Origin of the sequence: Sanguibacteroides justesenii (assembly GCF_003204205.1) — a bacterium.
Classification (GTDB): domain Bacteria; phylum Bacteroidota; class Bacteroidia; order Bacteroidales; family Marinifilaceae; genus Gabonibacter; species Gabonibacter massiliensis.
This window is the reverse complement of the sequence record NZ_QJPL01000001.1, coordinates 115,343-173,013: the sequence shown is the minus strand read 5'-3', so window position 1 is coordinate 173,013 and position 57,671 is coordinate 115,343. Positions and strand designations below refer to the sequence as shown.

Genomic DNA, 57,671 nt, shown 5'->3' with positions numbered 1-57,671 from the left:
AGATCAACACGTTTCCCGGAGCTTTAGGCAACATCAATCTGAATTTTCCGTTTTTATCCGTAGTTGTCCCTATAGGGATCTCCCCTTTATTCGTTCTCAACACGACCGTTATTCCCGGTAAAACATCCCCATTTTTATCCCGGACTGTTCCCGTCTGCTCGTACAGATTAAGTACCCTTTTGTCCCGAAAAGAAATCACGTACGAATCTCCTTTCAACTCGTACTTAAACGGCTTGTCCGCCAACAAAACATCCAAACTTTCCTCCACCGTCTTATCTTTCAAGGTCACGGTTACCTTGTAGCGATTCAGATCGTCATAATTGAATATGAACTTACTGTTCGTCCGTTCGCTCAACCGGGTTAAAGCCTCTCCCAAAGGAGTATCCTTAAACACCAAGTTTTCGACTTTCACCTGTGAAATCCCGGTATGCATACCCGCAAAAAAGAATACGCAACACAGAAAACAGAAACATCCGATTTTTTTTACGATACAACAATCCCCGGGGGGAGTCGTACCGACACCTCCATAATTTGTCATCATACACTTTAAATTTAGGTCGAGTAATTAGTTACTTCTTTATCTCTGATACTATAATCTCTCGTTCTTCCATCTTTATCGCAATCTTATTCGTTGCCATTAACAGATCGACAATGGTCCGAAAATCGCAATTCCGATCGACCCATAACTCAAACCGAAAATTTTTCAATTCCTTATCCACATACACGGTCTTGAAATTATACCACCGTTGCAAGTCACTCATGATCTTCTCTAAACTTTCGTTTTTGTAATAGAAACTTCCCGATTTCCAAGCCGTAAAACGACGCACGTCTATCCGGGAAATTTTCGGTCGTTCCTTTTCGAAACAGGCATTCTCACCCGGGACCAACCCGTATTCCTCTCCCTCTTTTTCATTCGTCACCGAAATACTTCCCTTTACAAGCGTGACATTAACAGGTTCTCCGCTATAAGATCGCACGTTAAACTCCGTGCCATACACCTTTGTTCTTATTCCGGAAGAAGAGACAACAAATGGAAGCCTTGAATTTTTCACAACAGAAAAATACCCTTCGCCTTTCAATTCGACCCCACGCACACTATCCCGAAAAACTGTAGGATAACGGAATTCCGATTCGGAATTCAACCACACGACTGTTCCGTCGTCCAAGACCAATTTATACTCTCCTCCCTTAGGCACCCGTAACACGTGATAGTGTACCTCTTCCTTTCCTGACAGAGTATAATGCATACGCTGCAAACTATCGTAACCGATCTCAATACCTTCCCCCACTTGTATGTTCTTCGCCCTCTGCCGATCCAAAACGATACTTTTTCCAGACTCCGTTACGAGTACGGCACACGCTTTTCCGGGTAAGAATGAAGACGACACGACTACATCGTGCCCGCACACGTCTCCATCCTTTTCATAAATAACCTCCCCGTATTTCCATAGGCCGAATAAACCGACAAGAACGAAGAGAGAAGCCGCTACCGAAAAACGCAATAAAAATCTTCGCCTGCCTTTACGTCTCATCCTCTCTTTAAATTCCCGAAACGCCACTTTCGGACCGTTAGAAAAACGATTGCCTCTTCGTATTCCGACTTCTATATACAAACGACAAGAATCGTACAATCTTCGATTTTCCTTATCTTTTAACCATTTCCGCACGGAATCATCCTGTTGTAATTCGGGATGATTCACTATTTCCAGTACGAAATCCAATCGATCTTTTACCTCCATAACTCTATTCAGCGTTTTTTGTTATAAACACGTAATAAAGCTAAAAACGGGTAGGTATTAAACAGCATTTTTTTTGAAAAGAATTAAAAGCAAAAACAATTCCGTATCCGACAATCGATTCCTCAATTCACCGAGTCCTTTGACGATATGCCATTTAACGGTATTTACAGAGATATTCAACTCTTCGCTTACTTCTCTGTACTTTTTCCGTTCAATAAAACATTTCTTAAATACCACGGATGTCTGCGGCGCCAACTGATCTATCGCCGACATCACCTTCTGTATCAACTCCTCGTATCCTCTATAATCCTCCGTTGTTTTTACCGACTCGTAAGAATACCGCAGATAACGTTCTCTACTCTTCTTCCGGCGTAAAAAATCAATACAACGATTGTATACCAAAGTATACAGAAAAGGACGGAGGGTATCGGATAGATCAATTTTGTATAAATTATTCCAAAGGTACTCGTAAGTATCCATAACGATATCTTTAGCCTCCTCCTCGTCACGAACAAAACTTAACGCATGACTATAAAGGCCAACATAATGAGCATTAAATAACGATTCAAACGTCTCTATCCTATTTTTCTTATTCACGATACAAACTTCTTTATCGCAAACAAACATACTTATTTTTTCAATAAATACACGATAACGACAGAAAAATATAACAATAATGGAACATTGAATATCGTGAACTTATAATTAGCAAATAATTTTCGCTTGCGTCATAATCATGGCAATACTTTTCGTGTTGCTTTAATACAAACACCCAAACATTCAAAACGGTATTCTATTGCTGATTACAATGTCGTCGATAGCAAAATAGCTGCTCGGCAGATTTGCAATCTGATTGAACGTCTTGCGGTTTCCGCCTACTTCAAACAAATATTTACCGTCGGCCATGAAATTACTTTGCTCGGACATTGTCAGAGTCGTAACTGCTCCAAATTGATTAACGAAGAATGTTTCACGCATCATCCCTTCCGAGATTTACGAAGAGTGTATACATCCAATCGGCATTATTCAGATAACACTTTTAGAAAAACGAATTTTATTCAAATATTCACCTTTACAGAGATGTTTCTTGTGATCTGCCACCTTTTTGAGTAACTTCCCAATATCAATAAGTTTATTATATATAATTATGGATATCAATGATATATCATTCACATCTTTACTCCTCTTTCTGACGAATCGGATAAACCTCTTTATTCCTCCTATTGTATCGCTCGCGTATTTGTCGTTATCCATGAGAATACGCCAAAATAGAGATTTTAGACAAACAAACTACACCATCAAAGACCATAAAACACCAGTGCGATAAACAATGAAAAATTGCTTATCGCACTGGTATTTAATTACTTAAATCATTATATCAACTAATACTCATCTTCGTTGAAGAAGAAATCATCTTTACTCGGATAATCCGGCCAAATATCCTCGATACTTTCGAATATCTCTTCGTCGTCTTCAATATCCTGAAGATTCTCAATAACTTCCATAGGCGCCCCTGAACGAATGGCATAGTCTATCAACTCATCTTTTGATGCAGGCCAAGGTGCATCTTCCAATTTAGAGGCAAGTTCCAGTGTCCAATACATGATATATCGTTTTAGAGTAAATTCTATATTTTGCCGCGAATATATGTTTTATTTCTAAAAATACAACTCTATTCGCGGAATAAGAAGTTATTTAGAATTAATACAAATAAAATACTCCTTATTCCTAACCAAATAGCACTAAAGTTTCTATTTTCGTTACTCATCATCCGAGAAATGGATCAACACTTTACGATAAGTATTGAATATCTTTGCCTTAGACACGAATCCCAAGTATTTATGATCCTGAATAACAGGCAGATTCCATGCACCCGACTCTTCAAATTTCTTCATCACTTTTTCCATCGAATCTTCTATATCTATAACGACGGAAGGAGCTATCATAAAATCTCGGACATAGGTTTTGGAATACATTTCCTGATTGAACATTATTTTACGGATATCATCCAACAAAACGATTCCCAATAAATGGCCGTCGTTATCCAATACGGGAAAGAGATTACGACTCGATTTGGAAACGATTTTAACCAAATCGCCCAAGGTCGAATCGATCCCGATGGTTTTGAAATCCGTTTCCACCACTTTATTCAATTTCATCAACGTCAGAACGGCCTTGTCTTTATTATGAGTCAACAGATCGCCCTGCATCGCCAACCGACGGGCATAGATCGAGTAAGGCTCCATTCCCCGGCTCGTCAGATAAGCCATAACCGATGTCAACATCAACGGCAGAAGTAACGCGTAACCGCCCGATATTTCAGCGATCAGGAACATGGCTGTCAAGGGGGCATTCATTACTCCGGACATTACCCCGGCCATGCCTGCCAAAACGAAATGACTCTCCGGCACCTCGCGAATACCGCTCAAATTGATCAACATGGCTAACAGGTAACCTGCAACCCCTCCCGTAAACAGACTCGGAGCAAAAACACCGCCGACACCGCCGCTACCATTAGTCAATGCCGTGGCTATAACTTTTATAAACACCATACCGATAACAAAAAGCGGCAGTATCCATATCTTGTCCCTAAAATCGAAGAAATAAGTATTATTCAACAACTTATCCGGCTGCCCTCCCATCATCGTATCCAAAGCTGTATATCCCTCACCGTACAAAGGAGGAAAAATAAAAATAATAACACCCAACAACGCTCCTCCGATAGCCATCTTCTTAAACGGGTGTTTGATCTTATTCAGAAAATGTTCCACCCGGAGATTCATCCGGATAAAATAGACGGAAAGAAGTCCCGTACCTACTCCCAATAACACATAATAAGGAAAATTCCCCATGGCGAACTTATCCGTAATCTGGTAAGAAAACAGAAAACCGTCACCCATAAAAAAGAAAGCGATCACGTAAGAAGTAATAGCCGTAAACATCAAGGGGACGAGCGAAGCCATCGTCAAATCCAACATCAACACCTCCATCGTGAAAACGATGCCGGCAATGGGAGCTTTAAAAATTCCCGCAATGGCTCCCGCCGCACCGCATCCGATCATCAACGTCATGACCTTGTAGTTCATACGGAAGAGACGGGCTAAGTTAGAACCGATGGAAGCTCCCGTTAAAACAATCGTGGCCTCCGTTCCCACCGAACCTCCGAAACCGATGGTGAGCGTACTGGCAATCATCGAAGAATAGTTATTATGAGGTTTAATCATACTATTCCTCCGGGATATGGCATACAAGACCTTAGTTACCCCATGACTGATATCCTCTTTGACAAAATATTTCACGAATAAGGTGGTCAACAATATACCGATAAAAGGATATACAAAAAAAAGGAGACTCCCGCTATCGACCTGCATTCTCTCCGTGAAAAACACATGCGTATAATGTACCATATTTTTCAACAAAACTCCCGCAAGTCCCGTCACAATCCCGACTAATATACTTAATATCACGATAAATTGCTTCTCCTTGATATTACGCACACGCCACATTAAAAATTTTCCAAGAAACCCCTTCTCTCCAGTTGACTCAGCCATATTTCAATTCCTTTTATCGGTTCTTCTTCACGCTTTTTAACGAACCGTACCGGGGATAAAAGTCTATACTTATTCCCTCGTTATTGATCACATCCAAAGGAAATATCTTCGTATACCCTAATTGAGGAATAATACACCGTTCCGTTATCACACTTTTATTGCCGCAAGTTAAAACCAAATCGGCAACGGCCGGAACCCGATAAGTCACCCCAATTACGGGTTTATGTGCAGAATCGTTCTCTTTCGGAGGTAAAATTACATTCTTCACTTCAATCACATAGGGTTCGGCTGATACGTTATTTTTAGCGGTAATACCGCTTGTCTTCGAAAAACGGAAGAGCGTTACCGATTCATCCTCTTTTTGCGGAACATAGACAAACTCTCGTTTCACCCGCTCTTTCACCTTTTTACCCATAAAAAGACTCAGATAATCTTTTTCCAAAGCGTCCAACTCTTTCAATGCTTCCCGAGTAGCAGGTCCGGAGCTACTTACACCGGACAATAAATCCAATCTTTTTTTACGGATATTAAAAATTTCGTCCGTGATCTCCTTTACATAATCCTTCTCCTCTTTCAACACGTACCGTTCAATCGGGTCCCATACCCGACGCATCTCCCCCTCGACCTCTATCATGGAAAAATTAGAATCCAATACCTCTTTTAAAGTAGAACGTACCCCGAAACGAACGTAATCAATCTTCTGCTCCTTATTATCTTTAGGTACGATATAGAACACCTCTTTTTCCGCATCCGCACTATTTTGGCTACCGTTCACCCCGGACAAAAAACCCTCCGGCGTCAAGTTTAAACAAATTCCGGCATACTCTCCCGTGGTTGTCACTGAATAGATATTTTTAGTATCGGGAAGAGCCTGGGGAATAATACGTATATCCTTAAGTTCCCACTCTTCCCCCGCCGCATTTATATCCGGTCCGATCCCCAACTGCTGTTCGGCATACTGACGGAAAGGACCCGGTATTAATTTCACACGCTCCATGGTTACTTCCACTTTAAAGCTTATTTTAGGGAGCATATAACTCACCGAAACCGGGGTGGACAACTCTCTCTTCTTCTGTCCTAAAACCGACAAGGAGAGACATCCGATCAATATCCATATAAAACAAATCTTTTTCATGATCTTTTTCCTAAATTATTTTAAAAAGAATCCTTACACACTCTTTTCCTACCCTTTAAACCAACGTTTCCAATTTTCTCCATGCTTTTCCAAGAAAAGCAATAATATCTCCGGATTTCATACCGCGTACTCCCATCTCCTCTCTCGCCAAATCGCCGGCCATTCCATGAACAAAAACTCCCGTTAATACCGCATCCGGTACAGGCATACCGCTTGCCAACAGTCCTGTAATAATCCCCGTCAAAACATCTCCCGCTCCGCCTTTGGCCATTCCCGGATTACCACTCATGTTAAAATAACATTTCCCCTCCGGTGTAGCTACCACAGAATGAGCACCTTTTAACACAACATATACATTGTATTTTTCTGCAAAAATGCTCAATTTATTTAATCTATCAAAATCATTTTCACTTTTTCCTGCTAATCTTTCAAATTCTTTGGGATGGGGTGTCAAAACCGCACTTTCAGGTAATAATTTCAATAAACGGGCATCAGCGGCAAGTAAATTCAAGGCATCCGCATCCAGTAACATTCTTCCTTTCCAATCTTTCAACAAACGCTCCAACCCGAAAGCTGTTTCCGTCGACGTTCCTATTCCCGGCCCGATACCCACGACCCGGTATTTTGAGCAATCGAAAATACGGGAAAAGCAATTTTCATTCACGTCTTCTTCGATCAAAACCTCCGGTACGGCAAGATGTACTATTTTTTTCAAAGAACGAGGGAGGTGAAGGGTCAGCAAACCCACTCCCGAATGCAAAGCCCCTTCGGCTGCCAGTATCGCAGCTCCCATCATCCCATAAGAGCCGGCTATCAACAAAGCATGCCCCATCTCCCCTTTATGAGTGAACTTTCCGACCTTCGGCAAACGGGCTGCAAGCACATCCGGCGTCAAATAAAAATAAGAGGAAAACAGATCCCGTAATATTTCCGGATGCAAACCTATGTCCAAAACTTCAAAATCTCCCACATAACGATAATTTTCGGGGAACATAAAAGACAATTTGGGAAACTGGAAAGTAAGCGTGTAATCGGCTTCCATTATACTTCCGGTATTTTTCGCGTTATCCTCTCCCAATAAACCGGAAGGAATATCCACCGCAACAACGGGCAAAACGGAGCGATTTATCCTATCTATCACTCCGGCACACCATCCTGTTACCGGACGACTCAATCCGGCTCCGAACAAAGCATCGATCCATATTCCCTCCACGGATTCCGCATCGAAGTCGGAAATCTCCCGAACATCAACACAACTTCCGGAACGAGCCAGATAATCTTCCCGATACTTCTTGCAGTCAGCGGACAAACACGCTCCCGTCCACACGTGATACACCACAACCTCGTACCCTTTTTCCAATAAGATTCCGGCAAGGGCAAAACCGTCTCCCCCATTATTCCCGACTCCTGAAACTATGTTAAAAATAGAATTATTCGGAAAAATTTTCAAAAGCCGACAGGCAATAGCTTCAGCCGCTCTCTTCATTAATAGAGACGAACTTATCGGCTCATGCTCAACGGTATATCTATCAATTTCTTTTAAATCAGATGTTTTAAAAATCTTATTATACTTTTTCATAGGTTCTAAGTTCAAACGTTTTCGTGTTTTAAAGATAAAAAATTATCCTATATTTGCGAGGTTGGAGTGCGAACAAAGTTAAATCATTATTAATTTATAAATATCAAAATCATGTTTAAAAAACACCCCAAAGGACTATTGGCGGCTGCCCTTGCTAATATGGGAGAACGCTTTGGTTTTTACATTATGATGGCAATTCTTACGTTGTTCATCTCTGCAAAATTCGGTCTATCCGAGACCACAACCGGATATGTCTACTCGGCTTTTTATGCTTCTATTTATCTACTGGCATTAGTCGGAGGAGTCATTGCCGATAAAACAAAAAATTATAAAGGTACAATACTTATCGGGTTGGTTCTGATGGCCGTCGGCTATCTGATCATAGCCATACCGACCCCGACTCCCGTTCCAAGTATGGGACTTTATCTAACGATTACCTGCGTTGGACTTTTGGTTATCGCTTTCGGTAACGGTTTATTCAAAGGAAATTTACAGGCTTTAGTCGGTCAGATGTACGACAACAAAGAATATTCCGATAAAAGGGATTCCGGTTTCCAGATATTCTATATGTTTATCAATATCGGAGGATTCTTCGCTCCCTGGATCGCAATCGGCGTCAGAAACTGGTGGTTGAAAGTGAATAACTTCGATTACAATGCCGGCCTACCGGAATTATGCCACCAATACCTCGAACAAGGTAGTTCCATGCCCGCGGAATCTTTAACCCGTTTGACGGAGTATGCCAATACCGCTTACCTGAGCGGTTCCATGTCAGATCTACCCACTTTTGTAAACAGCTACCTGGATGTTTTCAATCGCGGTTTCCAATATGCCTTTATGGCTGCAATCGTGGCCATGTTGATCTCACTGGTGATCTACATCGTCAACAAACAAAAATTCCCGGATCCTGCCAAAAAAGCCGTATCGAACGTCAAAGGCGCTCCCCAAATAAGCAGGGAAGAGATTACCATGAATGCGCAAGAGATCAGACAACGCATATACGCCCTGTTCGCCGTATTCGGCGTCGTTATCTTTTTCTGGCTCTCGTTCCATCAAAACGGTTACTCCCTGACGTATTTCGCCCGCGATTACGTGGATTTGAGCGTCATCGATATCAACTTGGGATTCACCAGAATCAAAGGAGCCGAAATATTCCAATGCGTGAATCCTTTCTTCGTGGTAACCTTAACACCGCTGATCATGTGGTTATTCGGATATTTGAAGAGACAAAGAAGAGAACCTTCCACCCCGATGAAAATCGCTATCGGTATGGGAATCGCGGCACTTGCCTACATTTTCCTAATGATCTTCTCTTTCGTGTTACCGGCAAAAGAGACCTTAAGCACGATGACGGAAGCACAAATCAGTGCCATTCGCGTTACTCCCTGGATCATGGTGGGACTCTATTTCATCCTTACCGTTGCAGAGTTATTCATCTCTCCTCTCGGATTGTCTTTCGTTTCCAAAGTAGCACCTCCGCATTTACAAGGCTTAATGCAAGGTTGTTGGTTAGCGGCCACGGCTGTAGGAAACTCACTGTTATTCATCGGAGGACTCCTTTATACCTCCGTACCCATATGGGCTTGTTGGTTAGTATTTGTTTGTGCAACGGCGGCTTCCATGATTGTCATGCTCTCTATGGTGAAATGGCTTGAAAGAGTCGCAAAATAAATAAAGCATAATATTTCAAAAGCGAGGTGAAAGCCTCGCTTTTTTTATATCTTTGCGACAGCAAACTATAATATTAATTTTAAAATAACGTTGTATGTTAAAAGATCATCCAAGAGGATTATTTGTATTGGCATTTGCTAATATGGGAGAACGCTTCGGTTACTACACCATGTTGGCTATCTTTACATTGTATCTTCAAGCTCGCTATGGTTGGACATCTGCAGCCACAGGACAAGTTTTCGGTGGCTTCCTCGCTGCTGTTTATTTTCTACCCGTATTCGGAGGATTTATCGCCGATAAATATTTAGGCTACGGTAAAACGATTACACTCGGTACAGTCATCATGTTTTTCGGTTATGCTTTACTCGCATTCGGAAGCGGTCTGGCCAGTATGTTCGTATCGTTAGGCCTTATAGCTCTCGGTACCGGATTCTTTAAGGGGAACTTACAAGTTCTGGTGGGTAATCTCTATGATTCGCCCAAATACAGCAAAAACCGGGATTTAGCGTTCAGTATTTTTTACATGTGCATTAACATCGGTGCTTTCTTCGCTCCCAGTATGGCCGAGGCCATCACGAACTCCATCATGGGAAAATCCGGTCTGGAATATTCAGGGAAAATACCGGCATTAGCACATCAGTTAATCGACGGAACCATTAATCAGGCTTCTGCCGGATATACCGAATTGGTTAACTTCGCTGCCTCTCAGGGACAAACCATTAGCAGCTTAGACGGATTAAAGGCTTTTGCTCAAAACTACATCGACGTGCTATGCCAATCCTATAACTACGGTTTCGGTGTGGCTTGTATCAGTTTGATCGTATCATTAGCCATATTTTTAGGCTTCCGTAAATTTTATAAATCTGCTGATGCTACCGAAAAAGAAAAAGCGCAGGGTAAAGGAGCTAAAGACGCTGTTGTCATAGAACTGACCCCCAAACAAACTAAAGAACGTTTGATTGCTTTAGGATTGGTTTTCGCCGTGGTTATTTTCTTCTGGATGTCATTCCACCAGAACGGTTTGACCATGACACTTTTTGCTCGTGATTACACGGTTTCGCATGTAACCGGTTACTCCAGTCTTCTGTTCTCTCTTTACGGTTTAGTACCTATCATATTATTATTCTACGGACTATTCATGGTTATTACCGGAGAGAAAAAAGTGAAACCCATTGGAGGAATTATGTCCGTCGTGTTTATTTTAGTACTCTATTTCGTTTACCAAACCAAATTTGCCGGTGTCGAAACACCGATCACTCCGCAAATCTTCCAGCAATTTAACCCGATGTTCATCATCATATTGACACCCGTGTTCGTGGGCCTGTTCAGCTGGTTAAACAGCAAGAAAAAAGAGCCGTCCGCCCCTCGTAAAATCGGAATCGGTATGATCATCGCGGCATTAGGTTTCTTAGTACTCATGTTCGGTTCGTTCGGATTAACGGCTCCTGCCGATCTACAAGCCAACCCGATGTCGGAAAGCGATATGGTTTCTCCCTACTGGTTGATCAATACATACCTTGTTTTAACTTGTGCCGAGCTGTTTTTAAGCCCGATGGGTATCTCCTTCGTGTCGAAAGTCGCTCCTCCAAAGTACAAAGGTTTAATGCAGGGAGGATGGTTTGCCGCCACTGCTATCGGTAATTACTTAGTAGGTATCATCGGATATTTCTGGGAAAAAGTAAGCTTAGTCGCTCTTTGGGGCATCCTTATCGGTTGTTGTGCCCTCTCTGCGATCTTTATCTTCTCTATCATGGGACGTCTCGAAAAAGTAACCCGCGAATCAGAGGAACAATTAGCCGCTGCCGAGGCCGCTGCCAAACAAAAAGAAAATTAATCTTTTTCCACATAAAATAAAGCGAGGTTTTCCGACCTCGCTTTTTTATTCAAATCCGGAATCGTATTTCCCAAAATGTTAACTATATTTGTAAGATATAGAAAGCGTCCGGCAATTATCCGAAAACAGTTTTTTCGATTGTACTTGGCTTTTATATTTCGAATAGAGAGATTCAATTATTATAACCATGTAAATCATTCGATGGTTTATATGGTTATTATTAAATAAAACAAGACAAATATGGCACGAAGCAACACGTTGTTCAAATGGTTACTAACTACCCCGTTTGTGTTTATAACAAGTTTTACCCATCCTCTTTTTTCACAGGATTTTTCCAAAAACAATCTGTTTTCCTACAAAGAAGTAGACGTCAAACCGTCATTAAAGACCGAGCAAAACATTTCCTTCTCCCAATGGATAGTCAATCAAATTACCCACAGAGAACTATCTTTCCAAGGTAAACCTTCAGAAGGAGCATCCCCGTACAATCTTTTCATATTTAATGATTCTTCAGGGATATATCACAAAATAGAAGTCACATTTACGGTAAAGAGCAACGGAAAAGTAGGCGATATAGATATAGAGAAAACAAATTACCCGCTCCTTGAAGAAGAAGTAGCCAGAGTATTAACCCAATCTCCGAAGTGGAACGCCGGATACCATGACAAACGCAAAGTGGACACCCGTATCAGAACTTCCCTTATCTTCGATTTAAAAGGGAGTCCCGTAAAATTAGATAAAAACCCACTATACTTCAAGAGTATTTCTCGAAACAATCCGGGGAAAGGAGCCACTATTTCCAATTACATTTACGATGTAGCCACCACCCTGCATTCACACAAAAACGACAGTACTCACGGAAAACTCGAGTTGAGTTTTGTCATCGATAAAAACGGGCATTTTACCCTTTTGGAGGAAAAACACGGTTTATCCTCCGCTCTCCGCTTCCCTAACAACGGTTTATCATCTAAAGATACCCGATGGGAACCGGGCAGGCTTGCCAATCGTCCTGTAAGCATAAAAATTGTGACAACTATCGATTTCGATAAAAAAGTTTACGAATACGACTGTTATCTGATTCACGATTAAAAAACGAGACTTTCAGAAGGTCTCGTTTTTTAATCATGAGCTATAATAAACACGCTCCCCGCAATCAAAAACTAAATTGCAAACCGACTCCCAATACCTCCTTAAATTGCAAACGAGGGCCCGCGGTTCCGTCTTTTTGAGCAACCTTCACGTCGTCGTCATACAACATATTGGTAGAAATTGTAGCTGAAATCCATTTATTGACGGTCATATTCAATTGAACCTCCCAACGTACATCCACATTTTGCGGCTTTCTTAAATAATCGGAAAACAACTCCAAACGGGAATATATTTTCATATTCTCCCAAAATTCATAAGTTACCTCAGCCCTTAAATTAGCACCGAATTCCGATAAAAGATGCTTTCCCTCCTTAACACCGAAGGCCCCTTCATCGGACAAACGGGAATCGGCAACAACAGTTCCTCTCCATGAAACCGGAGTCAGCGTGGCCGTAAAATAAGATTTGGGAGTCCACGTCAAACCGGTACCGACCACGATATAAGCAGGAGCCATAAATTTAGAAATAAAACTTGCATCCTCGTCGGAGTAATCATATCCTTTGGCAAATTGGGTGTTAAAATTCAGCAACATACTCCAATACAAAGACTTATACAACTGATAACCATAGGTTGAAGCCAAATAGATTTTATCATTGGTTTTCCTGGCACTTTTCCCATCGTTCTTGGTTAACCCGTATCCCAACTCCAACCGATTTTGCCATAAATTCCGATCTTTTTTATAATCGGCACTATACGTGAGCTGGGCATCGAAAGCTAATGCAGACTCACCTCCGGCGGCCCAATTACTTAAACTGACCTGTGTCATCTTTAGTCCAAAAAAACCGGCATTCTTCCAGGAAGAATCACGAACAGGTCCCTCTGCCGCATGCAAAGATCCTCCTATAAGCAATAGGAAAATCAAAAATACATATCCTTTTACCATTTTCTAATTTTTTATTATTCGTAATTACAAGTATTTATTTTTTTACAAAAGTAATCATTTCCATGTGAAACGAAAAAACAGGACAAACAGTTATGAATAATGTGGAAATTATAGAGATGAATCCCGATAAATTTCCACATCAACCATATCAATTTCAAATTTTTGTACAAAGTTCCGATATCCGAACAAGCAGATTTACCACTTTTATCATGGAGGAAACGGGAATATACTCGTAACGTCCATGCGAATTATGTGCTCCATTGGAAAGATTCGGAGTCGGCAGTCCCATGAAAGACAAGCGTGAACCGTTTGTACCTCCCCGAATAGGGACAATCAAAGGCTTTATTTCCAACTCATTCATGGCCTGTTTGGCAATATCTACAATATAGTGAAGCGGTTCCAGTTTTTCCCGCATATTCGCGTATTGATCTTTTAACTCCAATAAAATCGGTAATTCATATTTCCGGGAGAAATCTCGCACGCCATTCTCTATCACCCCTTTTCTCCACTCAAAATTTTCCCGGTCAAAGTCACGTATCAAAATCTCTACCGTCGTCTCTTCCACTGTCCCTTTTATAGAATAAAGATGGAAAAAGCCCTCGTAGCCCGATGTCAACTCCGGAACTTCCCGTTTGGGCAAACTGGATATGAATTCATAGGCGACTTTCATTGAATTGACCATTTTATTTTTGGCATATCCAGGATGAAAATTCCTTCCTTTAAAAACCAATCTAACCATCGCGGCATTGAAATTTTCATACTCCAACTCACCGACCTCCCCTCCGTCCAAAGTATACGCGAACTTTGCCCCGAATTTCTTCAAATCGAAATGATCGGGCCCCTCGCCGATCTCCTCATCCGGAGTAAAACAGACAGCAATGGTCCCGTGTTTTACTTCCGGGTGTTGAATCAGGTATTCCATCGCCGTTAAAATCTCGGCTATACCGGCTTTATCGTCTGCCCCCAATAATGTGTTTCCATCCGTCACGATCAGATCGCTTCCCACATAATTCATAAGCTCCGGAAAATCATCCGGGGATAAAGTATACCCTTTCTCTTTGCTTAATAAGATATCCACGCCAGTATATTTCTCAATGATCTGCGGTTTCACATGTTTGCCACTCATATCCGGACTCGTATCCATATGGGCAATAAATCCAATAGAAACACTCTCCCTCTCCATATTAGAAGGAACAAATCCCATCACATAGCCATTCTCATCTACCGATACATTCTCCATACCGATCTCCCTCATCTCATCACAAAGAAGATAGGCAAATTCTAATTGCCCCGGTGTGCTGGGATTCAATCCGGTTTCCCGGTCAGACTGGGTATGTATTTTTGCGTATTTAATAAAACGCTCGACAACTGGCAACATATATTCAATTTATGATTCAAAGGTTTTCGATTAAGAGATTCGGTTTTCGCGATAAAAATCGCACGATCACTCATTACCTAATCACAGAATCTTCTCTATTTAAATTAATAAGCTCTTGCAATTAATACTCTACGATGAGAAGGCTTTCCCGTCACCATACATTTTCCCTCTTCTTCTTCAGCATCGAAGGGAATACAACGTATCGTCGCTTTCGTTTCTTCCTTAATGCGGGCCTCCGTTTCTGGAGTTCCATCCCAATGACAAAGGAAAAATCCTCCCTTCTCATCCAAAAGCGTTTTGAACTCCTCGTACGAATCTACCTTCGTGATCATTTTACTCCGGAAATCCAAGGCTTTCTTATACACGTTTTCTTGAATATCATCCAATAACCTGATAATATATTGTTCTATTCCCTCCAAAGGTAGAGTCTCTTTCGTCAGTGTATCGCGACGGGCTACTTCAATGGTACCGTTTTCCAAGTCCCTCTCTCCCATTGCTAAACGCACCGGAACTCCTTTCAGCTCGTAATCGGCAAATTTCCATCCCGGTTTTTGCGTATCACGATCGTCAAATTTCACACTGATACCCAATTGTTGAAGCTTGCCTATTATTCCGTTAACTTTCTCCCTGATCTTTTCAAGGCCCTCCTTTCCCTTGTATATCGGCACAATAACCACCTGCAAAGGAGCTAATCTCGGAGGCAACACCAATCCGTTATCATCCGAATGACACATAATCAAAGCACCCATCAAGCGAGTGGAAACTCCCCACGAAGTAGCCCAAACATACTCCTGCTTACCCTCTTTCGAAGCAAATGTCACATCAAAAGCTTTCGCAAAATTTTGCCCCAGAAAATGAGATGTCCCTGCTTGCAAAGCCTTACCGTCTTGCATCAAGGCTTCGATAGTCAAGGTATCCAAAGCTCCCGCGAAACGTTCCGTTTCGCTCTTATGTCCCATAATTACGGGTACAGCCATCCATTTTTCCGCAAATTCGGCATATACCCGAACCATCTTATCCGCTTCCTCCATGGCTTCCTCTTTCGTCGCGTGGGCCGTATGACCTTCCTGCCACAAAAACTCAGCCGTACGCAAAAACATACGGGTCCTCATCTCCCAACGCATCACGTTAGCCCATTGATTACATAAAATCGGAAGATCCCTGTAGGATTGAATCCAATTCTTATAAGTATTCCATATAATGGTCTCCGAAGTGGGCCGAATAATAAATTCTTCCTCCAATTTCGCATCCGGATCAACGACAATGCCGTTCCCGTCCGGATCGTTCTTTAAACGATAATGAGTTACAACTGCACACTCTTTCGCAAACCCCTCCACATGATCAGCCTCTTTTGAAAAAAAAGACTTGGGAATCAATAATGGGAAATAAGCATTATAATGTCCCGTATCTTTAAACATCTTATCCAATTGTTGCTGCATCTTCTCCCATATGGCATAACCGTAAGGTTTGATCACCATACATCCTCGAACTGCCGAATTTTCCGCCAAACCGGCTTTTACAACCAATTCATTATACCATTGCGAATAATTCTCTTCTCTTGTTGTTAAAAACTTAGCCATCTCATTATTTTTTGATAAAACCGCAGCAAATTTAAACAAAAAAGTAGGAAATCAGATTGGTAATGGTTATTTTTATACCTAATACCGATTTATGCTTTACGAACCATGAAAAGTGTGGTATATTTTTTGATAAGATAAAAGAAACAGGTCAATCTAATAACTATGAAAACAATACTATCTATACTGACATTGGCCGCTTTAGTCAGCGCCTGTTCGACGACACGAGACTTCGCTCGTGTTTCCGAAGACGACATCTATTACGTACCCGGCAAACAATCGCTTTTGGTACAGGAGATAGAAAGAAAAACAGGGAGTACGCTCTCTTTATATCCCGCGGAAGAAAAACATAAATCCAAAGAGATAGATCCGGCCGTACTGGCAAAAGAACAAGCGGAAGCCAATAGCGGAAAAGTAAATCCGAGAGCGAAGGCTATCGGGATGGCTCGCTACGCTACACAAAAACAGGTAGAAGAAGCTCAGGCCCAAAGTACCACCCCTATTCTCATCGACGAAGAGTCCCAGGGATACTGGATAGGAGGCTTCAAAGGAAATCAACGCGATTTGGATGAATGTGTTCGGATCATGAACCGATACCCGGAAGGATTCGCTATTTTCGGCAATGCCCACGAGATCGCCATGAGGCTGTCATTCGATTCGGATTGGAATGTTTATACGGTCAATAATCGCTATTGGTGGTTTCCTTCCAATACCAACATCGAGCTATACTCTAAATTACATTTCGGAACCTACCCGGATTTCATGTGGACCGTCATGTGGAACGATCCGCGCTTCGACCGTTTTGCCATGGACCGATGGAATTCCCGTTGGAATTTCGGTTTCGGTTACTCATCCTGGGGGAACAACTGGGGATGGAACAGCTGGTATAATCCTTGGGGATGGAATCACTCCTCTTACTGGGGATACGGATATTATCCGGGATGGAGGCATGATCCATGGTATTGGCATAATCACTGGAATTACGGTTACTGGCATCCGTATTATCCGGGAGGACGCCCTCATTGGGGGCACACCACCAAACCGAATCTCAAACCGAATTACGCGACGAGAACACATTACACGAACAATCGAAATGCCCGAAGCTATAATACCTACTCCCGCAGTAATCGTTACTCTTCGTACGGCAGAAACAACAACCAGAGTTGGGGATCACGCAATCAAGGCTCTTCCTCGTCTAATTCAGGGCACGATAGCGGTTATTCAAGAAGTAACAGCAACTCCTACGGAAAGAGTTCCACGACAAGAAGCGGAGGCTACACGGGCACGAGAGAACATAAAGAAACCGGACGTAGAAAATAATTTGACAAAAAGCATTATATGAAAGCATTATATTATACCATCGTGTTATTACTCTGCACGTCGGGCCTTAGGGCTCAAACCGAGGCAGACGCTCTGCGATATTCCAGAATATTCCCTTTTGGTAGTGCCAGAGTCACCGCCATGGGAGGAGCATTCGGAGCCTTAGGAGGAGATCTCTCCGTTGCGACGATGAACCCCGGAGGAATCGGAGTTTTCCGTAATTCTGAAATCAGCTTCACCTCTGTTCTCGATTTCACTCACTCCAAATCGGGCAACAGAAATATGGAAAAAAATCCTTATCTCATCGGTAATTTAGGATTTGTTATCGCCTTTCATCCCATACATGAAAAGTGGAAAAACATAAATTTCGCCTTCAACTATACCAATCTGAATAATTTCAACCGAAACATTTACCAGGGAGGAGACATCAATGATAAAAATTCGTTATTGGACGTATGGCTGATGGAAGCAAACGGCAACGACAGAAACTCACTGAACGAATTTACCACCAGTTTAGCCTACGATGCCTATCTGATCAAATTGCAGCCGGAAAGCAAGAACCAATACGAAATTCCCATCGTAGCAGGGGACAGTATGAGGCAATCGAACTACATCCGGGAAAGGGGATTTCAAGGAGAATACGCGCTATCCGTGGGGGCTAATTACGATGACAAACTCTACCTCGGAGCAACCCTTGGTATACAAAACATCCATTACAAGCATTATTCCACCTACACGGAGATCGTCGAGGGGAAAGAGATAGATTCCAAACTCATGTGGTTCGACTTCGTACAGGATTACACGACCAGCGGAGTAGGCATAAACTTCAAAGTCGGGGCAATCTATCGGCCGATCCCCCAACTTCGGTTAGGTCTGGCCATACATACTCCCACCTATTACAGCTTGACAGACAAGGTTACGAATGGGGCTTATTCACAATTCATAGAACCACCGGCAGGAGAAAAAGAGACCCAATGGGGAAATCATGCCAACACCTCTTTCGATTATAATCTGAAAACTCCATGGCGTTTTATCGCAAGCATCGCTACCGTACTCGGCCAGCGGGCTATCCTCAGCGTGGATTACGAATTCGTGGATTACAGCTCGGCTAAATTGAGCGGCGGAGACGGAACGAATTATTACGGCACAGAAGATGTAAACGGCGATTATATACCGGGAGCTAACGATATGATCAAGGAAGTATATCGAAATACCAATAATCTCAGGGCCGGAGCGGAATTCAGAGTTTCCAGCGTATTGAGTTTGCGAGGAGGTTATTCCTACACGGCATCCCCTTATAAAAAAGGAGAATTGAATGAAAAAAATAACGTACAAACCGTTTCCGGTGGTTTGGGACTTAATTTCAACTCTTTATACGTGGATTTAGCCTACATGCGTAAATATTCAAAAGAACAAAGTCTTTTTTATGCTTACAAATCCATAGAATCCCCCGTTATACAAACAAAATACCAGGATAACCAATTCCGGTTAACCGTCGGAGTACGATTCTGAAACAGCAAATCGGTCGAAAATAAAATATCGACCGATTTTTATCAGAATAAACCCTAATTATAACGCTCTTTTTCCTCGGGACTACATCCTTTTTTATTATTTTTGCCCCTCAAACGAAAGAGTAAATGAAAGCAAAAAAATTTTATATCGAGACCTATGGGTGTCAGATGAATGTAGCGGATAGTGAAGTAGTAGCAGCCATACTGGAAAGTAAAGGTCTCCAACATACAAGTGACAGAAACGAAGCCGACGTAATATTAGTAAACACCTGTTCCGTTCGGGAAAACGCGGAACAACGAGTACGGGGTCGCGTACAAGGGTTTTCTGAAATTAAGAAAAAAAATCCGAAAGTACTGGTGGGTATCATGGGTTGTATGGCGGAACGTCTCGGTGAAGCTCTTTTTGAGCAGGAAAAAAATGTAAACATCGTTGTCGGACCGGATGCTTATATGGATCTTCCCCTTTTAATCGAGCAAGCGGAGAAAGGGGAAAAAGCCATTAATATCCATTTATCCGCGACAGAAACCTATAAAGATATCTGTCCTTCCCGGATTGACGAAACAGCCATATCAGGATTCGTATCCATCATGCGCGGATGCAACAACTTCTGTACATACTGTATCGTTCCTTATACCCGCGGCCGCGAAAGAAGCCGAAGTCCGCACAGCATTTTGAATGAAGTGCTTGATTTGCATACCAAAGGATACAAGGAAGTTACCCTATTAGGTCAAAACGTCAATTCATACCTTTGGAAAGGAGAGCGTAACGAAGTTGATTTTCCGACATTATTGGCGAAAGTCGCTACTGCGGTACCCGATATGCGTATCCGCTTCGCCACTTCTCACCCGAAAGACATGAGTGACGAAATTTTACGCGCCATCGCATCTTATGACAATATTTGCAAACACATCCATCTTCCCGTTCAATCAGGAAGCAATGCCGTCCTGAAAAATATGAACCGGAAATACACGAGAGAATGGTACCTCGATCGCATCCGGGCAATCCGTGAGATCATTCCCCAATGCGGGATATCGACGGATGTTTTCGTTGGTTTCCATGATGAAAGTGAAGAGGATTACCGCGAGACTCTTAGCCTTATGCAGGAGGTGGAATTCGATCTTGCCTACATGTTCAAATATTCAGAACGCCCCGGCACTTTGGCATCAAAACATATGCCGGACAACGTGGATGAAGCGACCAAAGGACGTCGTCTACAGGAACTTATCGATATACAGACCCATCTTTCTCTCATCAGTAACCGGAAAGATATAGGAAAAATATTCGAAGTGCTGGTCGAAGGGACTTCCAAGAAGAAGGCAGACGAATTATTCGGACGAAGCAGCCAAAACAAAGTGATCGTATTTCCCGATAACGGAGCTAAAATTGGAGATTTGGTACAGGTCAGGGTAAAAGAATGTACTTCCGCTACCCTTATGGGAGAAATTGTTGAAAACCGCTAAATACAAGCTTATGGAATACCGAAAACGATTAAATGAAGAGTTGAATCGACTCTCTCCGGAAGAATATAAAAAAGCTGAAAAACTTCCTATCGTGGTCGTTTTGGATAATGTACGCAGTTTAAACAATATAGGATCGGTATTCCGAACTTCCGATGCTTTCCGATTGGAAAAGATATATCTTTGCGGCATTACCGCCACCCCTCCCCACCGCGAGATTCATAAAACAGCCTTAGGAGCGGAAGAAAGCGTGGCATGGGAATACTTCGAGGAGACCATAGAAGCGATTCGAAAATTAAAAACGGAAGGTTTTACGATTGTTACCGTAGAGCAAACAGAAAACAGCCTCTCATTGGAAGATTATGCCATTGAAAAAACACGAAAATATGCTTTCATATTCGGGAACGAGGTAAAAGGTGTCCAACAAAATGTGGTAAACCTCTCCGACCTGTGCTTGGAAATTCCTCAATTCGGAACCAAACATTCATTCAACATCTCCGTTTCTGCCGGGATTGTATTATGGGAAGTTATTCATCCCCTATTCAAGGAGTTAAAAAAATAATATTTCACTCTTCAACTCGGGAAACCTGGAATCTTCATTTACGACAAAATACGAAAATCGATCTATTCTATTGATCGAAAATGCATTGCATCAACGATACGAATAGCCTCCACCGCTTCCCGGACATCATGGACACGTAAGATGTTCGCTCCCTTTAAAAGAGATACGGTATTCAATACAGTCGTTCCGTTCAAAGCTTCCTGGGGAGTAACGTCCAATAGGCGACATATCATAGACTTACGGGAAACACCCACCAACAAGGGATACCCCAACTCCAAAAAGATCTCCATCTTATCCATCAATTGATAGTTGTGAGCTACCGTTTTTCCGAAACCAAATCCCTGATCCACTATAATCTTGTCAAATCCCAAATCATTCAATCGCTTAATTCGCTCGGCCAGAAAATCATAAACCTCCCGAACGACATCCTCATAATGGGGATTTTTTTGCATGTCTTGAGGCGTTCCCTGAATATGCATTAAAACATAAGGTACATTCATCTCCGCTATCGTCTCAAACATACGATCATCCATCGTACCTCCGGAAATATCATTCACGATGACCGGCCCAAGGCAATGAAAGATCTCTTTAGCCACATTCGCCCGAAAAGTATCAATAGAAACAGGAAGTTCCGGATGATACTTACGAATCAGTTCTACGGCAAAACTCAATCGTGACAACTCTTCCTTCTCATCCACGAAAGCAGCTCCCGGACGAGTGGAATAAGCTCCCACATCAATAATCGACGCTCCCTCCTCCACAATCGTATTTATCCGCTCGATCATCCGTACTTCGCTAAGGTATTTTCCTCCGTCATAAAAAGAATCGGGAGTTACGTTCAAAATCCCCATTACCACAGGTTCTGCCAAATTCAACTTCCGATCGCCGATTTCAATTAATTTTTTCATACTCATGCTAATTTTCAGCTTTCCGTTTTCAACTTTCAACTATTGTCCCTATTTTTACACATCAAAATAACAATTAGTTTTTTTAATATCATAATTTAAAAAATAGAACGAAGATGTCGGATACAGCCCAACAATATGATAGAGTGATAGATACCTGTCAAGATATTTTTGTTAAAAAAATGCAAGACTATGGAACAGCCTGGAGAATTCTCAGACCGACCTCCATCACGGATCAAATATATATTAAGGCCAACCGAATTCGCAGTATCGAGCAAAAAGGAATCTCGAAAGTAAACGAGGGTATCGTTCCCGAATTCATTGGTATTATAAACTATGCTATCATGGGACTTATACAGCTGGAGTTAGGTCCGGGGAATCGTAGCTCTCAGGAAGAGATACTCCGGCTTTATCAAGCCTATTTCCAAAAGGCCAAAGCATTAATGTTAAACAAAAACCACGATTACGATGAAGCCTGGAGAGCAATGCGTATCAGTTCCTATACCGATTTGATCCTGATGAAAATAAACCGTACGAAACAAATCGAGGATCATCAAGGAAATACCATTATCTCGGAAGGAATAGATGCGAACTATTACGACATGATCAACTATGCCGTATTCGGTCTGATTCGCCTTGTTGTTGAAAAAGAGATATGAAAATTATTCGAGACTGTTGCAGAATCATCGTCGGAATTGTATTTATCTATTCCGGATTTGTAAAAGGTATCGATCCTTTAGGATCGATGTACAAATTCACGGACTATTTCAATGCTTTTGGAATCGGGTGGGCAAGCACATGCTCTCTTTTTCTCTCCTTCGTATTATCTCTCGCGGAATTTTTAGTGGGTACGGCATTACTATTCAACGCGTGCACGCGATGGGCTATAAAAGGAGCTCTTATTTTCATGGGAATATTCACCCCGCTAACTCTCGTTCTGGCCTTAACAAACCCGGTCAGCGACTGTGGTTGTTTCGGAGATGCGATCGTGTTAAGCAACTGGGCAACATTTTGGAAAAATACCATTCTCCTCCTTTTAACCCTCACGCTATTTCTAAATAGAAAACGATTTCACTCTTCGCTTCACTGGTTTAAGCAACTCTCTCTTCTTTTGCTATCAGGAGGAATGATGCTCTTTCTTTCATTGCATTGTTACCTGTATCTTCCCATATTGGATTTCCGTCCTTACGCCGTCGGAAAAAACATAACGGAAGGTATGCTGTTACCGGAAGGAGCAGAACCGGATCAATACGAAGTTATTCTGAAATACAAAAATAAGCAGACAGGCGAGATCAAACCGTTTACGGAACAAAATTATCCGTGGCAAGACACCCTTACCTGGGAATACCATAGCTCTTCCGAACGTTTGGTAAAAAAAGGATACACTCCTCCCATTCACGATCTGCTTATCGATCATCCCGATTTAGGAGAGATTACAGAAGAAATTCTGCAAGACAATAACTATACCTTTTTAGCCGTCCACTACAACATCAACCTGAGTTCCGCAAAACATCAGGAGGCAATTAACGAATTGGCCCGGTATGCCCGGGAGCAAGGCTACCGCTTTTACGGATTGACCTCCTCCTCTCAAGAAGAAGTCCGAACCTACAAGAACCGTTATAAGGTTCCCTACGACTTTTGTACGGCCGACGAGATCCAGTTAAAGACGATGATCCGTTCCAATCCGGGCCTTATTTTATTAAACAAAGGAACCATTTTAGGTAAATGGTCAAAAAATGATATTCCCCAAACCGATGAATTAAAAAATAAGGATCTGACAGCATTCTGTGTCTACAAACAACAAGAATTAAAGTCTAAATATTTGGTTTACTCCTTAATCCTTCTTTTCTTTGTAATGTATTTCCTATTTCTCGGAAAAAAAAGAAAAAAGGCAGATCATACACATTTCAAAATATTAAATTAAAGATATGAGAAAGAAAATCGTAGCAGGCAACTGGAAAATGAACAAAACCTTTGCCGAAGGTATCGAATTGGCAAGAGAGGTAAACGACTATGTACGTTTCAAAGAGGGCGCAGAAGGTGTAACTGTCATTTTAGGTACTCCTTTCATTCATCTGGCAAAGGTAGCCAATAATCTGACAGAGCCCAGTATTTCGGTTTCAGCTCAAAACTGCGCCACGGAAAAAGCCGGAGCATACACGGGTGAAATATCTGCCGACATGATTGCTTCGACAGGAGCCAAACATGTCATTTTGGGACATTCCGAAAGAAGATCTTATTACGGTGAAACCAGTCCCGTATTGGTAAAAAAAGTGGCTCAAGCCTTAGATAGCAAATTGAATATTATTTTCTGTGTCGGAGAAGTACTCGAAGAGAGAGAAAGTAACAAACATTTCGAGATCGTGAAACAGCAATTAACCGACGGGTTATTCAATCTTACCCCCGAACAATTCGCACATGTAGTTATAGCTTACGAGCCGGTATGGGCGATCGGAACCGGTAAGACGGCGTCCCCGGATCAAGCTCAGGAGATGCATGCCTTCATTCGCTCCGTTATCAAAGAGAAATACGGGGAAAGCATTGCCGACGAAACCTCTATCCTTTACGGAGGAAGCTGCAATCCTAAAAATGCAGACGAGATTTTTTCCCAACCCGATGTAGACGGAGGATTAATCGGAGGTGCTTCTCTAAAAGCTTCTGATTTTTTTGAAATTATCAAATCTCGTGCAAGACATTAATAGTAAAATATTTAAACTTTACAAATCTGTGTTTTCCAAGAAAGCACAGATTTTTTTTACAAAAAAATTCCATTTTGATGCAGCAAATTTCACTATTTGACGTCATATAGACAGAAGAGCACGATATGAGCGATTATAAAACAATATTACAACGCTGTCGAAAACGGGAAAAACGGGCCCAACTGGAATTTTATTCACTGTTCTATAAAAGTGTTTATAACAGTTGTCTTCGTATCTTGAGAAATCCTCAAGAATCGGAGGAAGTCATGCAAGAGACCTTCTTAAAGGTCCTCGACAAAATAGAAAATTACGAAGGAGAAGCAGAAAACATGGAAAGAATCCTCAAAAGAATCGCGATCAATCATGCTATCGATTTATGCCGGAAACGAAAAATCCGGTTTGTGGAGATAACGGAAACAACAGATTGTTGCGAAGAGGAAGAGGAAAACAAGGGAGAGACAGAGTTACAATTAGAGGTTATCCACCGGATGATGCAACAACTTCCCCAGGGATACCGGATGATACTTAATTTGCATCTTATCGAAGGTTTCGATTACAACGAGATTGCAAATCAATTGGAACTCTCTCCTTCCACGGTTCGCTCTCAATTTGTCAGAGCAAAACAGAAATTAATCGAATTAATTAAAAAGAATTATTACTATGAGTCATTCGCTGGATGAACAAATTAAAAAACTTAAAGAAAACTGCGACGGAGCCTTGCCTACTCCCGGGCATTTCGAACGTTTTGAACAACGTTTGGAGCTTCACCGGAAAAACAAAAGAAAACTCCGCACCAGATGGATAGCCGTAAGTACTGTTGCTGCCGGCACGATATTGTTTTTTTTAGCGCATCATTTTTATTTCCTCCAGCCTATCGATGATTCTCAGGAATCCATCGCAGAAGTTGCAGCTTATTATTGTCAACAACTGGAAGAAGAGATTGAAAAAATCGAACAACAAGCAAGCGATATGGACGAATCCGAACGCCAACGTTTGTTAGAGGACATCCAGAAAATGAAGAAAGAATCCTACAAACTGGAAAAAGAGGTCACGCTGATGTCGCACGAGGAACACATTGCACAAATCGTTCAATGCTATAACTTGCAAATAAAATCATTACAATCCATACAAGAGATTCTTGCAAAGGTCATGAACCCAATTAAATATTAACCGCTATCATTATGAAAACAAGATTCATTTTACTGACAGGCTTTATACTGCTATTCTTTATCGGCACCGTAAATGCCAGGGACAGGGTTGAAAAACGAACGATTGAAAAACGCTTCAAAACAACCGGAGAAACCCATCTGCAAATCGATAACAAATACGGCATTCTTGTCATCCAGGAATGGGATAAAGATGAGGTGGAATTTGCCATACAAATCGTCTGTAGGGGCAAGAATCAAAAAACGGCAGAAGAGATGCTCAAGCGGACCAGTGTAAAACTCGAGCAATCCGATGATAAGATCTTCGCTACAACAAATTTCGCAACCAGTCCGAACGAGAACAGCAAAGGAAGCAGCACCACCGTAAATTACCTGATCAATGTTCCCACATCGACCTACCTTCATCTAAAAAATAAATACGGGAATATACAATTGGATTATGTTTCAAAGCCCATAGAGATCGAACTTGAGCACGGGAACATATACGCCCACCGTCTGGAAGGAGATAACAATAAAATCAGTATAAACTACGGAGTTATACAGGTTCTGAAATCCGGAAGCATGGAGCTGAACATGAAAAGAGGTGAAGCTCGCATTGACCAATTACCCGATCTTAAATTAACCGGTTACTATACTTCTCTATTTTCAAATATAATTAACAATCTTCAAGTAACCTCAACGAAATACAGTCAATTAAAACTGGGAAGAGTCAACACCGTAAATTTCGGTTTCAGTACCCTATGGACGAGCATCGACATTCGACAACTCGAGCAAAAATTCGAAGGTGCCAGATTGCAGTATTGTACGGTTTCGATCGATACGATTTCTCCCAACTTCTCATCCATAGACATCGATGCGATGCATTCCAAAGTGACTCTGGGCATCAATCAAAAACACAATACAAAAATCGATCTCTCGGCACCTTACGGAGATATCGTTCTAAACGGGTTAGAAATAAATCATGCCGCTCGGAGTCATAATTCCCAAAATCCCTATCCCCTACAGACTACAGGATATATAGGAAGGACATCAAATCCGAGAGCCAAAATCAAAATATCGACTTCATACGCAACTATTACGTTCAAAAATAAAGTTACCGATTAAACACCCAAACCTTTCAAACCTTTCTATCGAAGCGCTGTCTCTTACTTCTCAGGACAGCGCTTTTTCGTGTCCATACCGTATCTCAACATCTGTGACAGAAAATCATCCGGGTAATCAACAGTTACATCCGTGATCTTTCCCTCTTCCTCCACCAACGTGTATTCCGGATTGATAAAACCTGCATAAGGAGCCACATTCAATTTCTGATAACGCTCCAAAACCTCCCGATGCAAATCCCGGTCAATGACAACCCCGTACCTCTCCACGAGATATTTAGCCCCCTCGTAATCACCTTCCGATTTTACCCGCTGTATCTCCGCCAACAACTTCCCGAACAAAATGCGCAAAGCATCGAAATCCCGGATCACAAAATAAGTCTTCCCTTCTTTTTTTATTTTTTCAATCACGCCATCTGCTTTTCCTTGTTCATACACCCACGAAGCAATCAACTGACGATTACGCATATGCGACTCTTCCAAATTACTCCCTAACTTTACCCGGGTCAATTGTACAAGCAAGCCGTTACGAATGTAACTGCAATACTCGCTTTTAGCCACCTCCAAGGAAGGAATAATTCCCAACTCTACCAATTGGGGGTCCATAATATAATAAAGAGCGAATAAATCCGCTCGTGTCTCCTCTATCGTTGAATAGTAATTTTTCAAAGCCTCCTGTCCGACTCCCGGTAACATCTTACCGGAACCGTGTCCTAAACACTCGTGCAGGTCCGTATGCACGTTACTCCCCTGATAACCGTATTCTTTAGCCAACATTTTTTCCTCGTCGGAATAGGTAAACTCATCCACCACTCCGGATCCCAAAGAAGCCATATGATAAGCATAAGTAATATTATCCAACGTGACGGATTTACTGCCGTACCGTTCGCGAATCCACTCGGCATTCGGCAGATTAATCCCGATAGGGGTAGCCGGATGACAATCCCCTCCTAACATGGCCACCTGCATCACCCGAGCTATTATTCCCGAAACCTCTGTTTTTTTGAAACGGTCGTCAATAGGCGCATGTTGTTCAAACCAAAGGGCATGTTCGGCCAATTTACGCGTACGTTCGCAAGCCTCCTCGTCCACGATTTGCACGACAGACTCCCAGCTCGCTTTATAAGCCAACGGATCTCCATAAACCTCGATAAAACCGTTGATAAAATCTATTCGAGCCCGATGTTCTTTCAGCCATTCGATGGAATAAACGTCAAAAGTAGCCAAATCTCCCGTCCGGTAAAATTCAATCAGTTTTTCAACGACTTTATGCTGCTGCTCGTTACCGACATACGCTAAAGCTTTCTGCAAATATTCCACAATACGTCCGATAATTTCCCCGTATTTTCCATTTACATACCAAACTTCTTCTTCCAGCTCCCCCTTACTGTTTTTTACTAACGTCGAATTCAAGCCGTAACTCACCGGATGTTTCTCCGAGCCTTTCATAGCTCCGTAAAAACGTTCGACCTCCCTCTGAGACACCCCTTCGTAATAATGATTAGCCGACGCCTGAATCAAATCCTTTCCTTCGTCCAACACAACCCGTTTAGACATGTACGCGGGATCGAAAACAATTCGCTGCAATCCCTGAAATTCATTTTCCAATCCGACATCTTTCAACAATAACCGGAAATAGCATTCGGAGAAAGGAGGACTAAACTTCTCCATGGAATAGTGATGGTGAATGCCATTGGCAAAAAAAACTTTTTTGGCATAGATCACAAAAGACCGGTATTCCTCGCAAGATCGATCTCCCTTGTACTCCGTCAATATTTTCTCTAATACTTTTCGAATCCTAAGATTGTATTTATTATTCTGATCCCACAATATATCACGCCCGGCAATGGCTGCCCGACTCAAGTAATAGACAAATAATTTTTCTTTTAGAGGTAATGTCTCGAAAGCAGGAACCTCATAACGTAGTATCTTTATATCGTCAAATTGCTCGGAAAAAAACTCAAATGCTTTCATGCTACCTTTCTTAATAATGAATTACAAATATACGCTCATCTCTGTTTTTTGTTGGCATACTCCGCCATATATTATTAAGAATTAAAACGTTCCAATATTTGATCGGAAGCTTTAACAGCATGTTTATACCAAGTTAACAAAACCCTGTACCGTTCCTCTTCCGGCATATGCCATTCGATATCACTCTTTCGAAGCCTTTGCACGACACTGTACATCAGCAAAGCCGCACATACGCTAACGTTATAACTTTCGGTAAAACCGTAAATAGGTACCTTCACAAATTCATCCGCCTCAGCCAACACCTTATCAGATAAACCCGTCAATTCCGTTCCGAAGAAAAAAGCCATTTTCCCTTTATGCAGATCCATATCATCTATCAACTGATCTTTTTCATGAGGCGTCGTAGCCACGATCCGATAACCTTGCTCTCTCAACGCCCGAATAGCCGACATCGTATTATCCCTTGTATTACGGTAACGATGCAAGGTCAACCATTCCATAGCCCCCACGGATATCTCGGAGTTATCCTCAAATTTATTCTCATTTTCAATCACATGAATATTCTGAACGCCAAAACAATCACACGAACGTAAAACGGCACTACAATTATGCTGCTGATACAAATCTTCCAAAACGACCGTCAGGTAGCTCGTACGCTCCATGCTCAAACGCCGGAATAAATCGTTCCGGTAATCTGTCACAAACCGGCTTAAATACTCTACTTGTTCTTTGACCGTATGCATATATTTTCCACTCTAAAACAAAAAAAGGGTGCTGAATCCAACACCCTTCTTTTTATGGTTCTCAATAATTATAAGCTTTCTGCCAATTCTGCACCAGCTTTAAATCTTACCACTTTCTTTGCAGGAATCTGAATTGTTTTTCCAGTTTGAGGATTTCTTCCACTCCGGGCACTTCTCTCCGATACAGAGAATGAACCGAAACCTACTAACGCAACCTTTTCGTCATTTTTCAAAGATTGACCAACTGTTTCAACAAAAGCTTCCAAAGCTTTTTTGGAATCTGCTTTACTTAAACCTGCTTTTACTGCAATCGCATCTATTAACTGAGCTTTGTTCATAACAAAAAATTTTAGGATTAGAATAATAATATAATCTTTATGTTTTGACAAATGTAGGTAATTTCTGCAGGAATACAAATTTTCTGATAAAAAAACAAAAGACTTTTAGTGTTAACCTGTTAATATATACTAAAATCGCCCTATTTAGAGAGTAAATACATCTACACATCCCTCCCCGTCCATAGCCGCAGATACGATCCCCCCGGCATACCCCGCCCCCTCTCCGCAAGGATAAAGACCTTCAATCTCCGGATGGACCATCCGTTCAGGCAATCTGGGAATTCTGACCGGAGCCGATGTTCTGGTTTCAACACCCAAAAGAAGGGCATCTTCATGAATAAATCCCCGGGATTTTCGCCCGAACTGTTCCAAACCGGCAAGCAAACGTCGATATACCGGTGAAGGAAGCCATTCCCTGAATAGAGTTGGCCGTAATCCGGGTTTATAAGAAGATTTAGGAAACGAAACACTCTCCTTATTCACCATAAAATGAGTCAACCGCTGGGCGGGAGCTACTAATTTTCCCCCTCCCTCTTCCCAAGCACGATATTCTAAATCGCTCTGAAACTCCATACCTCCAAAAAGGCCGGTATACCGCAACTCTTTCAACTCTTCTTCCCCAATGGAAGTGACAATAGCAGAGTTCGCCCAAGCCGTATTCCGGCCCGAGGAAGACATTCCGTTCACTACCTGTTGTTCGGGTCCCGTACAAGCAGGAACAACAACACCGCCAGGACACATACAAAAAGAGTAAACACCCCGGCCGTTGATATTAGTCACGAAACTATATTCTGCGGCCGGTAAAAAATCACCGCGTCCGGCAGGATTATGATATTGAATCCGGTCTATGACCTCTTGAGGATGTTCCAAACGAAGTCCGACGGCAAATTCTTTGGTGAGCATTAAAACAGAACGAGCCTGCAACATACGATACACATCCCGAGCGGAATGTCCCGTTGCCAAAATAACCCGGTCTGCCAATACCTCACCCTCGTCAATCAAAACCCCCTTCATCTTATTCTCCTCGATCAAAATATCTTTTACACGACTATTAAAACGCACTTCTCCGCCGTATCGTTCAATGGTTTTACGAATATTAACAATTACACCGGGTAGTTTATCCGTCCCGATATGAGGATGAGCATCAATCAATATAGACTCAGAAGCACCATGATATACTAAAATCTCCAATATACGATTTACATTTCCCCGTTTCTTGGAACGAGTGAATAATTTACCATCCGAAAAGGTACCGGCTCCCCCTTCTCCAAATCCATAGTTAGAATCCATATTTACCGATCCGGTCTTATAAAGCTGATTCAAATCCTTCTTTCGTTCCTCCACACTTTTTCCTCTCTCCAACACGATCGGACGCAAACCTTTTTCAATCAACCGCAAGGCAGCAAAAAGACCGGCGGGGCCGGCTCCCACCACAACGACGGGACGAGCTTTCGACACGTCCTTGTACATCGGTATAAACTGGCGTTCACGCTGCTCCACTTCATCGATAAAGACCCCCAGCTTTAACTGCATCATCACTCGCCTCTGTCGCGCATCGATAGACTTTTTAATCACCTCGGTATGCTTAATCCGCACACGCTCCACATGCAACGTTCTTACCAACAAATAGAGTATCTTTTCCTTGTCGCAAGCCTCTTCCGGTGTTACCCTCAATTCTACCTCTTTATACATACATTATCCTATAAATGACCCAAACACTGAAGGTACGAAAATAGATATTTTATAACGAGAAACTTTCATAAAACTTTAAAAAAATCATACCTTCGCATAATTAAAACAAATATATACAATATATCATGAACAAAATAGCATTAATCACCGGAGTCACTTCCGGGATTGGAAAAGCAACAGCCGTAAAATTAGCAGAAACAGGTTTCGACCTTATTATTACCGGACGGAGAAGCGATCGTTTACACGCTTTGGAAGAAGAATTGCAAAAGAAAGGTGTTCAAGTAATATCGCTCCATTTTGATGTCCGGAATCAGATGGAAGTAAAACAAGCCATTTCCTCTTTACCGGAAGCATGGAAAAATATAGATGTACTCGTGAACAACGCCGGACTTGCCGTAGGAACCAATCCTATTCAAGACGGTTTGATAGAGGATTGGGAAAGAATGATCGATACGAATATCAAAGGGCTGCTTTACGTGACCCGTGAAATTGCACCCCTTATGATAAAGAATCAAAAAGGACATATTGTAAATTTAGCCTCTGTAGCGGGGAAAGAAGTATACCCCGGAGGTAACGTATATTGTGCTACCAAGCATGCCGTAGACGCTTTGTCTAAAGCGATGCGGACCGACATGTTAAAACACAACATCAAAGTAACCAATATAGCACCGGGAATGGTAGAAACGGAGTTTTCCATTGTACGTTACAAAGGAGACGAAAAAGCAGCCCAAAACGTATACAACGGGATGACACCTCTGACAGGAGAGGATATAGCGGATACAATCGTATTCGCGGTCACGCGTCCCGCTCATGTATGCCTAAACGACATTATGATTATGCCTACCGCCCAGGCAAATTCCAGGGATGTAAACAGGAAATAATAGAATCCCCGTAAAATAAAACGGGCCCTCTTTTTCTCGACATAGCCCGTTTTATTTTTTACAATATCATAAATTTTCGTCACCTTTTACGACATAAAAAGGTTGACGCAAAGTATTTCCAACCGCATCGACCAAATATAGGACATGATAACCCGGAGTTACACTAATTTCTATCTGGTGTTGGTTACGAGTCATTCCAACGTATTCGTCATCGATGTGCCAATACACTTTCATCGAAGGTTCCCGGTGAGCGATCTCGAAAACGACCCCTTTGGATTTTCCTCCCAAATCCTTAGGAATAAAAACCCTTAACCCTTTTTGCGGATAGATCATCTCCATCATTTCATCCTCCGACTTACAATCCCCTCGCTTGGGAGGCATCCGGAGATAATCCGCATGAGTTTGGGAGTAATACCACTCCTGAGCCGGAGAAAGCACGAACCAGGGGACCGTTTTCATTCGGTACACGGGTTCGCAATCGGCATCTACCCGAAAAGTCCCCGTCCGATCTAAATGAATCAACCGATGGTATGGACACAGAACGGTTTTCATCCCGTTTTCGTTGATCCACACGGTATCAACTTCCGGACATACATCGGATGCCCGGTAGCCGCTTTTACGACACGTAACAACCGGCATCATCTCCTCCTGCGGCTTATAAAATCGGGCCGTACTCCGCAACAAGGCGGCAACCTCGAATAACACGGGAGCGGCGGCTCGTACCCCGATCAAACCGGCGCGACCTTCTCCGTCAGCATTCCCTACCCAAACCCCGACAACATAATCCGGCGTCACGCCTACTGCCCAAGCATCGCGAAAACCGAAACTGGTACCTGTTTTCCAAGCTAATGCCATCGACGAAGCAAAATTTTTCCAACCTACCTCCATATCCGGTCTTTCCACGTGCTGTAACGCCTGAAATGTCAACCAGACAGAAGCAGCATTCAATACCTCACACCTTCCCTCTTTCTGTACCGGAGGTCTATCCGACCACAAATGCAATCGAGCGAACTCGCCGGTATAATAGCTACCGTCATCCGCATTATAATGATGCAGGATAGAAGCCATTCCCCCGTATAAATTACATATATCCCATAAAGAACACTCGGCCCCCCCCAAGATCAGACTTAAGCCGTAATGAGCCGGTTCCCGATACAATGTCGTGATACCCATTCGTTTCAGGTTATCATAAAAATGTTCGACCCCATACCTTCGAAGCAAACGCACGAAAGGTATATTCAAAGACATGGCCAAAGCCTGATCGGCGGGCACGACTCCCTGAAATTCTTTGTTAAAATTAGAGGGTACATACCCTCCAAAGCGGGAAGGAATGTCCGACAATAAAGTTTTTGGCAAAATATCGCCGGAATACTGCATTAACGCATACAAAGCCGGCTTCAATATACTTCCGGAACTCCGGTTGGAAGTAACGATATCCACCTGATTACCTCCGTTTTCTCTTACCTTGGGACTATTCCCCACGTAAGCCCTGACCTCTCCCGAAGGTATATGCCCCACCAACACCGCCGCATTGTAAATATGATTGTGTTTCAAAATAGCGATATGCCGTTTAACAATCTCGTTTACACGACCTTGCAACCCCGCATCGATTGTCGATCGACTTACTTCTCCCCTACGGTATTTATAAGCTTTTGTCAATACATGAGGAACAATACACTCCGTGTTATATATTTTTTCAGGCAAAGGTTCCGCTATCGCCAACTCCAAATCCTCCCGATCGAGGTTTCCCTTCCGGTATAATCTACGTAATAAATCGTCTCTTTTCTTCTTCAAAAGAGGCATATTCTTCCCGGGAAATATTAAAGCCGGAGCATTAGGCAGTACGGCTAACAAACAGGCCTCGGCCCAGCTTAACTCGTTTGGTTTGCGATTAAAGTATTTCAAAGCCGCAGCTTCCAATCCCACGATATTACTTCCGAAAGGTGCATGTGCCGCGTATAAATTCAATATTTCCCATTTCGTGTAACTCTGTTCTAACCGAACAGCCAACAACATCTCAATTATCTTTTCAGGAACCGTACGAGGAGGATTACGACGAGCCAAACGGACAACCTGCATGGTTAAAGTACTCCCTCCGCTCACGATAGAACCGTTCTTTATATTCAACCACAAAGCCCGAGCAATAGCAAAAGGATCGACGCCCCGATGCGACAAAAAACAGTTATCTTCAAAACTCAACAGGGCCGTTACGTATTTTTCGGAAATGCTACTCTTTCCCCGGATCCGGTATTGACCGTCGTCCGCAACGGTAATCCCCATCACCTCTCCTTCCCGATCTAAGACCACGGTGGAATAAGGAACCGTAAACAACGGATCCGGTAAAAACAAACACCAAAAGGCAACAAACGCTCCTCCTATCACTACAATAAGTATCCACGTTATTCGAAATAACTTCCGGCTTTTCATTATTCGTCTCATTGTCACACCGAACCGGTTCCATCGATCTGCTCTATAACAGATAATCGGCCATACGAAATCCCCTCAAGAATGCTTCGGTCGTCATTCGTTTCTTCCCGGAAAGCTGCAACTCTTTCACTTCGATATACCCCCCCTTCACATAGATCCGGATAAAATCTTTACCATCCGTATCGAGAGTTACCGGAAAATTATGTTCCAGTAATTTCCGTTCCGCTTTAAATAATTTTACCGATATGACCTCACCCGTAACCTTATGGCGTAATTCCGTCCATGCTGCAGGAAAAGGAGAGAGTCCCCGTATATGATTATAAATCCGCTCCACACTCCAGGACCAATTTATTTTCATATCCTCCTTAAATATCTTCGGAGCTTGTTTGGGTTCCCGTCCCTGCAACAACGTCGTCTGATCCGTTAAAGGATAATGACCTTCAGCTATGGCCTCGGCGGTCTTTAAAAGCAAATCCGCACCTACCTCCATTAGACGATCGTGTAGCTCCCCGGCCGTCATTTCCTCATCGATTTTCACTTTCTGCTGAAAAATGATATTTCCCGTATCAACCTCGTGTTTCAACAAAAAAGTAGATACCCCGCTATAATGTTCTCCGTTCATAATAGCCCAATTGATAGGAGCAGCTCCACGGTAATCCGGCAATAAGGAGGCATGCAAATTCACCGTTCCGAATGGAGGCATATTCCATACGATCTCTGGCAACATCTTAAAGGCTACGACAAACTGCAAATCGGCCCGCAAACTCCGCAGTTGCTCTAAAAAGGAGGGGTCCCGGAAACGTTCCGGTTGCAATACAGGCAAACGATGAGCCACGGCATATTTCTTTACAGCCGATTCCTGAAGTTTTTGCCCCCGTCCCGCCGGTTTATCCGGATTGGTTACGACCCCGACGATCTGATGCCCTGCTTCCATTAACCTTTGCAAAGGAAGAACCGCGAAATCAGGAGTTCCCATATACACAATTCTCAACTTATGCATTTTTCTTCTTTTTAAAAAATCCCACGATTTTCTTTACAAAATTCGCATAGGCTTCCGTGCTCATTACTGCAGAATCGGTCATGGCCGTATAAGTCAGGAACGCACCTAACGGCAAAAGCACCACGGAAGAGATCCACATCCCTTGCCAAGGCTCCAATACTCCTTCTCTGGCCGCCCTTTCACCCATCATCCAAATAATATAATAGACGATAAACAAAAAAATAGAGACTACAACCGGCATACCTAATCCTCCTTTACGGATAATTCCTCCCAAAGGAGCTCCTATGAAAAAAAAGATAAAACAGGCAAATGAAAGAGTGAATTTTCTATGCCATTCGATCTGATGTCTCCGAATCGTCTCTTCCCGGGAAGAAAGATAACTCAAATCGTTCCAATGAAATTGTTTCGCAGCACGAGCAAACCCCACAGCTTCCTCCAACATCCTTTTCTGTTCCTTCGCATCGAAAGAGGTATATAAACTATCCAAGTCCTGTATCTTACCCTCCGTTTCCTCGCGCAAAACACTGTCCCGCTTGGCATTTCTTACCCGTTGTCTTACATAATTAGTAGACAACATCCGGTCGGCATCCATCTCCTTACGGGATTTCAACCCCGTTTGCAACGAATCTATCGCTACCTCGAGTTGTTTGATACTCAACATATTGTATCCACCCCTGAAGTTATCTTCGTTTGTCCTCGAAAACTCATTCCCTGACAAAGGAATAGAAAAATACTGTTTGTCAAAGTCTACACGCCGAAAAGGAAATGTAGTCCGGTTATTCGACTTCAACCCCTCATCCGTACTTGTATTGCCATGGAAAAGCTCCACCTCCATATATCTTCCGTCGGGACTCGCCTCCATGCGTCCGGAATCGGCAATGGTCACCTCGTAATTTTTAGATAAACCGGTATGATTATAAATCATCATGTTATACATCATTCCCGTCTCCTTATCTATCTTATCCACCTTGATACTATAATTCTCGATATCGTTTATAAATACCCCCTCTTTCAACGACAATTCCGGTTTCTGGCGTTTTATATCATACAGAAGACTCCCTGCTTTCAAGTTAGCGTAAGGCAACACATTATTCGAAAAGAAAAAAGCCGCAACGGTTAAGATAACGATCAATACGATCAAAGGCTGCATGATCCGGTACAAAGAAATCCCTGCAGCTTTTAAGGCCGTCAACTCGTAATTTTCACCTAAACTCCCGAAAGTCATAATAGAGGCTAACAAAACAGCCAACGGCAATCCCATAGGTACCAACGTCATAGAAACGTAAAACAACAAGTGAGCAATAACACTCCACTCCAATCCTTTTCCCACAAGATCATCGATATACCGCCATAAAAATTGCATGATCAGTACGAACATACTGATGAAAAAGGTGGCCACAAACGGACCAATAAAACTTTTTAACACGAACAGGTGTAACTTCTTCATCTTAAGCACCTTATTTTGATTCATTTATTTTTCTATCCGATACGCCCCCTAAAGGATTCACAAAGATAAAAAAATAACCGTCCATCCCCTCTACTTTTCTATTTTTCCTTTTATCACCTGTCAAGCCCCAATCGTGCGATGGAGCATTTCAATCTGTTTATTCCATAACTCAACTTCATCCGCTTCTTCCTCATTATCCACGAAATCAGTGATAATCAAAGCCACTTCTTCTGTCAGAGGCTCCACATGAAGCGAAAACTCGAGGTATTCATCAGGCTCTTCCGCGTCCTCCCACACGAACCTTACAAATACATTTTTCTTCATGTCCACCAACTTAGCTTGTCTTTCAACACCATCCCACACAAATGTAAAGAGATCACCTTTATATTTCACATCATCAGAAAACCACTCGGATAATCCAGCAGCGGTACTGAGACGAGAGAATAAAACCTTTACCGATGATGAGAAAAGATACTCTAATTCGACTTTTTTCCTCATATCTGAATATATATTTGACCGACAATATATACAAATTTCATCACATACACAAATTCATGCTAATTTATTCGCCGAGAACTCTGCACGTATCGCTTTAGAAAACTGTTCTTTCCACTCCTGATCTTTACTCTCCTCTACCCTCGAAAGGTTCAGAATGATTTCCGCCACGGAAAGCCTGTGGAAATCAGAAGCGGGGTAGTAATAGTAATCGTCATCCTCTTTGGCTACCACAAGTATATGGCGATCCATCAACTCCTCCAGCACCAATCTCAATTTTCCGGTGTTCATCTTCATCTCTTTGTTTATCATCGTCAAACTGGGACCTCCCTCGTTGTTCACGTATACTTTCGCCACGTATTTTACGACCCGGATGGCATGTTCCATCGTCTCCATCCAACCCGTATCCCCGATCAACTCGCTCTTATACATAAAATGCCGATTCCTCAAAATATAACACAACTCCGTTCCCCACAGGACAACACACCAGCTTAACTGTAACCACACCAGCAGTAAGGGCAATGCAGCCAAACTTCCGTATATGGCATTATAAGAAGTCACTCCTATCTGAAAGCGAATGTAAAACCATTGCACTATCTGGTAAACAGTTCCGGCAACCATTCCGGCAATAAAAGCATGTTTGAATTTTACAGGTGCCGCAGGCATAAACATGTACAAAAATATAAATAACATCCATACCAACAGATAAGGTAAAAACTTGAACAAACGCAACAGGTAATCTCCTAAAACAGGAAATTCCGATTTCAAATCGGTTCCCATAAAAACATTCAAACTACTGATCAAAATAATCAGTATCGGAACAATAAAAATAATCGACAGGTAATCCGTAAACATCCGACGTATACTTCGCCCTTTACGAATTCCCCAAATCCGATTCATAGTCAGCTCGGTACTGTTCAGCACCTTGATGACGGACCAGAGAAGAATAACAATTCCAAAACCCGTAACGACCCCACCTTTGGCATTGGCAAGAGCACTGTTGGCATACTCTACGATCGTGGAAGCCAGACTCTCGTTATTGGAAAACTGTCCTCTGATCAACTCTTCTAACGAAGTCCCTACCCCGAACCCCTTGGCTATTGCAAAAGCCAGAGCAACAATCGGAATAAAAGAAAGGATAGAATAAAAAGTCAACGCGGATGCCGACACGTTACAAGCGTCCTTCAAAAAACGATTGATGGAAACGATCAATACGGATAAAGATTTTTGTAACAACTCCGCGATAATAAATCGATGTTGACGGTCTCGTCTCAACACGGCATAATGATAATCAAGATCCGATAAATTTTTAACATTACGCATGATCTCTCTCGCCTTTCTCCTCCAATCGTCAACTTGTACCCGATTCATATCTTATATTTCTACTTGTTCCTTCTGTATGTTTTACGATTTTCAAAATTATAAAAAAAAAGATATTCAAAAAAGACCTCTTTTGAATATCTTTTAATGTATTTACAGACAATATCTTATTCCTTTAAAACAGCAATTCGGATACCCTCTTTTTTACATCGGAAGCATCCGCATCAATCGGGAAAACGATATCGGGCTTTTGCAAAACAAGCGCATGCTCCTGCTTGTAACGTCCGATTCCTCCCCCCGTAATATTCAACATTATGACAGCTTCGTTCTCCACTCTCCTGTCACGCACGGCTTGAATCAAAGTTGCCGTAGCCACCGCTGCCGCAGGTTCTATATCGATTCCTTCCAATTTCTCAAAAATGGCTTTTGCCTCAAAAGCTTCTTCATTGGATGCCAACAATACATCTCCGCCCGTCGCTTTTAAAGCATCGTATAAACCACCCTTTAAAGAGTAAGGGGGTTTTCTGTTGGAAAGTACCTTAGCGCACATCTCCTCCACCTGTCCGCGAGCAACGTTTTCATCCAAAGGTAACATGTCCCGGGAGTCCGCCCTCCAAGCATCATATATGGGAGTGAACGGAATATTCTGGGAAACCATCAACTTCATCAGATTTTTTCCGAAACGACCGTCTCTTATAAATCTTTTGTTCGCTTCCCAAGCAGCGATAGCACCGGTTCCACTACCTACCGCTTGAAAATAGTAATCGGGGATCCTACCGATTTCCAACACGGCAGAGAGTACGGTAGTTCCCATACCGTCGCGACGAGCAACATTCTTAGCTCCCCCTTCCGGATAAAAATCCTCCAACTCACAAACAATATTAGAGAGACGTATTGAATCGAAATAATCACTTCCCGATTCCGTGCAGATCAATTTAACGCAACTATTCCACGGTTTATCCGCCCAAATAGCATCCAAATTATCCTCAGGTACACACAAAAGCAAAGGGATATGGTTGTCGGAACACACTCGACCGAAAGCACGAGCCGTATTTCCGGCAGAAGCCACAACCATCACCTTTCCCCCGTTCCGATTCGTTCGAGCGCAAACAGCATAAGCCTCACACTCTTTAAAAGAACCGGTATTCATCTGTGCTCCTTTTTCCGGCCAATAACCGTTAAACGTAATATAAAGATTCGATAACCCCAAGTATTCGGCCAACCCTTCGCTCCGATAGGTCACGGGAGCTCCGGAACCATCCAAAGTCCGACAAATCGGTAACCAATTAGCGTATTTATAGATACCCGGCAGATCACTCCTCACCTCCAATTGATTCTTCGCGTAATTAGCAAAAATTAAAGCAGCTCCGTCTTTATGCGGACAATCCAACTCCCATTGTTTGTCCTCGAACGTCGTTCCGCAGCATGATGATTCCAATTGATAACGTGTCATAGTTTTTTACCCATGAATTAGTATATTTCTTTCCGTGTACAAAATTAAAGCATTTCAATACTTTAAAATAGGGTATAAATACCACTTTTTTCGATTTTTTCCGGTTATAGTGACGAATAACAAAAACAGATTTGCCGAATCGTGTCAAAATTTTAGTAAAAGCAGGAACAAAATGTCTCGATTCGAGTTTTTAATGTGACGATATGGCAGGAAATATGACATGCAAAATAGAATTAAGAAAACAATTTTATGAAAAATAGTGACTTTTAGAAGATGGCACAACGTTTGATAAAAGATAGATGTTCTTTGAAACTATTCAAAGTGATGATACGATAAACCAAATACGAAATAATAACATTAATAATATTATAATTATGGGAAAGATAATTGGTATAGACTTAGGAACCACGAACTCCTGCGTTGCAGTGATGGAAGGTAACGAACCGGTGGTAATACCTAATAGTGAAGGTAGAAGAACGACTCCCTCTATTGTAGCATTTGTTGACAACGGAGAGAGAAAAGTTGGAGATCCTGCAAAACGTCAAGCAATCACAAACCCGACGAAAACGATATATTCTATCAAACGTTTTATGGGTGAAACCTATGATCAGGTAGAAAAAGAGATTCAACGTGTCACGTATAAAGTGGTAAGAGGCGATAACAACACGCCGCGTGTTGAAATCGGCGACCGCAAATACTCCCCGCAAGAGATTTCAGCCATGATTCTTCAAAAAATGAAGAAAACGGCAGAAGACTATTTAGGTCAGGAAGTAAACGAAGCCGTCATTACCGTACCGGCCTATTTTAATGACGCTCAGCGTCAAGCCACGAAAGAAGCCGGAGAGATTGCCGGATTGAACGTGAGACGTATCATTAACGAACCGACGGCTGCCGCCTTGGCTTATGGCTTGGATAAACAAGATAAGGATATGAAGATTGCCGTTTTCGACTTGGGAGGCGGTACCTTTGATATCTCTATCCTGGAATTGGGGGACGGCGTGTTTGAAGTGAAATCAACCGACGGTGACACTCACTTAGGTGGCGACGATTTCGATGATGTCATCATCAACTGGTTGGCCGATGAGTTCAAGAAAGACGAGGGCGTTGACATCCGAAAAGACCCGATGGCACACCAACGTCTAAAAGAAGCCGCAGAAAAGGCAAAAATCGAATTATCAAGTTCGACTTCAACGGAAATCAATTTGCCGTATATATTCCCGGTTGACGGAATTCCAAAGCACTTGGTAAGAACCCTAACAAGAGCTCAATTCGAACAATTGACAGATCATTTGATCCAAGCAACCATCGACCCCTGCCGTAGAGCATTGAAAAATGCCAACATGACAGCATCCGATATCAGCGAAGTGATCCTGGTAGGAGGTTCGACCCGTATACCAGCCGTACAGAAAAAAGTTGAGGAATTTTTCGGTAAAGCTCCGTCCAAAGGAGTGAATCCGGACGAGGTCGTTGCCGTAGGTGCGGCAATTCAGGGAGGTGTATTAACCGGAGAGGTTAAAGACGTGTTATTGCTGGACGTAACCCCGCTTTCATTAGGTATCGAAACCTTAGGTGGAGTAATGACTAAATTGATCGAAGCCAATACCACGATCCCGACCAAAAAATCGGAGGTATTCTCCACGGCAGCCGATAACCAACCGTCAGTAGAGATTCATGTATTGCAAGGAGAACGTGCTATGGCTAAAGACAACAAAACCATCGGCCGTTTCCACCTGGACGGACTACCACCAGCCCCGCGCGGAATACCGCAAATCGAAGTTAGTTTCGATATCGACGCCAACGGTATATTAAAGGTATCCGCCAAGGATAAAGCTACCGGAAAAGAACAATCTATCCGTATCGAAGCATCCTCCGGCCTGTCCGAAAGCGACATTAAGAAAATGAAAGATGAAGCTGCTGCCAATGCAGAAGCGGACAAAAAAGAGAAAGAACGTATCGATACCATCAATAAAGCCGATAGTATGATCTTCCAAACCGAAAAACAATTGAAAGAGTTTGGCGATAAGCTACCCGCTGATAAAAAACAACCGATCGAGGCTGCTTTACAAAAACTGAAAGATGCGCACAAAGCACAGGATATAGCTGCAATCAACTCTTCTATAGATGAATTGAACAACGTATTCCAGGCTGCATCCCAAGAGATGTACAATGCTCAGCAACAAGCCGGAGCGCAAGGACAGCAAGGTGCTCCTCACACGGAACAACAAGCCCCGAATAACGGTGGAAAAGATCAGGAAGTAACTGATGTAGACTTCGAGGAAGTAAAATAAAGCTTAAATAAAGTTTCACCATTTAAAATCCCACGGTAACTTTCATTTACCGTGGGATTTTTATTACCGGCCTATCTTTCTTCTACCTGTCCTTTTCCGTGCCCAAACGGAGATCCGCACACGGAAGCCGGACAGTTATGGTTCCGATAGAAATCGTATAGGTATTCCCGTGAAGAAAAATCTGTCGTTGCAACTCCTAACGCATCGAAAATGCTAAAGAGTTGCAACAACATAAAAAATTCATCCCGTTGCATTATAGGGTAACCCCTATAATACCTTTCGAAGATTGCTCTATAAAATCCAATATGTACTGTATTTCCGGACCGATCGTTATCATTCTTCGTATTTGATTCAAAGCATTTTCAAGACTGGTCCCGCATTGGTATATCTGACGATAAGCTTTAGCGATATCATCGATGGTAGCCTCCGACAATTTACCCTCTCTCGCCAAAAGAATGGCATTGATACCGTAATAGGTAATCGGATTATGAGCCGCTACGATAAAAGGCGGTACATCCTTATTGGCACGACATCCGTCCCGTACAAGGCTCCAGCTTCCGATATGACACCCGTGCTTTATAATAACCCCGCTACCCAATATCGCACAATCGTCTACGATACAATTTCCGGCCGTTTTCGTGCCGTTTCCTAAAATACAATTATTCCCGATATGAGTATCATGAGCCAGATGCACGCCTTCCAAAAGAAAATTGCCATCCCCGACGATCGTACAATCCGTCGGGTAAGTTCCTCTATTGATGATCACCTTTTCCCGAATCGTATTATTATTTCCTATTTTCAAAATCGTATCCTCCCCTTTAAATTTAAAATCCTGAGGGGTGGCTCCGATAATAGCTCCCTGGTACACGGTATTATTCGTCCCCATTCGGGTTCCGCTTAAAATGCTGACATAAGGCATAACGGTACAACCGTCACCGATCTCAACATCTTTATCTATGTATGCAAACGGATGTATGGTAACATCATTCCCGATTTTCGCACGCGAATCGACATAAGCTAATGGACTAATCATAGTATTGTATTTTAAGTTAGTTTGTTCTTCCTCCGCCTAAAGCATGATAAAGATTCACGACTGCCTGCATACGTTGAAACTGATCGGAAACCTCCGAAAGTTGAGCGTTCAATAACGATTGCAGAGCGGTTAACACTTCCAAATAGGTCGAAGTCCCGAACGTCAGTAATTCTTGTGTATATTCCACTGATTTTTCAAGAGATAAGATCTGCTTGCTTCGATGAACCATCTTTTGTTCAGCCGTCGCGTATAAATTAAGGGCATCGCTCACCTCACCCCCCGCGTTCAATAAGGCCTGTTCGAAACTAAGCTTCGCCTCTTCCTGTTGAGCCTTGGCTATTCTTAAACGAGCAACATTAGCTCCCCGGTAAAACAGGGGTTGTGTAAGCGAACCTATTGCAGAAGCTATCATTTTCCCCGGATTCACGATGACACTTCCCGCCTGATTCGTCCACCCCAACGTTCCGCTGACGGATAGTTGAGGATAAAAAGCGGAACGAGCTTCGTTAAGATTATAATAAGTACCCGCAAGGGCCATCTCGGCAGCTTTTACGTCAGGACGATTGGACAAAAGCTGAATAGGGACTCCGGCATTCAACAAAGCCGGTAACTGCTGATTATCTATTTTCCCCCGTTCTATACGCTGAGGAGCCTGCCGCAATAAGAGAGACAATGAATTCTCCGTTTCTCGGATTTGATTCTTTAAATCCGCAATGGAAACAAGGATCATATAATAATTAGCTTCACTTTGAACAATTCCCGCCTCATTAACAACGGCTGCCTCCTTCAAGGCTTTCATGGTCTCCGTATTCTTCCTCCATAAGACAGCAGTCTCCTCCGTGATCGCCAATTGCTTATCAAGCATAAGCAACATGTAATAATAATTAGCGACGGCTGCTATGACCTGAGTCCGTACCGCTTGTTTATAGGCTTCGCTTTGCATAAGGGCCGCCTTAGCCGCACGCTTCGTGTTTAGCATTTTTCCGAAAAGATCAATTTCCCAACTTGCTGTCACCGGTAACGACCACGTCCAATTACCGCGATTTTTATCGAAACTGCTCACTCCTCCCTGCGGAGATAAACCCAAAGAGGGAAAATAAGCCAAACGGGAAGTCATCAAGCTCGCCTCCGCCTCTTTCACTCTCAGCATGGCCGTTTGTAAATCCGTATTTCTCTCCAATCCCATACGGATAAGAGTTTGTAATTGAGGATCAATAAAAACCTGATCCCACGGTAAATTCCCCATATTCGTCGTATCGGACACCAACGTATCGTTAACCGCAACCGGATCCCGGTATAACCCTCGAGTATCCACTTCGGGACGAGTATACTTTTTATATATGTTGCAACTACTTAAAAGAGCCGCAATACATAACGGATAGATTATGATCTGTATTTTCATTTTATTTCACTATTTCGTATATTGTTCGATTTCAGATTCAATTTCCGTGTTATCCAAATCATGCCACTCTATCGGCTTAATTTTCTCCTGCAAATATTCAAAAGCCACAAATAAAGCAGGTACAATAAATACCTGGAAAATCATACCGATAAACATACCGCCGATCGCCCCCGTACCTAACGTACTGTTTCCGTTAGCTCCTACTCCATGTGCAAACATCAACGGCAACAATCCGATCACCATGGCCAAAGAGGTCATCAAAATAGGACGTAAACGAGCCGAAGCCCCGGATATCGCCGCATCCACGATACTCATTCCGGTTTTACGACGATCAAGCGCAAATTCCGTGATCAGGATGGCATTCTTAGCCAAAAGACCGATCAACATGATCAACGCAATCTGCATGTAAATATTATTTTCTACCCCCATCATATGAGCAAAAATAAAACTGCCCATCAGGCCGGACGGCACGGAAAGCAAAACGACCAAGGGCAATATATAACTCTCGTACTGTGCACTTAGCAATAGGTATACGAATACGAAACACAAGATAAAGATCATAGCCGTAGTACCGCTACTACTATTTTGTTCCTCCCGCGTCATACCGGAAAACTCGTATCCATACCCCGTGGGAAGTACCTGGGCCGCGACCTCTTCAATAGCCTTAATGGCCTGTCCTGAACTGTATCCATCAGCAGGAGCTCCGTTCACGCTCATAGAGGTAAACATATTGAACCGTTTGATATTATCCGGACCATATACCTTGTTCAAGGTCATGAACTGAGTAATCGGAGCCATCTCGTTACCGTTGCGCACCTTCACTCCCTGCAAGGATTCCGGATTGATACGGTATTTAGGGTCGGCCTGGATCATAACTCGATATAATTTTCCGAAACGATTAAAATTCGAAGCATAAATACCTCCGTAATACCCCTGTAAAGTTACTAAAATATCGTTCGGACTAATACCGGCCTGTTTACACTTGGCCGCATCTATATCTATCATGTACTGGGGAAACGTCGGATTAAAAGAGGTCTGTGCCGTAGCAATTTCAGGTCGTTCTACCAACTTAGCCAGAAAATCCTGTGCCACGGAATAGAACGTATTCAAATCTCCACCTGTCTTATCTTGCAAGTTAAACTCAAAACCGTTTGTAACACTATATCCGGGAATCATAGGAGGAGCAAATAGAAGAACCCGCGCATCCTTTACTGTCGCTTTCGCTTGCATATAAAGCGTACCGATAAGCGTATTGATATCCTGCCCTTTGGTACGCTCGTCCCAATCTTTCAATTTTATAATGAATGTCCCGTAAGAATTACCTTGTCCTGCCAAAAAGCTATAACCGGTAACCTGTGTCCGTCCTTTTACGGCTGGATTAACGGCAATCAGACTATCGACCTGTTGCATGGCATACAAAGTCCTCTCTTGTGCCGTACCTGGTGCCATATCTACAACGGCAAATATCGTACCGGTATCTTCATTCGGAACCAATCCCGTCGGAGTAATATTCATCAAAAAGATCAACAAAACGACTGACGCGATAACCGCTCCAAACGACAAGACCTTCCGATGAATGAAAAATTTCACTCCTTTTTCATACTTTTTCAAGGTCATATCATAAGCCGCATTGAAAGCTAAATGAAAACGATCCACCAAAGAGATCTTTCTCTTTTTTCCGTCCTTGTCATGCGGTTTTAAAAACATGGCACACAAAGCCGGACTCAACGTCAAGGCGTTGACGGCAGACAATCCGATCGCTATCGCCATTGTTAAACCGAATTGACGATAAAAAGTACCGGAAGTTCCCGTCATAAAGCTCACCGGAATGAACACGGACATCATAACCAAAGTAATCGATACAATAGCCCCGCCCAATTCACTCATAGCGTCGATAGAAGCTAAACGGGCGGATTTATATCCCTGATCCAATTTGGCATGCACTCCCTCTACCACCACGATGGCATCATCCACCACAATAGCGATAGCCAAAAGTAAAGCACACAAGGTCAAAAGATTAACACTGAATCCTATCAAATAAAGTCCAAAGAAAGTTCCGAGCAAGGCCACGGGAATGGCAATAGCGGGAATCAACGTCGAACGAAAATCCTGCAAGAAAACATATACCACGAGGAATACCAACACGAAAGCCTCTATCAACGTCTTGAGCACCTCACGAATGGAAGCGAACAAGAAATCATTGGCATCCAATAATACCTCCACCTTCACTCCGGGAGGAAGTGTATTATCAATCCTACCCAGATAGTCCTTTATATCGTTGATAATTGTCGTAGCATTAGAACCCGCCGTTTGGAAAATAATAGCAGTCACACCCGGATGCCCGTTTACATTATTATTAAAACCATACGTCAAACGTCCCAATTCGATATTAGCGACGTCCTTCAATCTTAAAATTTCCCCGTTGGAAGTGGCGCGTACAACAATGTCCCCGAATTCTTCCGCAGTTTGCAAACGTCCCTTGTATCTCATTACATACTGGAAGGACTGGTCTCCTTGCTCTCCGAATTGTCCGGGTGCAGCCTCTATATTTTGCTCCGCCAAAGCCGCAGAGATATCGGCAGGCATTAACTTATATTGAGCCATCACCTCCGGCTTCAACCAGATACGCATAGAGTAATCCGTACCCATCACCATGGCGTCACCCACGCCGGGAATACGCTTAATCTCCGGAATAACATTGATATTCATATAGTTCTCCAGAAATTCATTGTCGTACTTATCATCGGAACTATAAAAAGCAAAACCCAACAACATACTGGTCTGACGCTTTTGCGTGACGACACCGACCTTCGTAACCTCGGAAGGCAGGAATCCTTGAGCCTTGGTAACACGGTTCTGAACATTTACGGCAGCCATGTCCGGATTCGTTCCTTGCTTAAAATAGACCTCAATCGAAGCATCTCCGGTATTCGTTGCAGTAGAGGTCATATACATCATATCTTCCACTCCGTTGATTTGTTCTTCCAAAGGAGCAATAACACTATTCAATACGGTCTGAGCATTCGCACCGGTATAAGAGGTATTTACCCGAATGGTCGGAGGAGCAATATCCGGATACTGTGAAACCGGCAAAGATACCAAACCCAATCCTCCCAGTATAACGATTAAAATGGAAATAACCGTCGAAAGCACAGGGCGGTTTATAAATTTATCTAACTTCATCTTTTCGTTTATTACAGATTAATCTTAACGCCCTAATTTTGTTTCGGTCGAGTCATAGCTTTCAACTTCGCAGCCGATTCTTCCAAAGTAATCGGTTTGATTTGCATTCCGTCTCTCAGTGTTCCAACCCCTTCGGCTACAATCTTATCACCGGGCTTTAAACCGGAAGTTACAACAAAGTTTTTCCCATCATTCAATTTAAATACTTCTATCTCCGTATTCTTCAACTTAGCATCCTCCTGCAAAACATACACGAATCTTTTATCTTGAATTTCATAAGTTGTTTTTTGAGGAATAACAAGTGCATTCTTCAAAGTCGAAGGAATAACCACAGAACCCGTTCCTCCGCTTCTCAACAAATGCCGGGGATTACGAAAGGCCGCACGTACACTCACGGCACCTGTGGTCCGATCTATTACCCCGCTAATGGTTTCTATTCTTCCTTGCTCGGAATAAAGCGAACCGTCAGCCAAGGTCAAAGAAACCAATGGCATCCGTTCTAAAATTTCCTTAGAGGAACCGTCTTGCCGAATCAGATCTAATAACTCTTTCTCCGTCATTGAAAAATAAACATACATCTCCGAAATATCCGATACCGTCGTCAAAGGCGTAGCCGATGTGGGACTAACCAAAGCACCCACCCGAAAAGGGATACTCCCCATAACCCCATCGACAGGACTCACCACTTTCGTATATGAAAGATTTTTTTCCGCATTGACTAATTGTGCCTCTGCCTGTGTTAACGCTGCTTTTTGCGAAGCTAAGGCGTTTTCCGCCATCTGGTAATCATAGCTACTGATAATATTTTTCCTGGCCAACTCCCTTTTATTATCGGCTGTCAACTGAGCCGTAGCCACGCCCGCTTCAGCCACGCTTACGGCAGCACGAGCTACATTTACCGCTTCCTCGTATTGCACGGGATCGATAATAAACAACGTCTGCCCTTTTCGCACGTTCGCTCCCTCGTCTATACATAATTTCGTAATAAATCCGCTGACATTCGGACGAATCTCAACATCTTGCCGTCCCCGAATAGTCGCCGGATAGGAAGAGGTCAACACGACATCCTGAGGCTCTACCGTTATTACGGCGTAATCCGGTACGGCTTGCTGACCTGATTGCTGTTTATTATTACAAGCAAAAAAAGTGATTCCCAACATCATCCAAATAACTTGTCGGGAAAAAATAATCATTAATCTCTGCATTTTCATATATTATATTTTATATAATTAAATTTTCTCTTCCAAGGTACAGGGTATAGACAAACACCATACCAAACAAAACAATAAGAAAATTGTTTTTATGCCGCTCAGGTAAAAAAAATCTTAATTACAGATACAATCATCGATAAGAACCTCTGCCCCTCAGAAACTCAGGAATACTCCGATTCCTATCCCCCCATAAAACTCCCCAAAATTAACAAATTTATTCGGACATGCATATCCTGCACATGATTTTAATCTTAATTTATAAAGCAAAAAAAAATAGCAAAGTAGGGTGAGGATAGATCTATCCTCACCCTACTTTACTAAAAATTCGTAACTGAAATCAACTTGCTACCCGATTCTCTCTTTCTCCTCGGTTCTTACCTTTTCTACCGGGAGCTACGAGTCACAACCGGTCACACGGTCAAATTTCTATATATAACCGCAATACATCCCAATAAAGTCACCATGTAGATCAAAAATAGAATAAATGCCAAGATTCCTCCTATAAAAGGAATAAAAGCAAAAACAACAAGAAGTATATAAAACGCAAGTCCCAAAACAAAATGAATACCAAATATGGTCCATTTATAACCATAAGTTGCCTGATTACTACGTATCATCGCCTCTCCCGGAGCAACTCCCTTGTCTAATAAGATATAAACGGCAAGAGACCAACCGATGGAAATAACAATTCCCGGAATAACGACAAAAAAGAGAGCCGGGATGATGGCAAGCGACATCAATCCGATCAAGGTAAAGAATTCACCCATATATTTCCGGTATTTGGCCTCAAAAATAAACAGGGGAGAGATCATCTCTCCTTTGCTCAAAGCGACAGGAATGGTCATGATAGCGATGGTTGTTCCCACATTCAAATAGGGGATCCAAATGGTCAAAATCCACAAAAATACGGCAGCAATTAAGGATAACGTATTCTTCAAACCGATACCGACACCCTCTCGGAGTACGCCAAAAACAGTAATTCTTCTGATTATTTCCATCATTTCACAGATTAAGATTAATAAATAAAAACATCACACACGATTTGTATCTTTCTCTCAAATATATACAATTATTTAATTATATCACGGTTGTATGAAATAAATAATCCCGATCGTAATTCACCCCTTCATTCTTTCTCCTTTTCCATGCTCTTATTAAAGCAATGCCGACAAATAGGCTCATAAGTATCTTGTTCTCCCAACATCACCAAGCTATCATTCGGTGTCAATCGATGGGAATGATTGGCCAAATTTCCACAGCGGACACATATGGCATGTACTTTTGTTACATATTCAGCAATAGCCATCAGTTGAGGCATAGGTCCGAAGGGATTGCCTTGAAAATCCATATCCAATCCGGCAACGATCACCCTTACGCCATGATCCGCCAACTCCTTGCATACGGACACGATATTAACATCAAAAAACTGGGCTTCATCGATTCCAACCACATCCACATCTCCCGTCAACAAAAGAATATTACCGGAAGAATCTACAGGTGTTGACCGAATTGTGTTGGCATCGTGCGACACGACATCTTCTACAGAGTAACGGACATCCAGCTGGGGTTTAAAAATCTCTACCCGTTGGTTCGCGAACTTAGCCCGCTTCAATCGACGGATCAACTCCTCTGTCTTCCCCGAAAACATTGATCCGCATATTACCTCTATCCATCCTGCCCGATTAGCACTTTCCAAAAACATATTCACCACTTTTACATCTGCAAAGGTATAAAAAAAACGAAGAGGAAGTACGGTCCACGTGCTTTTACCCTATCTTCCCCATTCATCATCGTACTCTTCGCTTTTACATCTCCTTTCATTACTTTTTATTACCAAATTAACATAACCATAACATTATCAATAGATTTTTTAGCAGAAAAATTCCTTCTGTTTTTCCCGATAAACGTATCTTTGTAACAGAATATCGGAATGGAACTATGAGTCAACCTATCTCTTTTCGTCGGAATGAAGCATTAACTACTATTAGGCAAGAATGGAAAGGAAATCCCGTCGTCAAAGGAAAATTTATCAACCAGCAACACCATGTAAAACACGGAATAGGTAGTGTTTTAAAGTGGAGACTCTCTCCTAATCCACAGAGGAAAGAAAAACGAAGAGAAAAGTGGAATCCCGAAATAAGATTTCTTCACTCTTTGGAAAACATAAAAGGAGATGCTTTGGTTTGGCTGGGACACAACTCGTTTTTCATGCAGTTCGGAGGCAAAAAATTGCTCTTCGATCCCGTTTTCGGTCATATTCCTTTTGTTCGCAGACGAAGCAACCTACCGGTTAACCCCCGAATCTTCAAAGACATCGATTACCTGCTGATAAGTCACGATCACTTCGATCACTTGGATAAAAAAAGTATCGCTCTTCTGTTTTCCAATAATTCCCGGATGAAGGTTTTTTGCGGTTTGGGTGTGGGAGAGCTTCTCCGATCCTGGTTCCCTTCTATTCAGGTTATCGAAGCCGGATGGTATCAACAAATAGAAGACAACGGTCTTAAAATAACCTTTCTCCCTGCCCAACATTGGGGCAAACGCTCCTTCGCTGACGGAGGACAACGCCTATGGGGAGCTTTTATGTTAGAAAAAAACGGACTTTCACTATATTATAGCGGAGACACGGGATATGCCAAACACTTTTCCGAAATCAAGGAACTATTCGGTTCTCCGGACTATGCCTTGTTAGGAATCGGTGCCTACAAACCCCGCTGGTTTATGCAACCCAACCACATCTCTCCCCATGACTCTATCAAAGCAGCCACGGAAATGGGAGCCAAAACAACCATTCCCATGCATTACGGCACTTTTGACCTATCCGACGAACCGCTAAGCGACCCGCCTAAAGTTTTCGCAGAAGAAGCTCAAAAACACAAGGTAAACATCTATATCCCCGTCCTCGGCGAAATAGTTCCCCTAAAATAATCCACAGGGAAGGGTGCAATGTGCTATTTTCACAAACGCCGAATAATATTCAATCCTACTCCCTTAACCCGGACAAGCTACTGTTGACCGCCACCCGGATATTGCTTCATTTTTTTTCCGTTCGCGCACAGAAAACTCCATTCACTTTTTCCCTTTAATTTTTTATTCAACGATTCCCGCACTTCCCGCTCCGGCAACCTACGATTTCGATCGATACCTCAATAGGGCAGGCAAAAAATATCACGCCCGGGTTTTAGCATGTTCATTCAATGCTAAACGAAGGCGTGATATTATTTCAATCTAAGAGAGCTTTAGTTTTTCCAGTGAAATGCTTCCAAATCGATATTGAAGTTATCCTTGAAATATTGAACCAGATAAGCGTATTTTTTCTTGATCAGCGGATACTGGTCACATAAAGCCGTGGCCTCTTCTTTCGTGGTTCCGGCAAACCAGCCCACGTATTTATAAAAATCCTGCTCTTTCGAGGGTTGCAACCGACTGTTACGCCAAATATAACCCCGTTCCCACATCAATTTGTCGTTGGTTATGACTTCCGCCTCGTAAGTACTCACCGAGTAAAACTCCTCGGGCAACACCGTGGTTTTGGCAATCAAACCGCTCGCCACACATTCGTGCAATTCCTGCATGGCCGCTTTCAACTTCGTCTTTGCCGGGAAAGACTTCGATCCCGCACCTCCCCAGATGTAGCTATTAACTCCTATAAGACCGTAACGTTGCGTCTTTTTATTCTTCGTTTCCCATAAGGTGTCTGTCAAATAAATGCGGTACGGTAAAAACTCTTTCAACATCTCATCCGTGTACTTCACCAACACCTTCTCCTGTACAAAATCCAATAATTTTTCCGCGTAGTCGGCATTTTCCGGAAAAGAATAGACATAATTATAATAAGAGTCCCAGTTCCAGTTTATCTCTGCATTCGTATACGAACAAGCAATAAATGTATCGTACTTCTTGTAGAAATCGGCAATCTTTTTATCCAATGAGGTCGAACTTGAGATTTCCGGTTCCACGTTAAAATCCAATTCGGGCTTAATATCGTCTTCCGAACAGGCGTAGCACATAAAAAACGCCATCAACAGGTATATCATCTTTTTCATCGCTATTACATTTTACTTTCAACAGATTTTCTTTCAGGACGATTATTCAATTGTATCGCCGTGTTATATTCACGTTCTTTACGAGGGATCTCCAACACGTATCCGGCATCCCCCTGTTCTAAAATAAAGGTTTCCTCCAATCCGCCGTTACTGATCAAAACATGTTTCAATTCGGGCATTCCCTGACGCCTCAGATCCCACCAACGATGAGTCTCTTCAAAACATAATTCCTTCCGCCGTTCAACCCTGATATCTTCCAACAACGAAGCTGCCGTATAATCACTCTCCTGTTTATCCGTGTAATCCTGAATACGATTTTGCCTTAACTCGTTCAACAACTCTACGGCCCGTTTCAGATTCGGTTCCTGTTTATCCAACACGTATGCCTCCGCCAAATTCAAATATACCTCCGCAACTCGCCAAGCCTCTCCTTTCCCTTGAGAAGGAGTACGGGCATATTTGATCGGTTCGAACTGATATTTCGCCACATTAAAAAATGCTTTCACCCGTAAGTCCTTATCCATATCGTATAATTTTAACAAAGCGTCGTCGGCAAACTGGGATACCTGGAAGAAGGGACCTGCATTAGCCCCGGAAATAGTGTATATATACCTGTACGAAGTCGAAACGCTACCGAAATTAAACAACACTTCCGGATTCTTGGTCGGACTGATAAAAGAGAAAGAAGATTCTCCAAAAGCGATATCTCCAGCCGTCAAATCGTATAACTTGGAAGACAATTTCAACAATTCTTCTCCGTATTTCTTCACCCCGGCCCAATCCTCTTGGAACAAGGCAATCCGGGAAGCCAGAATCAAAGCCGCCTCGTACGAAACCTCAAACTTGTTATCCGGCGCGGAAGCCTTACCAAATAACTCCAACGCCCTTGCCATATCATCGTTAATCAATCGGTATACCTCGGCTATCGGCTTCCGGTAAAGACGATCCAGCGAAGGCTTGGTTTCCAACCATATACAAACACCCGGATCTGTGTTTACCGTCTCTTTATTATAAGGTTTCGCGTACCAATTTACCAGGCAGAAATAATTATAGGCCCGTAAGACCAAGGCCTGGGCTACCAACAGGTTGATATCTTCCTGTCCCCCTTTCATCTTCTCCATATCGTTAATAATCAGATTACAACCCAATATATTCTTATACCGGGCCGGGTAAGCCCCGTCGGTCTTACTCATCTCTTCTTCCAAATCCCGTTGCCAGGTGAAAACACCTTTATACTTGGCAACATCGGAAGTTTGGTCCTTGCTTTTATTTCCGACCCATATCTCCATATCGTCATCCATCAGTTTTATATAATCGGCATCACCCTGAAAGTTTTCCGGATACCCCTCTCCGATTAACAATTGCCGGTACTGTTCCACCGTCTCCGGAATCACCACGTCCTTATCCGAATACTCGAGAAAACTGTCGCATCCGGACAACATATAGAGAAGCACTATTCCTGTAAATACTATTTTATTTCTCATAATTTCATCATTTTGTGATACTTCAATAAATCTAATCTTTCAAAAAGTATTTATTTTCATTATCCATTCATTACATTTTTACTACCTTCCATCCGATCTCAGGTTCCTTCGTTTCCGCATGCTATCAAAAAACGACGGTTTAAAAAGTCAGGTTTAACCCCAAACTATAACTCGGTAATATCGGAATATTCGCTGTCGGTGTTTCCGGATCCAAATTATGCCACTCCTTCGGAGCCCAAACGGCTATATTATTTGCTTGAAAACGCACCGTCATCCCACGCAGATGCATCTTCTTCACGAAGTCGGAAGGCAACGTATAGCTCAGGGCTAATAAACGGAATCTTAAAAAATCGGTTTTGGCTACCCGGATATCACTCAAGTCATAAAATTCTTGAAACGTATACCCCACATCCGACCGATAATTAAATAGGGCTGGAATATTAGTAACCGCTTCATCTCCCTGTTTCTTCCAACGATTAGCAATTTCTTTCGTCACGTTTTCCGCGGGATCAAATACAGCTTTTTTGTCCCCGTACATCTTGGGCAAACGGGATTTACCTCCCAATTGGAACGAAAATCCCAAGGACAAATTAAAACCTTTATAGGAAACATAGGTATCAAAACCTCCTGTTACGTCCGGATTGAAATTACCCGATCTCACGAAAGTGGCATTATCATAGTCCACGCTATAAGATTCGTTGCCCTCTTTATCTAAAAATAACGGATACCCGTTTTCCTCGCTTAATCGCACAAAATCAATCGAATAAAATGTTCCGATAGCTGTTCCCTCCGTGGTAATATTACCTTTGATCATATCTTTTCCCATCTCTTTTTCCGTCGCCTCGGGATATTGAGACTTTATAATTTTATTTTCGTTATGAGCTGCATTGGCTCTAAAGGTCCATTGCAAACCGTTATGTTTAACGATATCCACGGATATAGCTCCCTCGAAACCTTTATTCTCCATAATTCCGGAATTAATCGTCAGATAATTACGTCCGGTTGCCATTGAGACTTCTTTATTCATCAACAGATCCTCACTTCTCTTGTTGTAATACTCCAACGTGGCCGAGAACCTTCCTCCCAATCCGAATTCCAACCCCACGTTAACCGATTTTGTTTTTTCCCATCGCAGATCGGGATTCGGTAACTGTTTTAGGGTAGCATATCTCAATTGAGTCAGATCCTGACGCCCCTGCAATTGTATAATCAAGTCCGGAGAAGAATTGTCTCCGATATTTCCCTGAACACCGTAAGAAGCCCTTAATGCCAAGTAATCCACCCATTCAACATTTTTCATAAATTGCTCCTCGTTCACGTTCCATCTTCCGGATACAGACCAGACAGGCAAAAAACGATATTTCGGGTTTGTTCCGAATTTATTAGAACCGTCGGAGCGAATGTTGGCATTAAAAATATAACGATTCTCGTAAGAGTAGTCGACAGAACCTATAAAAGAAGCAATTCGTGTTTCCCGGTCCGTAATCACGGCCGGCGCATTTCTCCCCACCAGTTCCCGAATCTTATCGTTATCCAGATTCGGCCAAGTCACCCGATCACCGCCTTCATTATCGTACCCGTACACGATAGCCGAATGTCCTTTATACTCTTTCATCGTGATTTCCTGAATAAACAATCCCCGAAGAACATGTTTATTATTAAAAACACGCTTGTATTCCAATCCGTTCTGTACCAGAATCGTATGGCCATTAGTGTAGCCATAAGACAATTCTCCACCGTAGGGCAATTTCGATTTTTCCTCTTCCCGGCTCAAAGGAGGGAAGAAACCAAGATCATATCCACGGATATCGGCAATATAATAAGAACGCTCGGTAGCGATACTCTCCGTTCGTGCGTTCGAGGTGGCAAAAGCAAAAAGTCCCCTGTACTTCAAACCCTTATATAAATCAATATCCAAATTCAATTGGAGCTTCAACTCCTCCGAATGTCCTTTCGAACCGGTTTCAGCCAACTCGTTCAGTACATTGTAGGATCTCGGTTTTTCCGTGGTTCCCCGATTATAATAGCATAAACTTC

Annotated in this window: 47 protein-coding genes (2 of these 47 running past the window's edge); 16 read left to right on the top strand and 31 right to left on the bottom strand. The window is 42.5% G+C overall.

The annotated features are described in order from the left end of the window. From DMB45_RS00765 to DMB45_RS00725, 8 genes are all read right to left on the bottom strand, one after another. Nucleotides 1–541 carry the start of a SusC/RagA family TonB-linked outer membrane protein gene (locus DMB45_RS00765; RefSeq protein ID WP_110688359.1) on the bottom strand. 2,768 nt of this gene lie to the left of the window's left edge, so 541 of the gene's 3,309 nt are visible here — the first part of the coding sequence; its start codon is at nucleotides 539–541; its stop codon lies beyond the left edge, outside the window. A 28-nt stretch (nucleotides 542–569) separates the two neighbouring features. Then, the gene (locus DMB45_RS00760) at nucleotides 570–1,739 is read right to left on the bottom strand and encodes a FecR family protein (protein ID WP_041503930.1); all 1,170 of its coding nucleotides are present in this window, start codon (nucleotides 1,737–1,739) and stop codon (nucleotides 570–572) included. 57 nt (nucleotides 1,740–1,796) lie between these two features. Beyond that, the gene (locus tag DMB45_RS00755) at nucleotides 1,797–2,336 is read right to left on the bottom strand and encodes an RNA polymerase sigma-70 factor (protein WP_160289148.1); all 540 of its coding nucleotides are present in this window, start codon (nucleotides 2,334–2,336) and stop codon (nucleotides 1,797–1,799) included. A 183-nt stretch (nucleotides 2,337–2,519) separates the two neighbouring features. Beyond that, on the bottom strand, nucleotides 2,520–2,720 hold the full coding sequence (locus tag DMB45_RS00750) for a hypothetical protein (protein WP_041503931.1): 201 nt from the start codon (nucleotides 2,718–2,720) through the stop codon (nucleotides 2,520–2,522). A gap of 401 nt (nucleotides 2,721–3,121) precedes the next feature. Continuing rightward, the gene (locus DMB45_RS00740) at nucleotides 3,122–3,343 is read right to left on the bottom strand and encodes a DUF2795 domain-containing protein (protein ID WP_009135471.1); all 222 of its coding nucleotides are present in this window, start codon (nucleotides 3,341–3,343) and stop codon (nucleotides 3,122–3,124) included. Nucleotides 3,344–3,499: 156 nt separating this feature from the next. Next, nucleotides 3,500–5,290, bottom strand: a complete 1,791-nt coding sequence (locus DMB45_RS00735) for a chloride channel protein (protein ID WP_041503933.1) — start codon at nucleotides 5,288–5,290, stop codon at nucleotides 3,500–3,502. Between the two features lie 13 nt (nucleotides 5,291–5,303). Next, nucleotides 5,304–6,425 carry a DUF4831 family protein gene (locus tag DMB45_RS00730; protein ID WP_041503934.1) on the bottom strand — a complete coding sequence of 374 codons (1,122 nt, stop codon included), beginning with the start codon at nucleotides 6,423–6,425 and terminating at the stop codon, nucleotides 5,304–5,306. 55 nt (nucleotides 6,426–6,480) lie between these two features. After that, nucleotides 6,481–8,004 (bottom strand): NAD(P)H-hydrate dehydratase, encoded by a 1,524-nt coding sequence (locus DMB45_RS00725; protein WP_041503935.1) that lies wholly within the window; start codon nucleotides 8,002–8,004, stop codon nucleotides 6,481–6,483. Nucleotides 8,005–8,115: 111 nt separating this feature from the next. Between DMB45_RS00725 and DMB45_RS00720 the strand changes: the two genes are divergently transcribed. The 3 genes from DMB45_RS00720 (at nucleotide 8,116) to DMB45_RS00705 (ending at nucleotide 12,598) form a co-directional block, all read left to right on the top strand. Beyond that, nucleotides 8,116–9,675, top strand: a complete 1,560-nt coding sequence (locus DMB45_RS00720) for a peptide MFS transporter (RefSeq protein WP_041503936.1) — start codon at nucleotides 8,116–8,118, stop codon at nucleotides 9,673–9,675. A gap of 94 nt (nucleotides 9,676–9,769) precedes the next feature. Next, nucleotides 9,770–11,509, top strand: a complete 1,740-nt coding sequence (locus DMB45_RS00715) for a peptide MFS transporter (RefSeq protein ID WP_041503937.1) — start codon at nucleotides 9,770–9,772, stop codon at nucleotides 11,507–11,509. Between the two features lie 240 nt (nucleotides 11,510–11,749). After that, a complete protein-coding gene (locus tag DMB45_RS00705) occupies nucleotides 11,750–12,598 on the top strand; it encodes an energy transducer TonB (protein WP_041504982.1) in 849 nt (282 codons plus the stop codon). A gap of 64 nt (nucleotides 12,599–12,662) precedes the next feature. On the opposite strand, the gene DMB45_RS00700 is transcribed toward DMB45_RS00705, so the two are convergent. From DMB45_RS00700 to proS, 3 genes are all read right to left on the bottom strand, one after another. Next, nucleotides 12,663–13,541 carry a DUF3078 domain-containing protein gene (locus DMB45_RS00700; RefSeq protein ID WP_041503940.1) on the bottom strand — a complete coding sequence of 293 codons (879 nt, stop codon included), beginning with the start codon at nucleotides 13,539–13,541 and terminating at the stop codon, nucleotides 12,663–12,665. A gap of 154 nt (nucleotides 13,542–13,695) precedes the next feature. Next, entirely contained in the window at nucleotides 13,696–14,919 is a 1,224-nt protein-coding gene (gene pepT, locus DMB45_RS00695) for a peptidase T (RefSeq protein WP_041503941.1), read from the bottom strand. A gap of 104 nt (nucleotides 14,920–15,023) precedes the next feature. Beyond that, nucleotides 15,024–16,499 carry a proline--tRNA ligase gene (gene proS / locus DMB45_RS00690; protein WP_041503942.1) on the bottom strand — a complete coding sequence of 492 codons (1,476 nt, stop codon included), beginning with the start codon at nucleotides 16,497–16,499 and terminating at the stop codon, nucleotides 15,024–15,026. A gap of 162 nt (nucleotides 16,500–16,661) precedes the next feature. Here proS and DMB45_RS00685 point away from each other — a divergent pair, with 162 nt between their 5' ends. The 4 genes from DMB45_RS00685 (at nucleotide 16,662) to DMB45_RS00670 (ending at nucleotide 21,347) form a co-directional block, all read left to right on the top strand. Continuing rightward, nucleotides 16,662–17,816: a hypothetical protein gene (locus tag DMB45_RS00685; RefSeq protein WP_041503943.1), complete on the top strand. Its 1,155-nt coding sequence runs from the start codon at nucleotides 16,662–16,664 to the stop codon at nucleotides 17,814–17,816. Nucleotides 17,817–17,834: 18 nt separating this feature from the next. Continuing rightward, the gene (locus DMB45_RS00680; RefSeq protein ID WP_041503944.1) at nucleotides 17,835–19,328 is read left to right on the top strand and encodes an OmpP1/FadL family transporter; all 1,494 of its coding nucleotides are present in this window, start codon (nucleotides 17,835–17,837) and stop codon (nucleotides 19,326–19,328) included. 125 nt (nucleotides 19,329–19,453) lie between these two features. Next, on the top strand, nucleotides 19,454–20,788 hold the full coding sequence (gene miaB / locus DMB45_RS00675; RefSeq protein WP_041503945.1) for a tRNA (N6-isopentenyl adenosine(37)-C2)-methylthiotransferase MiaB: 1,335 nt from the start codon (nucleotides 19,454–19,456) through the stop codon (nucleotides 20,786–20,788). A 10-nt stretch (nucleotides 20,789–20,798) separates the two neighbouring features. Beyond that, nucleotides 20,799–21,347, top strand: coding sequence for an RNA methyltransferase (locus tag DMB45_RS00670; RefSeq protein WP_041503946.1), 549 nt, complete (start codon nucleotides 20,799–20,801; stop codon nucleotides 21,345–21,347). 62 nt (nucleotides 21,348–21,409) lie between these two features. Here DMB45_RS00670 and folP read toward each other — a convergent pair whose 3' ends face one another. Beyond that, nucleotides 21,410–22,255, bottom strand: coding sequence for a dihydropteroate synthase (gene folP, locus DMB45_RS00665; RefSeq protein WP_041504097.1), 846 nt, complete (start codon nucleotides 22,253–22,255; stop codon nucleotides 21,410–21,412). Between the two features lie 113 nt (nucleotides 22,256–22,368). Here folP and DMB45_RS00660 point away from each other — a divergent pair, with 113 nt between their 5' ends. The 6 genes from DMB45_RS00660 to DMB45_RS00635 all read left to right on the top strand — a co-directional run bounded on the left by DMB45_RS00660 (nucleotide 22,369) and on the right by DMB45_RS00635 (nucleotide 27,221). Beyond that, a complete protein-coding gene (locus DMB45_RS00660) occupies nucleotides 22,369–22,911 on the top strand; it encodes a DUF1599 domain-containing protein (protein ID WP_041503947.1) in 543 nt (180 codons plus the stop codon). Next, nucleotides 22,908–24,176 (top strand): BT_3928 family protein, encoded by a 1,269-nt coding sequence (locus DMB45_RS00655; RefSeq protein WP_041503948.1) that lies wholly within the window; start codon nucleotides 22,908–22,910, stop codon nucleotides 24,174–24,176. The genes DMB45_RS00660 and DMB45_RS00655 overlap by 4 nt, the downstream gene beginning before the upstream one ends. Nucleotides 24,177–24,180: 4 nt before the next feature. Then, nucleotides 24,181–24,951 (top strand): triose-phosphate isomerase, encoded by a 771-nt coding sequence (gene tpiA, locus DMB45_RS00650; RefSeq protein WP_041503949.1) that lies wholly within the window; start codon nucleotides 24,181–24,183, stop codon nucleotides 24,949–24,951. A 125-nt stretch (nucleotides 24,952–25,076) separates the two neighbouring features. Then, a complete protein-coding gene (locus tag DMB45_RS00645) occupies nucleotides 25,077–25,631 on the top strand; it encodes an RNA polymerase sigma factor (RefSeq protein WP_041503950.1) in 555 nt (184 codons plus the stop codon). Then, the gene (locus DMB45_RS00640) at nucleotides 25,612–26,121 is read left to right on the top strand and encodes a hypothetical protein (protein ID WP_041503951.1); all 510 of its coding nucleotides are present in this window, start codon (nucleotides 25,612–25,614) and stop codon (nucleotides 26,119–26,121) included. Before DMB45_RS00645 ends, DMB45_RS00640 begins: the two co-directional genes overlap by 20 nt. A gap of 11 nt (nucleotides 26,122–26,132) precedes the next feature. After that, complete coding sequence (locus tag DMB45_RS00635; RefSeq protein WP_041503952.1) at nucleotides 26,133–27,221, top strand: hypothetical protein; 1,089 nt, start codon at nucleotides 26,133–26,135, stop codon at nucleotides 27,219–27,221. Between the two features lie 41 nt (nucleotides 27,222–27,262). Here the strand turns inward: DMB45_RS00635 and DMB45_RS00630 are convergent, their stop codons facing one another. From DMB45_RS00630 to DMB45_RS00615, 4 genes are all read right to left on the bottom strand, one after another. Beyond that, the gene (locus tag DMB45_RS00630) at nucleotides 27,263–29,191 is read right to left on the bottom strand and encodes a dipeptidyl-peptidase 3 family protein (RefSeq protein WP_041504984.1); all 1,929 of its coding nucleotides are present in this window, start codon (nucleotides 29,189–29,191) and stop codon (nucleotides 27,263–27,265) included. 74 nt (nucleotides 29,192–29,265) lie between these two features. Then, nucleotides 29,266–29,934, bottom strand: coding sequence for a TrmH family RNA methyltransferase (locus DMB45_RS00625; protein WP_041503954.1), 669 nt, complete (start codon nucleotides 29,932–29,934; stop codon nucleotides 29,266–29,268). 68 nt (nucleotides 29,935–30,002) lie between these two features. Beyond that, on the bottom strand, nucleotides 30,003–30,272 hold the full coding sequence (locus DMB45_RS00620; protein WP_041503955.1) for an HU family DNA-binding protein: 270 nt from the start codon (nucleotides 30,270–30,272) through the stop codon (nucleotides 30,003–30,005). 144 nt (nucleotides 30,273–30,416) lie between these two features. After that, on the bottom strand, nucleotides 30,417–31,964 hold the full coding sequence (locus tag DMB45_RS00615; protein ID WP_041503956.1) for an NAD(P)/FAD-dependent oxidoreductase: 1,548 nt from the start codon (nucleotides 31,962–31,964) through the stop codon (nucleotides 30,417–30,419). Nucleotides 31,965–32,089: 125 nt separating this feature from the next. Between DMB45_RS00615 and DMB45_RS00610 the strand changes: the two genes are divergently transcribed. Beyond that, complete coding sequence (locus DMB45_RS00610; protein WP_041503957.1) at nucleotides 32,090–32,845, top strand: SDR family NAD(P)-dependent oxidoreductase; 756 nt, start codon at nucleotides 32,090–32,092, stop codon at nucleotides 32,843–32,845. Nucleotides 32,846–32,911: 66 nt separating this feature from the next. Here the strand turns inward: DMB45_RS00610 and pbpC are convergent, their stop codons facing one another. The 6 genes from pbpC to DMB45_RS00580 all read right to left on the bottom strand — a co-directional run bounded on the left by pbpC (nucleotide 32,912) and on the right by DMB45_RS00580 (nucleotide 40,987). After that, entirely contained in the window at nucleotides 32,912–35,272 is a 2,361-nt protein-coding gene (pbpC, locus tag DMB45_RS00605; RefSeq protein WP_041503958.1) for a penicillin-binding protein 1C, read from the bottom strand. A gap of 43 nt (nucleotides 35,273–35,315) precedes the next feature. After that, nucleotides 35,316–36,272, bottom strand: coding sequence for a methionyl-tRNA formyltransferase (gene fmt / locus DMB45_RS00600; RefSeq protein WP_041503959.1), 957 nt, complete (start codon nucleotides 36,270–36,272; stop codon nucleotides 35,316–35,318). Next, nucleotides 36,265–37,719 (bottom strand): LptF/LptG family permease, encoded by a 1,455-nt coding sequence (locus DMB45_RS00595; protein WP_110688420.1) that lies wholly within the window; start codon nucleotides 37,717–37,719, stop codon nucleotides 36,265–36,267. The genes fmt and DMB45_RS00595 overlap by 8 nt, the downstream gene beginning before the upstream one ends. Nucleotides 37,720–37,839: 120 nt before the next feature. Next, a complete protein-coding gene (locus DMB45_RS00590) occupies nucleotides 37,840–38,217 on the bottom strand; it encodes an START-like domain-containing protein (protein WP_041503961.1) in 378 nt (125 codons plus the stop codon). 54 nt (nucleotides 38,218–38,271) lie between these two features. After that, on the bottom strand, nucleotides 38,272–39,585 hold the full coding sequence (locus DMB45_RS00585; RefSeq protein ID WP_041503962.1) for a YihY/virulence factor BrkB family protein: 1,314 nt from the start codon (nucleotides 39,583–39,585) through the stop codon (nucleotides 38,272–38,274). A gap of 124 nt (nucleotides 39,586–39,709) precedes the next feature. Then, a complete protein-coding gene (locus DMB45_RS00580; RefSeq protein WP_041503963.1) occupies nucleotides 39,710–40,987 on the bottom strand; it encodes a cysteate synthase in 1,278 nt (425 codons plus the stop codon). Nucleotides 40,988–41,361: 374 nt separating this feature from the next. Between DMB45_RS00580 and dnaK the strand changes: the two genes are divergently transcribed. Next, entirely contained in the window at nucleotides 41,362–43,275 is a 1,914-nt protein-coding gene (gene dnaK / locus DMB45_RS00575; protein WP_041504098.1) for a molecular chaperone DnaK, read from the top strand. Nucleotides 43,276–43,528: 253 nt separating this feature from the next. Here dnaK and lpxA read toward each other — a convergent pair whose 3' ends face one another. The 6 genes from lpxA to DMB45_RS00540 form a co-directional block, all read right to left on the bottom strand. After that, nucleotides 43,529–44,308: an acyl-ACP--UDP-N-acetylglucosamine O-acyltransferase gene (gene lpxA / locus DMB45_RS00565; protein WP_041503964.1), complete on the bottom strand. Its 780-nt coding sequence runs from the start codon at nucleotides 44,306–44,308 to the stop codon at nucleotides 43,529–43,531. A 16-nt stretch (nucleotides 44,309–44,324) separates the two neighbouring features. Beyond that, complete coding sequence (locus tag DMB45_RS00560; protein WP_041503965.1) at nucleotides 44,325–45,710, bottom strand: TolC family protein; 1,386 nt, start codon at nucleotides 45,708–45,710, stop codon at nucleotides 44,325–44,327. A gap of 9 nt (nucleotides 45,711–45,719) precedes the next feature. Further along, nucleotides 45,720–48,893, bottom strand: coding sequence for an efflux RND transporter permease subunit (locus tag DMB45_RS00555; protein ID WP_041503966.1), 3,174 nt, complete (start codon nucleotides 48,891–48,893; stop codon nucleotides 45,720–45,722). A gap of 32 nt (nucleotides 48,894–48,925) precedes the next feature. Continuing rightward, nucleotides 48,926–50,053 (bottom strand): efflux RND transporter periplasmic adaptor subunit, encoded by a 1,128-nt coding sequence (locus DMB45_RS00550; protein WP_235375093.1) that lies wholly within the window; start codon nucleotides 50,051–50,053, stop codon nucleotides 48,926–48,928. 461 nt (nucleotides 50,054–50,514) lie between these two features. Beyond that, complete coding sequence (locus tag DMB45_RS00545) at nucleotides 50,515–51,105, bottom strand: hypothetical protein (RefSeq protein WP_236684956.1); 591 nt, start codon at nucleotides 51,103–51,105, stop codon at nucleotides 50,515–50,517. 125 nt (nucleotides 51,106–51,230) lie between these two features. Then, nucleotides 51,231–51,806: a thymidine kinase gene (locus DMB45_RS00540; RefSeq protein ID WP_041503967.1), complete on the bottom strand. Its 576-nt coding sequence runs from the start codon at nucleotides 51,804–51,806 to the stop codon at nucleotides 51,231–51,233. 236 nt (nucleotides 51,807–52,042) lie between these two features. Between DMB45_RS00540 and DMB45_RS00535 the strand changes: the two genes are divergently transcribed. After that, complete coding sequence (locus tag DMB45_RS00535) at nucleotides 52,043–53,032, top strand: MBL fold metallo-hydrolase (protein WP_041503968.1); 990 nt, start codon at nucleotides 52,043–52,045, stop codon at nucleotides 53,030–53,032. A 311-nt stretch (nucleotides 53,033–53,343) separates the two neighbouring features. Here DMB45_RS00535 and DMB45_RS00530 read toward each other — a convergent pair whose 3' ends face one another. The 3 genes from DMB45_RS00530 to DMB45_RS00520 form a co-directional block, all read right to left on the bottom strand. Beyond that, nucleotides 53,344–54,150 carry a zinc-binding metallopeptidase gene (locus DMB45_RS00530; protein WP_041503969.1) on the bottom strand — a complete coding sequence of 269 codons (807 nt, stop codon included), beginning with the start codon at nucleotides 54,148–54,150 and terminating at the stop codon, nucleotides 53,344–53,346. Between the two features lie 5 nt (nucleotides 54,151–54,155). Continuing rightward, nucleotides 54,156–55,634, bottom strand: coding sequence for a RagB/SusD family nutrient uptake outer membrane protein (locus DMB45_RS00525; RefSeq protein WP_059025876.1), 1,479 nt, complete (start codon nucleotides 55,632–55,634; stop codon nucleotides 54,156–54,158). Between the two features lie 139 nt (nucleotides 55,635–55,773). Then, nucleotides 55,774–57,671, bottom strand: partial view of a SusC/RagA family TonB-linked outer membrane protein gene (locus DMB45_RS00520; protein ID WP_041503971.1) — the 3' portion only. It continues 1,576 nt past the right edge of the window; only the last 1,898 of its 3,474 coding nucleotides appear in the window; its start codon lies beyond the right edge, outside the window; the stop codon is at nucleotides 55,774–55,776.

What these genes read in the sequence shown, in the direction of transcription:
- DMB45_RS00760 (WP_041503930.1), bottom strand. Translation starts at nt 1,739, where the DNA reads ATGGAGGTAAAAGATCGATTGGATTTCGTACTGGAAATAGTGAATCAT.
- DMB45_RS00750 (WP_041503931.1), bottom strand. Translation starts at nt 2,720, where the DNA reads ATGATGCGTGAAACATTCTTCGTTAATCAATTTGGAGCAGTTACGACT.
- DMB45_RS00740 (WP_009135471.1), bottom strand. Translation starts at nt 3,343, where the DNA reads ATGTATTGGACACTGGAACTTGCCTCTAAATTGGAAGATGCACCTTGG.
- DMB45_RS00735 (WP_041503933.1), bottom strand. Translation starts at nt 5,290, where the DNA reads ATGGCTGAGTCAACTGGAGAGAAGGGGTTTCTTGGAAAATTTTTAATG.
- DMB45_RS00730 (WP_041503934.1), bottom strand. Translation starts at nt 6,425, where the DNA reads ATGAAAAAGATTTGTTTTATATGGATATTGATCGGATGTCTCTCCTTG.
- DMB45_RS00725 (WP_041503935.1), bottom strand. Translation starts at nt 8,004, where the DNA reads ATGAAAAAGTATAATAAGATTTTTAAAACATCTGATTTAAAAGAAATT.
- DMB45_RS00720 (WP_041503936.1), top strand. Translation starts at nt 8,116, where the DNA reads ATGTTTAAAAAACACCCCAAAGGACTATTGGCGGCTGCCCTTGCTAAT.
- DMB45_RS00715 (WP_041503937.1), top strand. Translation starts at nt 9,770, where the DNA reads ATGTTAAAAGATCATCCAAGAGGATTATTTGTATTGGCATTTGCTAAT.
- DMB45_RS00705 (WP_041504982.1), top strand. Translation starts at nt 11,750, where the DNA reads ATGGCACGAAGCAACACGTTGTTCAAATGGTTACTAACTACCCCGTTT.
- DMB45_RS00700 (WP_041503940.1), bottom strand. Translation starts at nt 13,541, where the DNA reads ATGGTAAAAGGATATGTATTTTTGATTTTCCTATTGCTTATAGGAGGA.
- pepT (WP_041503941.1), bottom strand. Translation starts at nt 14,919, where the DNA reads ATGTTGCCAGTTGTCGAGCGTTTTATTAAATACGCAAAAATACATACC.
- proS (WP_041503942.1), bottom strand. Translation starts at nt 16,499, where the DNA reads ATGGCTAAGTTTTTAACAACAAGAGAAGAGAATTATTCGCAATGGTAT.
- DMB45_RS00685 (WP_041503943.1), top strand. Translation starts at nt 16,662, where the DNA reads ATGAAAACAATACTATCTATACTGACATTGGCCGCTTTAGTCAGCGCC.
- DMB45_RS00680 (WP_041503944.1), top strand. Translation starts at nt 17,835, where the DNA reads ATGAAAGCATTATATTATACCATCGTGTTATTACTCTGCACGTCGGGC.
- miaB (WP_041503945.1), top strand. Translation starts at nt 19,454, where the DNA reads ATGAAAGCAAAAAAATTTTATATCGAGACCTATGGGTGTCAGATGAAT.
- DMB45_RS00670 (WP_041503946.1), top strand. Translation starts at nt 20,799, where the DNA reads ATGGAATACCGAAAACGATTAAATGAAGAGTTGAATCGACTCTCTCCG.
- folP (WP_041504097.1), bottom strand. Translation starts at nt 22,255, where the DNA reads ATGAAAAAATTAATTGAAATCGGCGATCGGAAGTTGAATTTGGCAGAA.
- DMB45_RS00660 (WP_041503947.1), top strand. Translation starts at nt 22,369, where the DNA reads ATGTCGGATACAGCCCAACAATATGATAGAGTGATAGATACCTGTCAA.
- DMB45_RS00655 (WP_041503948.1), top strand. Translation starts at nt 22,908, where the DNA reads ATGAAAATTATTCGAGACTGTTGCAGAATCATCGTCGGAATTGTATTT.
- tpiA (WP_041503949.1), top strand. Translation starts at nt 24,181, where the DNA reads ATGAGAAAGAAAATCGTAGCAGGCAACTGGAAAATGAACAAAACCTTT.
- DMB45_RS00645 (WP_041503950.1), top strand. Translation starts at nt 25,077, where the DNA reads ATGAGCGATTATAAAACAATATTACAACGCTGTCGAAAACGGGAAAAA.
- DMB45_RS00640 (WP_041503951.1), top strand. Translation starts at nt 25,612, where the DNA reads ATGAGTCATTCGCTGGATGAACAAATTAAAAAACTTAAAGAAAACTGC.
- DMB45_RS00635 (WP_041503952.1), top strand. Translation starts at nt 26,133, where the DNA reads ATGAAAACAAGATTCATTTTACTGACAGGCTTTATACTGCTATTCTTT.
- DMB45_RS00630 (WP_041504984.1), bottom strand. Translation starts at nt 29,191, where the DNA reads ATGAAAGCATTTGAGTTTTTTTCCGAGCAATTTGACGATATAAAGATA.
- DMB45_RS00625 (WP_041503954.1), bottom strand. Translation starts at nt 29,934, where the DNA reads ATGCATACGGTCAAAGAACAAGTAGAGTATTTAAGCCGGTTTGTGACA.
- DMB45_RS00620 (WP_041503955.1), bottom strand. Translation starts at nt 30,272, where the DNA reads ATGAACAAAGCTCAGTTAATAGATGCGATTGCAGTAAAAGCAGGTTTA.
- DMB45_RS00615 (WP_041503956.1), bottom strand. Translation starts at nt 31,964, where the DNA reads ATGTATAAAGAGGTAGAATTGAGGGTAACACCGGAAGAGGCTTGCGAC.
- DMB45_RS00610 (WP_041503957.1), top strand. Translation starts at nt 32,090, where the DNA reads ATGAACAAAATAGCATTAATCACCGGAGTCACTTCCGGGATTGGAAAA.
- pbpC (WP_041503958.1), bottom strand. Translation starts at nt 35,272, where the DNA reads ATGAAAAGCCGGAAGTTATTTCGAATAACGTGGATACTTATTGTAGTG.
- fmt (WP_041503959.1), bottom strand. Translation starts at nt 36,272, where the DNA reads ATGCATAAGTTGAGAATTGTGTATATGGGAACTCCTGATTTCGCGGTT.
- DMB45_RS00595 (WP_110688420.1), bottom strand. Translation starts at nt 37,719, where the DNA reads ATGAAGAAGTTACACCTGTTCGTGTTAAAAAGTTTTATTGGTCCGTTT.
- DMB45_RS00590 (WP_041503961.1), bottom strand. Translation starts at nt 38,217, where the DNA reads ATGAGGAAAAAAGTCGAATTAGAGTATCTTTTCTCATCATCGGTAAAG.
- DMB45_RS00585 (WP_041503962.1), bottom strand. Translation starts at nt 39,585, where the DNA reads ATGAATCGGGTACAAGTTGACGATTGGAGGAGAAAGGCGAGAGAGATC.
- DMB45_RS00580 (WP_041503963.1), bottom strand. Translation starts at nt 40,987, where the DNA reads ATGACACGTTATCAATTGGAATCATCATGCTGCGGAACGACGTTCGAG.
- dnaK (WP_041504098.1), top strand. Translation starts at nt 41,362, where the DNA reads ATGGGAAAGATAATTGGTATAGACTTAGGAACCACGAACTCCTGCGTT.
- lpxA (WP_041503964.1), bottom strand. Translation starts at nt 44,308, where the DNA reads ATGATTAGTCCATTAGCTTATGTCGATTCGCGTGCGAAAATCGGGAAT.
- DMB45_RS00560 (WP_041503965.1), bottom strand. Translation starts at nt 45,710, where the DNA reads ATGAAAATACAGATCATAATCTATCCGTTATGTATTGCGGCTCTTTTA.
- DMB45_RS00555 (WP_041503966.1), bottom strand. Translation starts at nt 48,893, where the DNA reads ATGAAGTTAGATAAATTTATAAACCGCCCTGTGCTTTCGACGGTTATT.
- DMB45_RS00550 (WP_235375093.1), bottom strand. Translation starts at nt 50,053, where the DNA reads ATGTTGGGAATCACTTTTTTTGCTTGTAATAATAAACAGCAATCAGGT.
- DMB45_RS00545 (WP_236684956.1), bottom strand. Translation starts at nt 51,105, where the DNA reads ATGATGGAAATAATCAGAAGAATTACTGTTTTTGGCGTACTCCGAGAG.
- DMB45_RS00540 (WP_041503967.1), bottom strand. Translation starts at nt 51,806, where the DNA reads ATGTTTTTGGAAAGTGCTAATCGGGCAGGATGGATAGAGGTAATATGC.
- DMB45_RS00535 (WP_041503968.1), top strand. Translation starts at nt 52,043, where the DNA reads ATGAGTCAACCTATCTCTTTTCGTCGGAATGAAGCATTAACTACTATT.
- DMB45_RS00530 (WP_041503969.1), bottom strand. Translation starts at nt 54,150, where the DNA reads ATGAAAAAGATGATATACCTGTTGATGGCGTTTTTTATGTGCTACGCC.
- DMB45_RS00525 (WP_059025876.1), bottom strand. Translation starts at nt 55,634, where the DNA reads ATGAGAAATAAAATAGTATTTACAGGAATAGTGCTTCTCTATATGTTG.